The sequence below is a fragment of the Streptomyces sp. NPDC059452 genome, assembly GCF_042750035.1.
GTDB lineage: Bacteria > Actinomycetota > Actinomycetes > Streptomycetales > Streptomycetaceae > Streptomyces.
Map to the genome: position 1 here is coordinate 123,430 of NZ_JBHYVE010000003.1, position 43,777 is coordinate 167,206.

A 43,777-nucleotide genomic window follows, 5' to 3' on the forward strand; every position below is an offset into this window, starting at 1 on the left:
GCCCGCTTTGGGGTCTCACCCGTCTCTCCTCTCCCACCCGGGGGGGGTGGGGGGTGGTTTATCACTACACCCCCCCCCCCAACCCCGCCGTCGAAGCGTCAGGCGTCGGGCGTCAGACGCCGATCCCCCGCCAGCCGGCCGGGTCCACCCCGCCGGGAACATCCGCTCCCGTCTCATAGGGCTCCCGGGTGAAGGCGAACGAGCCGAGGTCGAGGTGGTCGACCGAGCCGTCGTCCCTGCGGACGACACGGAGGGTCTCCCCCGCGTAGTAGTCGTCCAGCCCCGTCCAGGTGCCGTCCGGCCGGGCCTCGAAGAACGCCCCACGGCCAGTGGAGCCCAGCGGCCTGAGCTCAAGGCCCCGTCCCCCGGTCAGCCGCAGCGTGAACGTGTGGGTCCCCCAGTGCCAGATCCCCGTCAGAGCCAGCAGCTCCTCGTCGGCCTCGGGCAGCGGGCGCCAGGGCTCCGGGATCCGCGGCTCCGCGTCCGCGACGATGCTCAGGAGCTCGGCGGCCACCGTGGCAGCGGGCAGCCCCGAGGTGGCGTTGGCGAGGGCAACCGCCGCGACATCGTCGTCCTGGCTGAACCACAGACCGGCGACGAATCCAGGCAGCGAACCCGCGTGCCCGAAGAGGGTGCGGGTCTCGGTCTTCACGATCTGGAGCCCGAGGCCGTATCCGCTGCCACCGCCCTCGACGGCGGGCGCGGCGGGCGTCCGCATCTCCCGTACGGACGCGGCCGACAGGACCCGGTCGTCGCCCTCGGCCAGGAAGGCGGCGAACCGCAACAGGTCGGCGGCGGTCGACCAGAGCTGACCGGCGGGTGCCATCAGCCCCAGGTCCTCGGCGGGCTCGCTCACCACCGCGTCGGCCCAGGGGTGAACGGCCCAGCCCTCCGCGTACGGTGCGACCGGCTCGTAGGTCGTACGGTCCATGCCCAGCGGCTCCAGGATCTCGCGGCGCAGCGCCTCCTCCCAGGAGACCCCACGTACCGCTTCGACCAGCGAACCGAGCAGGGTGTAGCCCGGGTTGGAGTAGTGGAAGCGATGGCCCGCCCGGTGCATCTGCGGGCGCTCGCCGAGCACATCGGCGAGCTCGGGCCGCAGAGTACCCGGGGTCCGCTCCCACCAGGGGGCGGGCGCCTCGGCACCCAGCCCGGCGCTGTGGCCGAGCAGCTGGAAGACGGTCGCCCCGCCCGCACCGGTGCCGGGAAGGTGCTTCTCCAGCTGGTCGTCCAGGTCGATCAGCCCCTCGTCCCGCAGCCGCAGGACCAGAACCGCGGTGAACGTCTTGGTGATCGAGCCGATCCGGTACTGCGTATCGGCGTCCGGGGCGCCACCCTCCATACCCGTACGGCCCCCGCTCCAGACGATCCGCCCCTCCCGCCGGACGGCAGCCGCGAGGGAGGGCGCGCGGCCCTCCCGCTGGGCGGTGGCAACACGGTGAAGCAGGGAACGCCGGGTGCTGGGGAGCAGTTCTTCACTGGGAGAGGTCATGGTCAACCCATACCTGACGGGGCGCCACCCCGGCGAGGGAATTACCGGGCGCGGGCCCTCTCCTTGAGGAGCCCGCCCCGGGCCCGGCGCTTCCGGCCCGGAGCACCGGTCAGTCGGTGCCGAACTCCATCGCGGCGTGGTCCAGCATCTCGTCGCCGCCGGAGACCTTGCCGCGTGAGGCGATGACCTCGGCGCCGCCCTGCGGCATCGCGCCGATCAGTCCGGTCGAGGCCGCCTGGGCGGCACCGATGAGCGCGGGATGGGTCGAGCCGACCATGCCGAGCCCGGCGTACTGCTCAAGCTTGGCACGCGAGTCGGCGATGTCGAGGTTGCGCATGGTGAGCTGACCGATCCGGTCCACCGGACCGAACGCGGAGTCCTCGGTGCGCTCCATCGACAGCTTGTCCGGGTGGTAGCTGAAGGCCGGGCCCGAGGTGTCCAGGATCGAGTAGTCCTCACCACGCCGCAGCCTCAGCGTCACCTCGCCGGTGACCGCCGTGCCGACCCAGCGCTGCAGCGACTCACGGATCATCAGCGCCTGCGGGTCGAGCCAGCGGCCCTCGTACATCAGCCGGCCGAGCCGCCGGCCCTCGTTGTAGTAGTTGTCCAGGGTGTCCTCGTTGTGGATCGCGTTGACCAACCGCTCGTACGCCGCGTGCAGCAGCGCCATCCCGGGGGCCTCGTAGATGCCACGGCTCTTCGCCTCGATCACCCGGTTCTCGATCTGGTCCGACATCCCCATGCCGTGCCGTCCACCGATCGCGTTCGCCTCCATCACCAGGGCGACCGCGGAGTCGAACTTCCTGCCGTCGATCGTCACCGGGCGGCCTTGGTCGAAGCCGATCGTCACGTTCTCGGCGGCGATCTCCACCTCGGGGTCCCAGAACCGCACGCCCATGATCGGGTCCACGGTCTCGATGCCGGTGTCGAGGTGCTCCAGGGTCTTGGCCTCGTGGGTGGCGCCCCAGATGTTGGCATCGGTGGAGTACGCCTTCTCGCTGCTGTCGCGGTAGGGCAGGTCGTGGGCGAGCAGCCACTCCGACATCTCCTTGCGGCCGCCCAGCTCGGAGACGAAGTCCGCGTCCAGCCAGGGCTTGTAGATCCGCAGGTGCGGGTTGGCGAGGAGGCCGTACCGGTAGAACCGCTCGATGTCGTTGCCCTTGAACGTCGACCCGTCGCCCCAGATCTGTACGTCGTCGTCCATCATCGCCCGGACCAGCAGGGTCCCGGTGACCGCACGGCCGAGCGGTGTGGTGTTGAAGTAGGCCCGCCCGCCCGAGCGGATGTGGAACGCACCGCAGGTGAGCGCGGCCAGCCCCTCCTCCACCAGAGCCGCACGGCAGTCGACCAACCGCGCCACCTCGGCCCCGTACGCCAGCGCGCGCCCGGGCACGGAAGCGATGTCGGGCTCGTCGTACTGGCCGATGTCGGCGGTGTAGGTGCACGGAACGGCGCCCTTGTCGCGCATCCACGCGACCGCGACCGAGGTGTCGAGTCCGCCGGAGAAGGCGATGCCGACGCGCTCGCCGGTGGGCAGGGAGGTGAGAACCTTAGACATGGGAAGAGTATGCATCTTCGCGCATGCCCATGCAAAGGCGGTGGCGAGGTCGGCTGCGGGGTCTCGCTTTCGGTGTCAGGTGCCGACGCTGTGACCTGGACGTCCCTGCCGGGATGCAATCTGGCGACGGGCACGACCCCAGACTTCCTCGAACTCCTCAGAGGTGAGTTGTTCGGGGTCGTGGCCTTCCCATTCCGAGACGGGCAGTTCGGCGGTGATCCCGAACCTGCTGTCGTACTCATCGAGGCGGCCTGCATCACAGGCCCGCTGCCACTCGGCGAGAGAGGCAGCTGCGATCGGGGTCAGCTCAGGCCCTTCGAGCTCGACCTGCCGGATCACCCAGCCTTCAGCGTCGATCTCGAAGTAGAACCAGGTGTCTCCCTCGTCCCAGTGGCAACGCATCCAGGTGGTCACCAGGCCATGATGACGGGCCAGGTGCACCGCGCTGCTCCGCTTCGCCTCATGACTGGGCGATGAATCCTGCGGATCGATCGAGCTGGAAAGGAGAACCGACCCGGGTGGGATCCCAGCCCTGATCCCGTGCCGCTCGAATGCCGGCAGCAACGTGTGCTGGGCGAATGGGCTCCGTCTCGACGCCCACCCAGTTGCTGGGATGGGCCTGGCCGCTGGTGACGATCAAGGTCGTGCCCGGCCGGCTGCCGCCGGCCGCTTCGACCGCGTAGGTCATCAGTGTCCAGCAGAGTCCCTGCATGTAGGAGGGCTTCCTGCGGATCCGCCAGCGGTACTCGATTCCGTCAACGATTACGCGCCGGGAACCCTTCTTGTTCAGCGCCATCTTCTCCTCCTCCGCTGTTGGACTGTGCTGTGTCGCCGCGTGCGCGAAGAGCAGGTTGCATGCGAACGTACCGAACGTCATCGCCGACAAGTACCTTCGGGACTACGGATGGGTTGATCAGCCCATAAGTTGGTGTCAGTGCCGAGCGACCCGGCGCATCGCACCCACCCCGGGTGCACTCACCGCGATCGGAGAGCACCGTGAAGAACAGCCCGTTGTGGCGAGTGGTTGACAACGAGAGTGGTAGCCAGTCCATCGTCAGCACACCCTCCGAGGCGGTCGCGTTCGTCAACAGCCGGTTCGACACCGATGACGACGAGCCGTTCAGCATCACCGAGGTCGGCCCTCTCCTCCCGAAGCCGCTCGAGGTCATCACCGCATGGGCCGCCGAGAAGGACGGCGAGCGAACCGACGGGCGTACTGCCCCGATCACCATCAGGCCGGTTGTGACGGACAACGCCGGCGAGTGCGATGACGTCGTGCTCTGGGGCGACGTGTACGTCTCCTGGGACCACGACATGTACACCGTCGAGGGGCCGGACGGCTCCGAGTACAGCGAGGCTTACAGCGCAACCGAGTTGAGTGCGGTCCTCGACGAGTACGCCGACGACTATGAGTACGCGCCTGAAGGGCCCGACAGCCACAGGTGGCCGAAACCGGAAGAGTTGATCACCTACGGCGCCCAGGAGTGTGCCAAGCGGTTCGGGCACCTCGACGACGACGCCCTGCTGTGGCTCGCTGCCACCCGCATCACGCTCGCCGTGTGGCGCAACACACCCGTCGAGAACTGGCATGCCGGGAAGAGTCCGCTGCACGACGGCACGATGATGCGGATCAACACGGCAACCACCCGACTCGTGCGCTCGATGCTGTCGTTCGACCATGTCGACTGGATCGGTCTCGGTCTCGCGATCGTCAACCCGTTCCGGGTTCTACCGACAGGGCAGTCCGTACTCGAGCTCGGGCTGGCCTGCCACAACCCTGACGACCCGGCGCACGAGGTTGATCCGCGAGAAGAACTCGCGGAGATGGCGCAGGTCGCGATCTCATGGGGGCGAAGGTACTGCCTTCACGAGAAGGAGTTCGGCCTGCGAACCCTGATCGAATCCTTCTGTGCTTCCGACAACGGCTGGTTCGGAGCACCGAGTTGGGGGCGCATCGTCGATCGGTTCCTTACGGCTGTCGACGACCGGGAGAATGCGCACTGGGGCATATACCAGGACAAGCCTTGGTTCACCAACCGGCCGGCCGACATTGCGGATACCACGGAATTTCGTCGGCTGCTCCTTGCCGGGCCCGACCTGCTTTCCGAGGAGGCCGCCGAATGGTGCGTGGATGGTGCCATCGGCTACGTCTGCCAGGACGACCACGCGAACGACTGCTGGCGGTGCGGTATCCCGCTGGCAACGGAATCCCCCAACGAGTGAATGTGTGCAGCAGCATAGAAAAGCAGCAATCCACTGACCGCACTCTCTCCCGCCTACTCGGCGGCCTCCCCTGCTTGGGGAGGCAGTCGCGGCTCCACTGACTGGAGATGTGCGGGTGCTTCTGACGGATCTGTGGCAGCAACGCTGGCCCGGCTGCCCACTGGTCGGCCACAAGCTCCGTGAGCCCTACAGGAGTGTCTGGGTCCGCTTCCACAGTCCGTCGGGTCTTTGACATCAGTATCACCGTCCTGCTGGTTTCTTGATAACCACGGCTTCCACGACACGGAGGTCGAGCAGGTCGCCGGACCTCCGGGATCATGACGCCATGCAACTCCGATACTTCAATCAGACCGGATGGACCGCCATCTTCAATGGCACTGAGACCGAGATCGGTCGCATGGTGCGCGTGGAGGGATGGGATCCTACAACCGGGACAGCCTTGGTGGTCGACCCGCAACGAGGGGCACTGCGCCAGGTCACGGACTACGTGGACTTCTCCCACTTGGAGCGGGCCGATCAGGTGGTCGCCGCGATACCCGGTGGGGGATGGCGGGCACACTGGACGGATGAAGGGCCGGGTGGATCACCTCTCACGGAGCAGGTGCTGGCCTGGTTGATCACTTCGCAGGGCCGGGCGACTGCCATCACAGTCGATGCTCAGGGGCATGTGGAGGACGCCGACAGCGCCGACGCCTTCATACCGCCGGGTGAGGAACTTCAGTGACGGCGTCGATGCCGCAACAGGCGGGCCCGGCGTCCGAGGGTCGGGCTTCTGATGCCGACTGGGAGGCTCCCTACTACCGGGTTCGGGCCGTCGGCTTCCAGGTGCTCTTCCTCGTGGAACCGGACGAGGCGATCGAAGAGGTCTGCAACGTCGATGCCGAGGTTCATTTTGCCGATGGGTCGCGCTGGAGTTCCACGATCTTCACTCTCGCCGAGGTGGATCGGCTCATGCGGAGCTGGGAGGCGAGCGGAGAGGCGATCTCCGGGCAGTGCTTCTTCTGCGCGGACGGGCTGATCGTGCGCAATCCCGGCGTCGGCAGCATGGTGCGCGTGATTGCCGGGCTCGTGGCCTCCGGCGAGTTGGACGGGGTGTTCCGACGCATTGCCGACCCGGAATGATCATGCCGTGTCTCAGGGCATCGTGTTGTCCTGCATCTTTCGAATGGCCTTGAGCACCTTCTTCCCCAGGGGAGTGAGCGTCATGGGCCTACCTCGTTCCGCCCGGACCAGGAGTGGTCCACCGAGTTCTCGTTCGATCCGGTTGATCTGTGTGACGAGGGTGAACGTGTTGAGGCCGAGGCCGCTCGCTGCGGCACCGAGGCTGGGGTAGGGAGATGCAGCCGCGAATCGGCTCAACCGTTCGCTGGCCCCCTGGCCGCCGAGTGTCGGCCGAAGGATGCTTGGTGCTCGGCTGGCCTGGTCGATTGCCCGAAGTGCCTGGCTGTGACTGGACCCTCCGCGTGGTCGCAGCGGAACGTTGTGGGTGCGAGTCTCATGATGGCTGCATAAATGCCATCCATATGCAGCGGGCGCTGAGATTATGAAGCTGGATTTGAGACCGTACACAGGCCGTCCTCACGTCTGCGCCATGTCCACGAAGCGGGAGTAGTGGCCCTGGAAGGCCACGGTGATGGTGGCCGTCGGGCCGTTACGGTGCTTGCCGACGATGATGTCGGCCTCGCCCGCGCGCGGGGACTCCTTCTCGTACGCGTCCTCGCGGTGGAGCAGGATGACCATGTCGGCGTCCTGCTCGATGGAGCCGGACTCACGCAGGTCGGAGACCATCGGCTTCTTGTCCGTGCGCTGCTCGGGACCACGGTTCAGCTGCGAGAGCGCGATCACCGGGACCTCCAGCTCCTTGGCCAGCAGCTTCAGGTTTCGGGACATGTCCGAGACCTCCTGCTGGCGGCTCTCGGAACGCTTGGCCCCACCGGCCTGCATCAGCTGCAGATAGTCGATGATCACGAGCTTGATGTCGTTGCGCTGCTTGAGCCGGCGGCACTTCGCGCGGATCTCCATCATCGACAGGTTGGGGGAGTCGTCGATGTAGAGCGGGGCGGCCGAGACCTCGGGCATCCGGCGTGCGAGCCGCGTCCAGTCCTCGTCCGTCATCGTGCCGGAGCGCATGTGGTGCAGGGCCACCCGCGCCTCGGCCGAGAGCAGACGCATCGCGATCTCGTTGCGCCCCATTTCGAGGGAGAAGATGACGCTGGGAAGGTTGTTCTTGATCGACGCGGCGCGCGCGAAGTCCAGGGCCAGCGTGGACTTGCCCATGGCGGGGCGGGCCGCGATGACGATCATCTGGCCGGGGTGCATGCCGTTCGTCAGGGCGTCGAGGTCCGTGAAGCCCGTCGGGACGCCGGTCATCTCGCCGCTGCGCGAGCCGATGGCCTCGATCTCGTCGAGCGCGCCCTCCATGATGTCGCCGAGGGGGAGGTAGTCCTCGCTGGTGCGCTGCTCGGTGACCGCGTAGATCTCGGCCTGCGCGGAGTTGACGATCTCGTCGACGTCGCCGTCGGCCGCGTATCCCATCTGCGTGATCTTCGTGCCGGCCTCGACGAGCCGCCGGAGCACCGCCCGCTCGTGGACGATCTCCGCGTAGTACGAGGCGTTGGCCGCGGTGGGCACGGACTGCACCAGCGTGTGCAGGTAGGGCGCCCCGCCGACCTTGGTGATCTCACCGCGCTTGACCAGCTCGGCGGCGACCGTGATCGGGTCGGCCGGCTCGCCCTTGGCGTAGAGGTCGAGGATCGCCGTGTAGACGGTCTCGTGCGCCGGGCGGTAGAAGTCGTGGCCCTTGATGATCTCCACGACGTCGGCAATGGCGTCCTTGGACAGCAGCATGCCGCCGAGGACGGACTGCTCGGCGTCCAGGTCCTGGGGAGGCACCCGCTCGAAGGCCGGGGAGCCGACGTCCCAGCCCTCGTCCGCGCCCCGGTCGTGCCGGTCCTCGCGGCCCCCCTTGCGGTCCCCGCGACGCTGGCGGGAGGCAGGCAGACGGTCGCCGGGACCGGCCTCGGTCCAGGGGTCGTCCAAAGGCTCGGGAATGCTCACCGGGCCACCTCCTCCCGTCCGCTTCGCGGACCTAGCCGTGCCACTCTTTCTTACGGCACGGCGCTGACAAACAAGTCGCCCGACTCCGCTTCCGGCGCGTCTGGTTCTGCTGATTCCGGTGCCGGAACGGAGTGCGGGCGCCGGACCACGGTAGGCCTGTCTCCACCGTCAGCCAATCTGGTTATCCACAGGGCATGTGGATGACGGACCAGATGCTGTGGAGAACTCCTCCGATCCTGTGCACGGAGCGGGGGACAGCACTGTGGACAAACTCATAGCAGGACCACCATCACCGATCTGACCTGCATGTTCTCCGTCCACCGACTGTGGGGGAGAAAAACTTTCACCCTCATTTCAAGATCACCGCGAACAACGCCCGGATGAACGCCCCACGGGAGCGCACGTAAGGGACAGTAGGCCATTGCATCTCTTACCTGTGGAAGATTAGATTGACCCCCATGACCCCGGCTCCCACCACCCCCCGAACAGGCCGTCGACGGCACGACCGCGAGATCGTCGCCCTCGCCGTACCCGCGTTCGGCGCCCTGGTCGCCGAGCCCCTGTTCGTGATGGTCGACAGCGCCGTCGTCGGCCACCTGGGCACTCCTCAACTGGCCGGGCTCGGGATCGCGGCGGCCCTGCTGATGACCGCCGTGAGCATCTTCGTCTTCCTCGCCTACGCGACCACGGCAGCCGTCGCCCGCCGCGTCGGCGCGGGCGATCTGCCCGCCGCCATCCGCCAAGGCATGGACGGCATCTGGCTCGCCCTGCTGCTCGGCGCCGTCGTCGTCGCGCTTGCCATCCCCTCGGCCCCCTGGCTCGTCGACGTCTTCGGTGCGTCCGACACCGCGGCCCCGTACGCCATCACGTATCTGCGGATCTCCAGCTTCGGCATCCCGGCGATGCTCGTCGTCCTCGCGGCCACCGGTGTGCTGCGCGGCCTCCAGGACACCCGGACCCCGCTCTACGTCGCCATCGGCGGTTTCACGGCGAACGGCATCCTCAATGTGGGCCTCGTCTACGGGGCCGGGCTCGGCATCGCCGGTTCCGCCTGGGGCACCGTGATCGCCCAGGTGGGCATGGCCGTCGCCTATCTGATCGTGGTCGTCCGAGGAGCCCGTAAGCACGGCGCCTCCCTGCGCCCCGACGCGGCCGGGATCAGGGCCAGCGCCCGGGCGGGCGTCCCCCTCCTGGTCCGGACACTGTCGCTCCGGGCCGTTCTCATGATCGCCACCGCGGTGGCCGCCCGGCTCGGTGACATCGACATCGCCGCGCACCAGATCATCCTCTCCCTCTGGAGCCTGACCGCTTTCGCCCTCGACGCCATCGCCATCGCGGGCCAGGCGATCATCGGCCGCTATCTGGGCGCGAACGACGAGAAGGGGGCGCGCGAGGCCTGTCGGCGCATGGTCGAATGGGGCATCGGCAGCGGCATCGCGCTCGGGGTTCTGATCATGCTCGCCCGACCTCTCTTCATCCCGCTCTTCACCAGCGACCCGGCCGTGAAGGACACCCTGTTCCCCGCGCTCCTGGTCGTCGCGGTCTCCCAGCCGATCGCCGGAGTGGTCTTCGTCCTGGACGGCGTACTCATGGGAGCGGGCGATGGCCGCTATCTCGCCTGGGCGATGCTGGTGACCCTCGCTGTCTTCGCCCCCGTAGCCCTGCTCGTCCCCGCCCTCGGCGGCGGTCTCACCGCGCTCTGGTGGGCGATGACCCTGATGATGGCCGTCCGGCTGATCACACTCTGGGTCCGTACCCGGTCGGGCCGGTGGATCGTGACCGGGGCGACCCGCTGACAACCAGGCCCCTGGACTGTTTCACGTGAACTGGACCGTTTCACGTGAAACGGTGGCCGCTGTTTCACGTGAAACATGCCCACCCCCGCGCACAGCGAAGGGCCGCACCCCCATCGGGGTGCGGCCCTTCACCGACTCTGCTGAGCTCTGCCCTTAGGCAGCAACGACCTCAACGCCGAGCTTCGCTGCGACCTCGGGGTGCAGACGGACGGACACCTGGTGCCCGCCGAGCGTCTTGATCGGCGAACCGAGCTCGACGCGACGCTTGTCGACGTCGGGACCACCGGCGGCCTTGATCGCCGAAGCGATGTCGGCCGGGGTGACCGAGCCGAAGAGACGGCCGGCGTCGCCGGAGCGAACGGCCAGACGGACCTTCACGCCCTCAAGCTTGGCCTTGATCTCGTTGGCCTGCTCGATCGTCGCGATCTCGTGGATCTTGCGGGCGCGGCGGATCTGCGCCACGTCCTTCTCGCCGCCCTTGGTCCAGCGGATGGCGAAGCCACGCGGAACCAGGTAGTTGCGGGCGTACCCGTCCTTGACGTCAACGACGTCGCCGGCGGCACCGAGGCCGGAGACCTCGTGGGTGAGGATGATCTTCATGCTGTTGTCACCCTTCCCTTATCGCGCGGTGGACGTGTAGGGCAGCAGCGCCATCTCACGGCTGTTCTTGACTGCCGTGGCGACGTCACGCTGGTGCTGCGTGCAGTTGCCGGTGACGCGGCGGGCACGGATCTTGCCGCGGTCGGAAATGAACTTCCGCAGCATGTTCGTGTCCTTGTAGTCCACGTACTGGGTCTTGTCCTTGCAGAACGCGCAGACCTTCTTCTTAGGCTTGCGCACAGGCGGCTTCGCCATGGTGTTTCTCCTGTGTGATCAAGAAGTAGGGGTACGAGCCCGGCCCTAGAAGGGGGGCTCGTCCGAGTAGCCGCCGCCGGAACCACCGGAGCCGCCGGAACCACCGGGGCTTCCGCCCCAGCCGCTCCCGCCACCCTGCTGGCCCCCGCCCTGCTGGCCGCCTGCCGGCGCGCCGGTCGCCCACGGGTCGTCGGCGGGAGCACCGCCGCCACCCTGCTGGCCACCGCCACCGGGACCGCCGCCCCAGTTGCCGCCGCCCTGCTGGCCACCGCCGCCGTATCCGCCCTGACCGCCGCGACCGGTGGTCTTGGTGACCTTGGCCGTGGCGTTCTTGAGGCTGGGGCCGACTTCCTCGACGTCCAGCTCGTAGACCGTGCGCTTGACGCCCTCACGGTCCTCGTAGGACCGCTGCTTCAGTCGGCCCTGCACGACGACGCGCATGCCTCGCTGGAGCGACTCCGCGACGTTCTCCGCCGCCTGACGCCAGACCGAGCAGGTGAGGAACAGGCCTTCGCCGTCCTTCCACTCATTGGTCTGCCGGTCGAAGATGCGGGGAGTGGACGCGACACGGAACTTCGCGACCGCCGCACCGGACGGGGTGAAGCGCAGCTCGGGGTCGTCGACGAGATTGCCGACGACCGTGATGACGGTCTCGCCTGCCATTGGGTGAACCTCTCGGCGGGGATTGCTTCTGGCTGCTTGCTGCTACTCGGACCCGAAAACCGCTGAGCTAGATGCTCAGTGGATCTCGGGACGGAGGACCTTGGTCCGGAGGACCGACTCGTTCAGGTTCATCTGGCGGTCGAGCTCCTTGACGACCGCAGGCTCGGCCTGCAGGTCGATGACCGAGTAGATGCCCTCGGGCTTCTTCTTGATCTCGTAAGCGAGCCGACGACGGCCCCAGGTGTCGACCTTCTCCACCTTTCCGTTGCCCTCACGGACAACGGAGAGGAAGTTCTCGATCAGCGGGGAGACTGCTCGCTCCTCGAGATCGGGGTCGAGGATGACCATCACCTCGTAGTGACGCATGTGGAACCCACCTCCTTTGGACTCAGCGGCCACGGTCGTTCCGTGGCAGGAGGGTCGTGATGCGTTGAGCAACGGTGTCCCCGAGGAGAACACCCGGCACTGACAATCCGCTCCCGGAATGTTCCTGAGGGAGGGGTTCGCCGTGCTGGCCTGGGCAGACACCGGTGCAGACCGTACAGACTACCCGCAGACCGGCTTCCGATCGAAATCCCGAGCTCAGCGGGCACATCCGGGCGGCCCGCCGACCACCGCGCGCCGTATCCCGGAGGGCAGATCCGGGACCCCGGGGGCACAATCGAGACAGATGCGGTGTGAGAGGCGCTACATTCCACCGCCCGTCCGGCCAGGAGGTACTCCATGGCACAGACCATTCGTCCCGCCGGCTCCCGGTCCACGACCGGCCGCCCCGCCACCGGTTCGCTCTTCGCGACGGACGGCAGGCCGCACCCCGTCCAGGACGTCCTGATGGTGGTGACCGGGGTGCTCGGCGTCCTCGCCTTCGTCACGGCGATGTTCCACCATCTGCACCTGATCAGCTCATGGGCGGGGCTGGCCGGGATTCTGACCGGCCTCTACGGCCAGTACATCTCGAAGACCACCTGGGAGAGGTTCGGCCTGATCATGGGGCTCGGCGCCTCCGCGATCGGCTTCTACCTCGGTATGGCGCACGGCGGCCTCTTCGGCGGCGTCATCACCTGACCGGCGCACCGTCCGGCGCGGCCGCCCGTGCGGTCGCGCCGGACCGCCGGTCACGATCCGGTCCTACGGGGCCAGGCCGGGTGCCCCTCGGTCACAGTAGGCTTCGGCGCGAGAGCCGGAGCCCCTGACCGATGGGGACACACCTGCCGAGGAGCCCCCCGCATGAGCCTGACCCTGAGGACCATCAGCCGAGAGCAGCACCTGGCGTACATCCAGAGCCTGCCCTCGGCCAGTCACTGCCAGGTCCCGGCGTGGGCTGATGTGAAGACCGAGTGGCGCTCGGAGAACCTGGGCTGGTTCGACAGAGACGGCCAGATCGTCGGCGCGGGCCTCGTCCTGTACCGCCAGCTCCCCAAGATCAAGCGCTACCTGGCCTATCTGCCCGAGGGCCCGGTCATCAACTGGTACGCGCCCAACCTGGACGACTGGCTCCAGCCGATGCTCGCCCACCTCAAGCAGCAGGGCGCCTTCTCCGTGAAGATGGGCCCGCCGGTGGTCATCCGGCGCTGGGACTCGGCAGCCATCAAGTCCGGCATCCAGGACCCGGACGTGAAGCGCCTGCGCGACGTCGAGGCCACCCACATCGAGCCGCGCGCCTTCGAGGTGGCGGACCGGCTGCGGAAGATGGGCTGGCAGCAGGGCGAGGACGGCGGCGCCGGATTCGGGGACGTACAGCCCCGTTACGTCTTCCAGGTGCCGCTGGCCAACCGCTCCCTGGAGGACGTGCTCAAGGGCTTCAACCAGCTGTGGCGCCGCAACATCAAGAAGGCCGACAAGGCCGGTGTCGAGGTCGTCCAGGGCGGCTACGAGGACCTGGCCGAGTGGCAGCGGCTCTACGAGATCACCGCCGTCCGCGACCACTTCCGGCCGCGCCCGCTCTCGTACTTCCAGCGCATGTGGACGGTCCTCAACTCCGAGGACCCCAACCGGATGCGGCTCTACTTCGCCCGGCACAACGGTGTGAACCTCTCCGCCGCCACGATGCTCGTCGTCGGCGGGCACGTCTGGTACTCCTACGGCGCCTCCGACAACATCGGGCGCGAGGTCCGGCCGTCGAACGCCATGCAGTGGCGGATGCTGCGCGACAGCTACGCGATGGGCGCCACCGTCTACGACCTGCGCGGCATCAGCGACTCGCTGGACGAGAACGACCACCTCTTCGGCCTGATCCAGTTCAAGGTCGGCACGGGCGGCGAGGCCGTCGAGTACGTCGGCGAGTGGGACTTCCCGCTCAACAAGCTGCTCCACAAGGCGCTCGACATCTACATGTCGCGCCGCTGACCCGCTTCAATACCCCTCACGGCACACGCCGTTCGTTCCTGATTCACCGCAGCCACCAGAAAGGTTCCGGGCCGGCCATGGCGCTCTCCCTCTACGTCGACACCGCGCGCTGGCGGGCGCACCAGAAGTCCGTGCTGGACCAGTTCCCCGGGCTCGTACCGGTCTGCAAGGGCAATGGTTACGGCTTCGGCCACGAGCGGCTCGCCGACGAGACGATCCGCTTCGGCTCCGACACCCTCGCCGTCGGCACCACCTACGAGGCCGCCAAGATCAAGGACTGGTTCAGCGGCGACCTGCTCGTCCTGACCCCGTTCCGGCGGGGCGAGGAGCCCGTACCGCTGCCGGACCGCGTCATCCGGTCCGTCTCCTCCGTCGACGGGGTGCACGCCCTCGTCGGCGCCCGGGTCGTCATCGAGTGCATGAGCTCGATGAAGCGCCACGGGGTCAAGGAGGAGGAGCTCGGGCTGCTGCACGCGGCGATCGAGGACGTACGGCTCGAAGGCTTCGCGCTGCACCTGCCGCTGGACCGCACCGACGGCTCGGACGCCGTCGAGGAGGTCATAGGGTGGATGGACCGGCTGCGCGCCGCCCGGCTGCCGCTGCACACCATGTTCGTCAGCCATCTGCGCGCCGAGGAGCTGGCCCGGCTCCAGCAGCAGTTCCCGCAGACCCGCTTCCGCGCCCGGATCGGAACCCGGCTCTGGCTCGGCGACCACGAGGCCACCGAGTACCGGGGGGCCGTCCTGGACGTCACCCCCGTCGCCAAGGGCGACCGGTTCGGCTACCGCCAGCAGAAGACCGCGTCCGACGGCTGGCTGGTCGTCGTCGCGGGCGGTACGTCCCACGGGGTCGGCCTGGAGGCGCCCAAGGCGCTGCACGGGGTGATGCCGCGGGCCAAGGGCGTCGCGCGCGCGGGGCTGGCCACGGTCAACCGCAATCTGTCGCCGTTCGTCTGGGCGGGCAAGCAGCGGTGGTTCGCCGAGCCGCCGCACATGCAGGTGTCGATCCTGTTCGTGCCCTCGGACGCACAGGAGCCGCGGGTCGGTGACGAGCTGGTCGCCCATCTGCGCCACACGACCACGCAGCCCGACCGGCTCGTCGACCGCTGAGCCGCCCCGCCCGAAGAGCCGCCCCCGGGTCAGCCGTCCCGGGTGTGCGCCGCTCCCTGCTCCACCGGAGGTCCCGTGACCGTCCGGGCCACGTGCCCGGACGGACGGTCCGGACGGGCCCCGGGCGCCGGAACGAACGCGTCCGGCGCCCCGTCGAGCACCCCGCCCGACGGGTCGTCCGACCCGTCCCGGCGCACCGGGTCCCTCTCCGGCCGCAGGATGTCCCGCACGACCACGACGCACAGGTAGAGCGTGCCCAGCAGATGCAGGGCGATCGCGAGCTGGTACCCCTCCTGCGGCAGCCCCTGGTTCTTGTCGCCGCCGCTCGTGTGGGCGAGGTAGAACCAGATCCCCAGGAAGTACATGACCTCGCAGGCCTGCCAGATGAGGAAGTCGCGCCAGCGCGGCCGGGCCAGCACGGCCAGCGGGATCAGCCAGAGCACGTACTGCGGTGAGTAGACCTTGTTCGTCAGGATGAACGCGGCCACCACCAGGAACGCAAGCTGGGCGAAGCGCGGCCGGCGCGCGGCGGTGAGCGCCAGACCCGCGATACCCGCGCAGAACACGACCATCAGGACCACGGAGGCGGTGTTCACCGTCTCGACGTCGATGGGTTTGCCGGTGCGCTGGGTGATGATCAGCCAGAACGAGCCGAAGTCGATGGGCCGCTCCTGGCTGAAGGTGTAGAACTTCCGCCACCCCTCGGGGGCGTAGAGCATCACCGGCAGGTTCACCGCCAGCCAGGCCGCCCCCGCGCCGAGCAGAGCCGTGCCGTACTCCCGCCACCTGCCCGCCCGCCAGCAGAGCACCAGGAGCGGGCCGAGCAGCAGGACGGGGTAGAGCTTGGCGGCCGTCGCGAGACCGATGAGGATGCCGAACGCGAGCACCCGGCCCCTCGACCACATGAGCATCGCCGCGGCCGTCAGCGCGACGGCCAGCAGGTCCCAGTTGATCGTGGCAGTGAGGGCGAACGCGGGGGCCAGCGCGACCAGCAGACCGTCCCAGGGGCGCCGCCGGTGCGTGCGTACGGTGCACACGGCGATGACCACCGCGCAGATCATCAGCATGCCCGCGTTGACCATCCAGTACATCTGCTCGCGCTGCTGGATGGGGTCGCTGTCCGGCGTCAGGGTCAGCCAGGCGGCCACCTGCATGAACACCCCGGTCAGCACGGGGTACTCCAGGTACTGCATGTCGTTGCTCAGCCGGTCGAAGTACGGCACGAGGCCGTCGGCGAAGCCGCGTCCCAGGAAGAGGTGCGGGATGTCGGAGTAGCAGGCGTGCGTGTACTGGGAGGTGGCCCCGCGGAACCAGGCCCACTCGTAGCAGGGGATCTTCTGCACCATGCCGAGCGCGAACATCCCGATCATCACCAGCGCGACGACCCGTACGGGCGTCAGCGGCCCGTCGCCGAGCCGCGCCCAGCGCCCCACCCGCCCGCCGAACAGCTCACTGCCGGCCGCCGCGACCTCGTCCTGATCGGTGGGCCGCACGACGGGCCGCTCCTGCTGCTGCACGCTCGTGTCCTCTGCACTGGGGCTTGGCATGCCGCACATCCTGCCGTACGGGGCTGTGGCCCGGGCATGGACCGCCCCGGGACACGGTAGGGGAAGCGGAGGAACACGTACGGGGTACGGGGGCCCGGAACGCGGCGAGGGCCGCCGCACCCCGGTCGGTGCGGCGGCCCTCGTCCTGCGTGCGTCCAGAGCCCGTCAGGGCCCGGCTATCCGCCGGTCCACCAACCGCCGTTGCCTCCGTTGGCGCCGTTCGCGGCGTTGGCCCCTTCCGCCGCGCCTTCCGCGGCACCTGCGTTGGCGGCTCCGCCGTCGGCTCCGGCGTTCTCACCGCCTTCCGCAGCGCCACCGTTGGCGGCCCCTCCGTCGGCTCCCGCGTTGGCACCGCCGTCGGCTCCACCGTTCGCTCCGCCGCTGCTGGGGTTGTTGCACTCCCAGTCCCAACGGCCGCAGGTCGGGCTCGGCGTGGGCGACGGGGTGGTGGGCGTCGGGGACGGCGTCGGCTCCTCCGGCTCCTCCTCTTCCTCCTCCTCGGCGGAGGGCGTCGGGGAGGGCGTCGGGCTGGGCGTCGGGCTCGGGCTGGCCGCGCCACCGCCCCAGACCGTCTCGCCGATGGGCTGCGGCTCCGGGAACGAGAGGACCTTCTCGCCCTTCATCGCCGCGGTCATGTAGTCGTGCCAGATGGTCGCCGGGAAGGAGTTGCCGTGGATCTTCTTCTCGCCACCCGTGCCGAACATCTTCTCGAACGTGCGGTTGGTGTTGGTCTCGTCGTCGTCCAGCCGGAACATGCTGATCGCCGTCGAGAGCTGCGGGGTGTAGCCGACGAACCAGGCCGACTTGTTGCCGTCCGTGGTACCCGTCTTCCCCGCCGCTTCACGCCCCTCAAGCTGAGCGGGCTTGCCGGTCCCCTTCTCCACCACGTTCTTCAGCACGTCCGTGACGTTGTCCGCGATGAGCGGGCTGAAGGCTCGCTTGGACTTCTTCTTGTGCTGGAAGACGACTTCGCCCTCCCGCTTCACCTCGGTGACCGAGAACGTGTCGTGCTGCTGGCCGCTCGTGGCGAAGGTGGCGTAGGCGCCCGCCATCCGGATGGTGCTGGGCGAGGACGTACCGATGGAGAACGACGGAACGGTGGAGTTCGCCATCATCTTGTCGTCCCTCAGACCGGCGGCGACGGCGGCGTCCTTCACCTTGTCCGTCCCGACGTCCATACCGAGCTGCACGAAGGGGGAGTTGGCCGACGTCTCCATGGCGTAGCGGAGGTCGATGTCTCCGTAGTCCCGGTCGCCGTCGTTGACCTGGAGCCACTCCCCGCCGTTCTCGTCCTTCCAGACCTCGCCGTTGTAGTCGTTGATCCGCAGCTTGTTGTCACCGTTGTAGATGCTCTCGGGCGAGACCGGGGTGCGCTCCGACTCGCCCTGTTCCCTGCCCCGCTCGGGGTCGCGTACGCCGTAGTCCATGGCCGCGGCGAGGACGAAGGGCTTCCACGTCGAGCCGACCTGGGCGCCGGTGGCGTCGGCGTTGTTGGTGAAGTGCTTCGTGGCGTCCTGCCCGCCGTAGGTGGCGACGATGGCACCCGTCCTCGCGTCCACCGAGGCCCCGCCGAACTCGACGTGGGTGTCCGTCTCGGGACGCTCCTCGGGCCGGATCTTGGCGTCGTAGACCTTCTGCACGGCCTTGCTGAGCTGCTCCACCTTCTTCTTCTGGAAGGTGGTGTGGATCTCGAAGCCGCCCATCTCCAGGTCCTGGGCGGTGATGTTCTGGGTGTTGTTGGCGAGGAAGTACTTCTTGGAGAGGTCCACCAGGTAGCCGATCTGGCCGCCCAGCTTCGCGTCCTTCTTCGGCGGGTTGGGCATGGGGAACTCGGTGTACTTGGCCCGGTCCGCCTGCGTCATCGTGCCGTCCTTGACCTGCTCGTCAAGGATCCAGTTCCAGCGCTTCTTGGCGCGCTTGGTGTTCTCCTCCGCGGTCGCGCTCTTGTCGATGTCGGTGGCACCGGCCGGGTCGTAGTAGGTCGCGCCCTTGAGCAGCGTCGCCAGGAAGGCGCACTCGCTCGCGTCCAGTTCCTTGGCGTCCTTGTCGTAGTACGTACGGGCCGCGGCCTGGAGACCGGAGGCACCGCGTCCGTAGTACGAGACGTTCAGGTAGCCGGCCATGACTTCGGTCTTCTTCACCTCGCTCGCCACCTTGAGCGTGATGAAGACTTCCTTGAACTTCCGGGACAGCGTCTGGTCCTGGGTGAGGTGCATGTTCTTCACGTACTGCTGCGTGATGGTCGAACCGCCCTGGGTCTGACCGCCCGTGGCCATGTTGAACGCGGCGCGGCCGATGCCCTTGGGGTCGATGCCCCGGTCCGTCCAGAAGCTCTTGTTCTCGGCCGCCACCACGGCGTTGCGCATCTCCTCGGGGATGTGCTCGTAGCTGATCTCCTGGCGGTTGACCGCGCCTCCGGTCGCCACCATCTGCGTGCCGTCGGCCCAGTAGTAGACGTTGTTCTGCGCCTTGGCCGCCTTCAGGGGGTCCGGCTTCTCGACGAAGGCGTACGCGGCAGCCGCCACGCCCATCAGCATCGCCAGGAACCCCACGCAGAGGCCCGAGACCAGCTTCCAGGAGGGGACCCAGCGGCGGAACCCGTGCTTGCCGTGACGCGGATAGTCGATCAAGCGCTTCTTGCCCGGAGGCGCCGCCTCGCCCCGGCCGTGCGGCCCGTCGGCGCCCGCGCCCCGGCGCCGGCCGCCCCGCTGGGCAGCGCGGCGGGCCTCGGCGCGGCTGCCGTACGGGCGCTCCTCGCCATGCGCCTCGGACGGCGATTCGGAAGGTGACACGGAGGTTGCCCTGCGTGACGGGGCTGCTCGGCGTCCTGTCGGCTGCTGGGCGGCTCGTCTGGCCGCGGCCCGCCCGCCACCTTGCGGCTGGGACGATTTGCGACGGTGCTCGCTCATGGAACGACTACTCCTCGGGCAGGCGAGAGCGCCTGGAAGCGGCAGTTGAGGTCCGGTCCCCCCGAATTACGGACCAGCCCTGCGGAAGGCTCATCCGCAGTACATCCGGCAGTCCGCGATAACTGACGCACAACGGCGCCTCACGGTTCCCGGTGGTCTGCATGCCGCACAGACTACGCACGGTCAAAACCCTCCTAGGGCCGAACTTCACCCCAAACAACGCAAGTCGCTTCCTACGAATTGACGATGTGACGCCGTTCACGAAGGTCACCCTTGTCGAACCCGCCGAACCGATCTATCGTGCTGATGTATCGAGTCGATACATCAGTGCGGCATAAGTACGTCAGTGGGTCCGGCGGACGGTCCCCGCGGAACCAGCGGCAGAAGGAGGAGGCGCCCGTGAGCCGACGCTCCGGAATCCTCGAGTTCGCCGTCCTCGGTCTGCTCCGCGAGTCTCCGATGCACGGCTACGAGCTGCGTAAACGCCTCAACACCTCGCTGGGGATCTTCCGTGCGTTCAGCTACGGGACCCTCTATCCGTGCCTCAAGACGCTGGTGGCCAGCGGCTGGTTGATCGAGGAGCCCGCCGGTGAACCGGCGGACACCGCTCCCGCCTCCTCCCTCACGGGACGCCGCGCCAAGATCGTCTACCGGCTGACGGCGGAAGGTAAGGAGCACTTCGAGGAGCTGCTCTCGCACACCGGTCCGGACGCCTGGGAGGACGAGCACTTCGCGGCACGCTTCGCCTTCTTCGGGCAGACCGAGCGCGAGGTGCGGATGCGGGTGCTCGAAGGCCGGCGCAGCAGGCTGGAGGAGCGTCTGGAGAAGATGCGCGCCTCCCTCGCCCGCACACGTGAACGACTCGACGACTACACACTTGAGCTGCAGCGGCACGGCATGGAGTCCGTGGAGCGCGAAGTGCGCTGGCTGAACGAGCTCATTGAGAGCGAGCGGTCGGGACGGGACCGGAGACGATCCTCGCCCGAGGGCTCTGCTCAGCAGGACACATCTGGAGAGACGGGCGGCCTGCCCCGGCACCGGGATGACACCCAGCCGGATCCGTCCGACGACACCGCCAAGTGAAGTCACCGCACTCCGCGGGCACTTCATCGGAAACACCGATTACACAGGGAGCAACCGGAATGGGTTCGGTTCGCGTAGCCATCGTAGGCGTGGGCAACTGCGCCGCCTCGCTGGTGCAGGGCGTCGAGTACTACAAGGACGCAGATCCGGCCGGCAAGGTGCCCGGCCTGATGCACGTCCAGTTCGGCGATTACCACGTCAGCGACGTCGAGTTCGTCGCCGCCTTCGACGTCGACGCGAAGAAGGTCGGCCTCGACCTCGCGGACGCCATCGGCGCCAGCGAGAACAACACCATCAAGATCGCGGACGTGCCGAACACGGGCGTCACCGTCCAGCGCGGCCACACCCACGACGGTCTGGGCAAGTACTACCGCGAGACGATCGAGGAGTCCGCGGACGCCCCGGTCGACGTCGTCCAGGTGCTCAAGGACAAGCAGGTCGACGTTCTCGTCTGCTACCTGCCCGTCGGTTCCGAGGTCGCCGCGAAGTTCTACGCGCAGTGCGCCATCGACGCCAAGGTCGCGTTCGTCAACGCCCTCCCGGTCTTCATCGCCGGTACCAAGGAGTGGGCGGACAAGTTCACCGAGGCCGGTGTCCCGATCGTCGGCGACGACATCAAGTCCCAGGTGGGCGCCACCATCACGCACCGCGTGATGGCGAAGCTCTTCGAGGACCGGGGCGTCATCCTGGACCGCACGATGCAGCTGAACGTCGGCGGCAACATGGACTTCAAGAACATGCTCGAGCGTGAGCGCCTGGAGTCCAAGAAGATCTCGAAGACGCAGGCCGTCACCTCGCAGATCCGTGACCGCGAGCTCGGTGCGGACAACGTCCACATCGGCCCGTCGGACTACGTGGCCTGGCTGGACGACCGCAAGTGGGCGTACGTGCGCCTTGAGGGCCGTGCCTTCGGTGACGTTCCGCTGAACCTGGAGTACAAGCTCGAGGTGTGGGACTCCCCGAACTCGGCCGGTGTCATCATCGACGCCGTCCGTGCGGCGAAGATCGCCAAGGACCGAGGCATCGGCGGTCCGATCCTCTCCGCGAGCAGCTACTTCATGAAGTCGCCGCCCGTGCAGTACTTCGACGACGAGGCCCGCGCGAACGTCGAGCGGTTCATCAACGGCGACACCGAGAGCTGAGCCGACCGCCTCACCGGAGCGCTGAGCGGCGACGCTCACCTCTTCCTGCCGCATGTCGGGGGTCCCCGGGCAATCTGCCCGCGGACCCCCGACGTGTGTGACGCTTGCTCCCATGTCTGTCGCGCGTGATCTGGGCCTGCTGCTGCGCCTGCGGAACTTCCGCCGCCTGCTCACCGTGCGGCTGCTCTCCCAGTGCGCCGACGGCGTCTACCAGGTCGCCCTGGCCGCGTACGTCGTCTTCTCCCCGGAGAGGCAGACGTCGGCGGCCGCCATCGCCTCGGCCATGGCGGTGCTCCTCCTCCCGTACTCGCTGATCGGCCCGTTCGCGGGCGTTCTGCTGGACCGCTGGCCCCGCCGCCAGGTCTTCCTGTACGGGAACCTCCTGCGGGCCTCCCTGGCCTGCTGCACGGCCCTGCTGATCCTCGCCTCGGTGCCGGACTGGCTCTTCTACGCCTCGGCCCTCTGCGTCACCGCCGTCAACCGCTTCGTACTGGCAGGGCTCTCCGCCGCTCTGCCGCGCGTGGTGGAGACGGAGCGGCTCGTCATCGCCAACTCGCTCTCCCCGACGGCCGGCACGCTCGCGGCCACGGCGGGCGGGGGCCTCGCCTTCATCGTACGGCTGGTGGCCGACGAGTCCGATGCGGCGGTCGTCCTGCTGGGGGCCATGCTCTATCTGCTCTCCGCGCTGGCCTCGCTGAGCCTGCCCCGGGCCCTGCTGGGACCCGACAACGACGGCCCCCCTCTGCGGCTGCGAGCCGCCCTGGCCGTCACCGCCCGAGGGCTGGTCGCGGGCGTGCGCCATCTGGGAGAGCGGACCCAGGCGGCCCGGGCGCTGGCCGCGATGACCGTGCTCCGCTTCTGCTACGGCGCGCTCACCGTGATGGTGCTCATGCTCTGCCGCTATGCCTGGTCGGACGACGAGTCCGACGGGCTGGCGCTGCTCGGCCTGGCGGTCGGTGTCTCGGGGGCGGGCTTCTTCACGGCCGCCGTGGTGACCCCCTGGGCCGTGGGGCGGTTCGGACGGTACGGGTGGATCGCGGCCTGCGCCGGATCCGGGGTGGTCCTGGTACCGGCCCTGGGGCTCTCCTTCTCCCTCGTGCCGATGCTGATCGCCGCCTTCGTGCTCGGCGTCGTGACCCAGGGGTCGAAGATCGCGACGGACACGGTCGTGCAGACCTCGGTGGACGACTCCTTCCGGGGCCGGGTCTTCTCGTTCTACGACGTGCTCTTCAACGTCGCGTTCGTGAGTGCGGCGGGGGTGTCGGCGCTGATCCTCCCGCCGGACGGCAGGTCCGTCACCGTGGTGGCGGGGGTGGCCGTGCTGTACGCGGGCGTCGCGGTGGTCATGTTCCGCCGGAGGTACACCAGCAGCGGCGGCTGACCGGTCCGGGATGTGGCGAGGGGCGTTGTTTCACGTGAAACAACGCCCCTCGGGACATCCGGGCCGGGGTGATGTTTCACGTGAAACATCACCCCGGCCGGACTCAGCCCTGCTCCGCCCACCATTCCTTCAGCGCCGCCACAGCCGCATCGCGCTCCATCGGGCCGTGCTCCAGCCGCAGCTCCAGCAGGAAGGCGTACGCCTTGCCGATCACCGGGCCGGGGCCCACCCCGAGGATCTCCATGATCGCGTTGCCGTCCAGGTCCGGACGGATGGAGTCGAGCTCCTCCTGCTCCTGGAGCAGGGCGATCCGCTCCTCCAGCGCGTCGTAGGTCCGGGAGAGCGCGTTCGCCTTGCGCTTGTTCCGGGTCGTGCAGTCCGACCGGGTCAGCTTGTGGAGACGTTCGAGGAGGGGCCCGGCGTCGCGCACGTACCGGCGGACGGCGGAGTCCGTCCACTCCCCGTCGCCGTACCCGTGGAAGCGCAGATGGAGCTCGACCAGCTTCGACACGTCCTTGACCAGGTCGTTGGAGTACTTCAGCTCGGTCATGCGCTTCTTGGTCATCTTGGCGCCCACCACCTCGTGGTGGTGGAAGGAGACCCGGCCGTCCTTCTCGAAGCGCCGCGTCCTCGGCTTGCCGATGTCGTGGAGCAGCGCGGCCAGGCGCAGGACGAGATCGGGGCCGTCCTCCTCCAGGTCGATGGCCTGCTCCAGAACCGTCAGCGAGTGCTCGTAGACGTCCTTGTGGCGGTGATGCTCGTCACTCTCCAGCCGCAGCGCGGGAAGCTCCGGCAGCACATGGCCGGCGAGCCCGGTGTCGACGAGGAGCCCCAGTCCCTTGCGGGGGTGGCTGGAGAGCAGAAGCTTGTTCAGCTCTTCACGGACCCGCTCGGCGGAGACGATCTCGATCCGGGCGGCCATCTCCGTCATCGCGGTGACGACATCGGGGGCGACCTCGAAGTCCAGCTGCGCCGCGAACCGTGCGGCGCGCAGCATGCGCAGCGGGTCGTCCGAGAAGGACTCCTCGGGCGTCCCCGGGGTGCGCAGCACTCGGTCCGCGAGATCCTTCAGGCCACCGTGCGGGTCAATGAACTCCTTCTGCGGCAGGGCGACGGCCATCGCGTTGACCGTGAAGTCGCGGCGTACGAGGTCTTCCTCGATGGAGTCGCCGTAGGAGACCTCGGGCTTGCGCGAGGTCCTGTCGTACGCCTCCGACCGGTAGGTGGTGACCTCGATCTGGTACCCGTCCTTCTGGGAGCCGACGGTGCCGAAGGCGATCCCGACCTCCCACACCGCGTCGGCCCACGGTCGGACGATGGCCAGTACGTCCTCGGGGCGGGCGTCGGTGGTGAAGTCCAGGTCGTTCCCGAGCCTGCCGAGCAGCGCGTCGCGGACCGAGCCGCCGACCAGCGCGAGACCGAATCCGGCCTCCTGGAATCGGCGGGCGAGGTCGTCGGCGACCGGGGACACTCGCAGCAGCTCACTCACCGCGCGATGCTGCACCTGGCTCAGTGCACTGGCGTTCTCTTCGTTGGCGTTCGGCACAACAGAAAAGGGTACGTGCACGGACCGGCCGGGGCGTCATCGTTTATCCGGACCCTGCGGCCCTCCCGCGATCATGTGAGCCGGACCCCAGCACTTCGGCCCTCCGCACCTCGTTACCATGCGGGGACGCAGGACCGACAACGATCGACGGACTCCGATGACGACGAGGGACGGGTAGGCGCGTGGCCGAGGCGGCAGACATCCAGGGGATGCGCTCTTCTCCTGCCCGCCGGTGGCTGCGGCGCACAGCCGCCGTGGTTCTCGGAGCACCGCTGCTGGCCGGTCTGCTGACGGCTCCCGCCGCCACGACCGCCGGGGCCACCGAGCCGGCCAAGGCCCCCACGGGCTCGCGCACGGTCGCGGTGTCCCTGAACACGATCTCTCCCGGCGCCCCCGTGGAGGGGGACACCCTGACCGTCTCCGGGACGCTCACCAACAAGGGCAAGGAGACGATCAGCGAGGCCGAGGTCGATCTGCGGGTAGGCCCCCGGCTCTCCGGCCGCGGCGAGGTCGACGATGCCGCCAAGCGGACCGGTTACGTCCCCGGCGCCGACCCGGCCGCGATCGACGACAAGTACGCGGTGAAGATCCCGAAGCTCCGCAAGGGGGTCAGCCAGAACTTCACGATCGCCGTCCCCGTCGACAAGCTGGACCTCGACGCCTCGGGCGTCTACCAGCTGGGGGTCTCGGTCTCCGGCCGTACGGCGGCCGTCCCCTACGAGCAGGTGCTGGGCATCCAGCGCTCGTTCCTGCCGTGGCAGCCCGAGAAGAGCGACAAGCGGACCAAACTCACCTTCCTGTGGCCGCTCATCGCCTCCCCGCACGTCACCGCGGAGACCCGCTCGAACCAGCAGCAGACACCGGTCTTCGCGGACGACGCCCTGGCCGACGAGCTGGCACCGGGCGGGCGACTGCAGCAGATGGTCTCCCTGGGCAGCGGGCTCCCCGTCACCTGGGTCGTCGACCCGGACCTGCTGGCGAGCGTCGCGGCGATGGCCGGGGGTTACGACATCAAGTCCGGTGACACGACCGTCCCGGGCAAGAACCAGGGCATCGCCAAGCAGTGGCTCACCGCCCTGCAGAAGGTGGTGGAGGACGGCAAGGTGATCGCGCTGCCGTTCGCCGACCCGGACCTGGCCTCCATCGCCCATCGGGGCAAGGGCGTCTCCGGCACGCTCAGCCATCTGCAGAGCGCCTCCACGGTGGCCGCCACCACGGTGGAGACGGTCCTCCATGTGAAGCCGTCCACCGACTTCGCCTGGCCCGTGAACGGCGTCCTGGATCCGGGGATCGTGGATGTGGCGACCTCTGCGGGCGCCCACCACGTGATCGCCCGCAGTGACAGCTTCCAGGAGACCGGCAGCCTGCCGTACACCCCGACGGCGGCCCGGCCGATCGGCGGGGGCACCACCGCGGTCGTCGCCGACGCCCGGCTGTCGACCGCGTTCGACCGCGACATGTTCCGGGCCGGCGCCTCGACGCTGGCCATCCAGAAGTTCCTCGCGCAGACCCTGGCACTGACCGAGCAGGCGCCGGACAACGAGCGCAGCATCGTCGTAGCGCCGCAGCGGATGCCCACGGCCGCCCAGGCCCAGACGATGGCCCGCGCCCTGGAGGCCCTGTCGGGCGACCGCTGGACCCAGCCGCTGGACCTGGTCGCCGCCTCCGAGGTGAAGCCGGACCCGAAGGCGACCACGAAGGTGCCGCGGGCCTCCGCGTACCCGAAGAAGCTCCGCAACCAGGAGCTGCCCACCCAGGCGTTCCAGGACATCCGGACGACCCAGGGCTCCATCGACAGCTTCGAGACCATCCTCACGCTGCCCGAGCGCGTGGTGACGCCGTTCGGCAACGCGGTCAACCGCTCGATGTCGACGTCCTGGCGGGGGCGCCCCCTGGAGGCGCAGAGCTACCGGGACGGCGTGCTCGAGTATCTGAAGGGCCTCACCGGCGAGGTCCAGCTGATCGACAAGTCCGACGTCACCCTCTCGGGCCGCAGCGCCACGATCCCGGTGACGGTGCAGAACAAGCTGGTGCAGGACGTCGACCGTCTCGTCCTGCGGCTGACCTCGGACAACATCCGGCTGAAGTTCAACGACGACGGGACGAAGGCCGAGCTCCCGGTCCGGATCGCGGCCGGGCACAGCCAGTCGGTGAAGTTCGACACGGCCACCAGCGCCAACGGGCGGGCCCAGGTGACCGCCCAGCTCTTCACCGAGGACGGCACCCCGTACGGCAAGGAGATGACCTTCACCGTGAAGGTCTCCGAGGTGACGCCCACCGTTCTCCTCGTCATCGCCGGCGGACTCCTGCTCCTGGTGCTGGCCGGCGTCAGGATGTACAGCCACCGCAAGCGCACCCTGGCAAGCGACACGGCCGACGGCGACGGCGGCGAACCCGAGCAGCCGAGTGACCCGGCCCCGGACACCGGACCGGAAAGCGGGGACCCGTCGGGAACGGGTGAGAAAGTGGACCGTTGAGCGATGTCTGGCGTGGCCGGTCGGCCGGGGACGATGAGGTAGGGGTTTCGATGAACGCGCCGTACGACGGTGACCGCGGCCAGGGCGCCGGCGGAGCGGGGTCCCCGTCCGGGCCCCCGGTTCCTCCGGGCGCGGACCAGGACGGCCGGCAGGTGCCGCCCGACCCGTACCTCCAGCACGCCTACGAGGACGACCCCTACCGGGCACAGGACCTGGCCGCCCAGGACCCGGTGGGCGAGGCGCTCTACGACCGGGCGTCCCACCCGCCGCCGCCCCCCGGCACCTACCAGGAGCCACAGGCGCTCTACCAGCAGCCGCCCCCCGCTCCGCACGCCCCCGACCCTCGCATCTGGGCCCAGACACCGCCCCCCGAGCCCTCGGGGCCCTCCCGCCACCTCCCGTACGGCGACCGCCCGGCGACCACGCAGTTCGTCGGCGTCGACGACCTGGTGACCAAGGCCTCGGACGACCGGCAGGAGCCGGACGCCTTCGCCCACCTCTTCCGGGACCAGGAGGGTTCGGGGAAGCCCCCCGGGCCGCCCGATCCGGAACCGGCACCCGCGCCCGTCCCGCCGAAGGGCGGCCGGGTCTCCGGAGTGCTGAAGTCCAGCGCGCTGATGGCGGCCGGAACCCTCGTCTCGCGGCTCACCGGCTTCATCCGTTCCCTGGTGATCACCGCGGCGCTCGGTGCCGCGCTGCTCGGCGACAGCTTCACCATCGCGTACACCCTGCCGACCATGATCTACATCCTCACCGTCGGCGGTGGCCTCAACTCGGTCTTCGTCCCGCAGCTCGTGCGCGCCATGAAGGACGACGAGGACGGTGGCGAGGCCTTCGCCAACCGGCTGCTGACCCTGGTGATGGTCGCGCTCGGCCTGATCGTGGCCGCCGCGGTCCTCGTCGCACCGGTACTGATCAAGCTGATGTCGAACACGATCGCCGACGACGTGGCCGCCAACAGCGTCGCCGTCACCTTCGCCCGGTACTGCCTGCCCACCATCTTCTTCATGGGCGTGCACGTGGTGATGGGTCAGATCCTCAACGCCCGGGGCAAGTTCGGCGCGATGATGTGGACCCCGGTCCTCAACAACATCGTCATGATCATCACGTTCGGGCTCTTCATCTGGGTCTACGGCTCCTTCTCCGAATCCCGGATGGGCGTGGACACCATCCCGCCGGAGGGCGTCCGGCTGCTGGGCATCGGCACCCTGCTCGGGCTCGTCGTCCAGGCGCTGGCGATGATCCCCTACCTGCGCGAGGCGGGCTTCCGCTTCCGTCCCCGCTTCGACTGGAAGGGCCACGGGCTCGGCAAGACGGTCAAGCTGGCCAAGTGGACCGTGCTGTTCGTCCTGGCCAACCAGGCCGGTGTCCTGGTCGTCACCCAGCTCGCCACCGCGGCGGGCAAGCTGTCCGGCAAGGACGGCACCGGCTTCCTGGCCTACTCCAACGCCCAGCTGATCTGGGGCATGCCGCAGGCCATCATCACCGTCTCCGTCATGGCCGCGCTGCTGCCCCGCATCTCCCGTGCCGCCCACGACAACGACCCCGGTGCGGTCCGCGACGACATCTCGCAGGGGCTGCGCAACTCCGCCGTCGCCATCGTCCCGGTCGCCTTCACCTTCCTCGCGCTGGGGCTGCCGATGTGCACCCTGCTGTACGCCTCCAGCGGCGCCGAGGCCGCGCGGTCCATGGGCTTCATCCTGATGGCCTTCGCCCTCGGCCTGATCCCGTACTCCGTGCAGTACGTCGTACTCCGAGGCTTCTACGCGTACGAGGACACCCGCACCCCCTTCTACAACACGGTCATCGTGGCCGCCGTCAACGCCGCCGCCTCCGCTCTCTGCTACGTCGTCCTGCCCGCCCGCTGGGCCGTCGTCGGCATGGCCTTCTCCTACGGTCTGGCCTACGCGGTCGGCGTCGGCGTCGCCTGGCGCCGGCTCCGCGTCCGGCTGGGCGGCGACCTGGACGGGGCGCACATCGTGCGGACCTACGCCCGGCTCTGCATGGCGGCCGTCCCGGCAGCCGTCATCGGCGGCGGCATCGGCTTCGCGATCCTCGAACTTCTCGGCTCCGGCGCTCTCGGGTCGCTGGCCGCACTGGTCTTCGGCGGCATCGCCCTGATGGGCATCTTCTTCGTCGCGGCGAAGAAGATGCGCATTGAGGAGGTCAACGGCCTGGTGGGCATGGTCCGTGGACGGCTCGGTCGCTGAATGAACGCACGGCCGCACAACCATCGCCGGACACCGCGTGTCGTGCATAGCGCCGGAGTGTGGGCACAATTGGCGTGACTGTGGCGAGCTGGCCGGCTTCGCGCAACGGATGGGGAGGCAGGAACGACGGTGGCGGAACGTAGCACGGCTGCCGTCGACGTGGCCGACAACGGCGGCAATGAGCCGCTGGCCGCCAAGGCGGACGAGGCGACGAACGACGGAACGACGCAAGCCGAGGACACCGAGGGCACGAGCCCCGAGAAGCCCGGGAGTCCCGAGGGCCGAGACGGCGGGCGGGTGCGTTCCGAAGCCGTTCCGGCGACCCCCGATGTGCACAGCGGCCACAAACTCGCCGGGCGCTACCGCCTGGAGGAGTGCGTCACCCGTCTGGACGGCTTCAGCAGCTGGCGGGCGGTCGACGAGAAACTGCGCCGCGCTGTCGGCGTCCACCTGCTGCCCGCGGACCACCCCCGGGCCCGTTCCGTACTGGCCGCGGCCCGGTCCTCCGCCCTCCTCGGCGACCCCCGCTTCGTCCAGGTCCTGGATGCCGTCGAGGAGGACGACCTCGTCTACGTCGTCCATGAATGGCTTCCGGACGCCACCGAGCTCACCGCTCTGCTGGCCGCCGGTCCGATGGACGCCCACGACGCCTACCAGCTCGTCAGCCAGCTCTCCCTCGCCATGGCCGCCGCCCACCGCGAGGGGCTGACGCACCTTCGCCTCACCCCCGGCGCCGTACTGCGCAGCTCCACCGGCCAGTACCGGATCCGCGGCCTCGCCGTGAACGCCGCCCTGCGCGGCATCACCTCCTCCCGCCCCCTGCGCCAGGACACCGAGGCGATCGGCGCACTCCTGTACGCGGCGCTGACCAAGCGCTGGCCGTACGAGAGCGACGCGTACGGCCTCTCCGGGCTGCCCAAGGGCATGGGCCTCATCGCCCCGGACCAGGTCCGCGCCGGTGTTCACCGCGGTCTCTCCGAGCTCGCCATGCGCGCGCTCGCCAACGACGGTGCCACCGCCTCCCGTCAGGAACCGCCCTGCACGACTCCGGAGGAACTGGCCAGGGCCGTCGCGGCCATGCCGCGCATCCTGCCGCCGGAGCCCACGTTCGCCGCACAGCCCGTCTACCAGCAGCCCGCCTACCAGCGGACGACCTATCAGCAGGGCACCTACGGACGGCCCTCCAGCCATCCGCCGTCCGTCACCCAGCCCCCCGTACTGGCGGCCCCTCCGGCACCACTTCAGAGCCGCACCGGACGGGTGCTCAAGTGGAGCGTCTCCGCCCTTCTCATCGCCGCTCTGGGCCTCGGCAGCTGGCAGCTCGCGGAAGCTCTGCTCGACCGGAACAAGAGCTCCGACGACACCGGCGTCACGCAGCCCACCGATGACGACAAGAGCAAGGAAAAGCCTCCGCCGCCGCCGGCCAAGCCGCTGACCATCGCGGGGGCCACGGAGTTCATGCCAGACGGTTCGGGCATCAACCAGGGGGGCGTGGAGAACACCATCGACGACGACTCCGGCACGTCCTGGATCACTCCCCGCTACCAGACCTTCCCGAACTTCGGCAACCTCCCGCAGCGCAAGCAGGGCAGCGGGATCATCGTCGACCTGGGGCGGGTCCAGGAAGTCCGCGGTATCGAGGCCGACATGTACCGCAGAGGTCAGACGGCCACCGTGCTCGCCGCGGGACCGGACGCCTCGTCACCCTCCTCACCGGCGGACTTCACCCAGCGGATCGTCGAGAAGCAGGTCATGGGCAAGACGCTCAAGGAGGAGCTGAAGAAGCCCGTCCGGACGCGCTACGTCCTGATCCACATCACCGAGCTCCCGTCGGACGGCACCGGCGGCTTCCGCGGCGGGATCAACGACATCTCCGTCCTCGGCTGATCCACGGACCCGTGCCCACCATCCGTACCGGCCCGTGGATCACCGGGTGCGCGGCCCGTTAGTGTGGCGCCAGACATCGGATCCGGTTCGGAGGGGGAGCACGGTGGATTCCGTTCCACCAGAGGCACCGAGCGACGCGGACCTGCTCGCCCAGCATGTCGCGGGCGACCCCGACGCCTTCGGTGAGCTCGTACGCCGCCACCGCGACCGGCTCTGGGCCGTGGCGCTGCGCACCCTTGGGGACCGTGAGGAGGCGGCCGACGCCGTCCAGGACGCCCTCGTCTCCGCCTTCCGGGCCGCCCACACCTTCCGCGGCCAGTCAGCCGTCACCACCTGGCTGCACCGCATCACCGTCAACGCCTGCCTCGACCGGGTCCGCAAGGCGGCCTCCCGCAAGACGTCACCGGTGGACGACGCGGAACGGCTCGACCAGCTCCTGGAACCCCACGAGTCGGCCGAGGCTCCCGCCGAACGGCAGGATCTGCACCGCCAGCTCCTCGCCGCCCTGGCCACGCTCCCCGCCGAACAACGCGCGGCCCTCGTCCTGGTCGACATGCAGGGCTACCCGGTGGCGGAGGCGGCCAGCATCCTGGACGTGCCGACCGGCACCGTGAAGAGCCGGTGCGCCCGGGGACGGGCCAGACTGGCCCCCCTGGTCCGCCACCTGCGCGGCACCGGGGCCGAGGCCCCCGAAGGGGAGACCGGCACCATGGGAAGGAACCGGACGCCCGGCCCGTCCGTCCCACCTGCGTCAGGGCCGAAGGACGCAGGAGCAAGCGACCCTGCCGCCGCGAAGGGAGGAGGTGGACGCCCGTGACATCCACGACCGGCACGGATCAGCACCCGGAGGTCTCCGAGATCTCCGACCTCACCGAGGGGCTGCTCACCCCCTCCCGTACGGCGGAAGTCCGCAGTCACCTCGCGGAGTGCGAGCTGTGCGCGGAGGTACGGGACTCTCTGGAGGAGATCCAGGGGCTGCTCTCTGGCCTTCCGGACCCGGAGCCGATGCCCGAGGACATCGCTGCCCGCATCGACGCGGCCCTCGCGGCCGAGGCCCGCGAAGCCGATGTTTCACGTGAAACATCGACCACGGAGACCGGCGAGGCGCCTTCCGGGATGCCCCGGTCCGGGTCCTCCCCCGACCGCCCGGCAGGCCGGCCCCGGGCCGCCACCGGCCCCGGCCGCCGTCCCCGGCGCCGCCTTCGTGCGGCGTTCCTGGGTACCGCGTGCGGCGCCGCGCTCATCGGTATGAGCATCCTCTTCCTCCAGAACCTGTCGTCGTCCAACGACGCGACATCCGGATCGGCCGACAGGGCGATCACCGCCGAGGCGAGCGAGGCACCCAGCTTCTCCCAGGAAACGCTGGAGACCACGGTTCAGGACCTTCTGGCCGGTGGGGCGGGCGCGAAACAGTTCGACCTGCAGAAGCAGTCACCGAGCGTGGACGAACAGTCGGCGCCCGAGGCGGAGACGCCCGGTGTGGAGACGCCCGAAGGGACCGCCTCCAAGAATCCACTGAGCGCTCCTGCCATCGCCGTACCGCCGTGCGTGCAGCAGGCGACCGGTCGCACCACACCGGCCCTCGCTCTCGAAGAGGGGACCTACCAGGGGCAGGACGCCTTCCTCGTCGTCCTTTCGCACCCGAAGGACGGCTCGCGCGTCCAGGCCTACGTCGTGGCCGCCTCCTGCGTGGACACCGCTCCCGAGTCCACGGGACAGCTGCTGCACACCCAGGCCTACAACCGCCCCTGAGGACCGCTACGGCACGTCGGGAATGCAACACCCGTAGGATCCGTTGGGTGGGGTGAGAGTCGTTGAACCGACCCCGTAGGCAGTAGGCAGTCTGCAGAGACGAGGAAGAAACCCGTGAGCGACGTCCGTAATGTGATCATCATCGGCTCCGGACCGGCCGGGTACACCGCCGCGCTGTACACCGCTCGCGCCTCGCTGAACCCGTTGGTCTTCGAGGGCGCCGTCACGGCGGGCGGTGCGCTGATGAACACCACCGACGTGGAGAACTTCCCCGGCTTCCAGAACGGCATCATGGGCCCCGAGCTCATGGACAACATGCGGGCCCAGGCCGAGCGCTTCGGCGCCGAGCTGGTCCCCGACGATGTGGTCGCGGTCGACCTCACCGGTGACATCAAGACCGTCACCGACACGGCGGGCACCGTGCACCGTGCCAAGACCGTCATCGTGACCACCGGCTCCCAGCACCGCAAGCTCGGCCTGCCCAACGAGGACGCCCTCTCCGGACGCGGCGTCTCCTGGTGCGCCACGTGTGACGGCTTCTTCTTCAAGGACCACGACATCGCCGTGATCGGTGGCGGCGACACGGCCATGGAGGAAGCGACCTTCCTCTCCCGCTTCGCCAAGTCCGTCACGATCGTCCACCGCCGCGACACCTTGCGCGCCTCCAAGGCGATGCAGGACCGTGCCTTCGCCGACCCGAAGATCAAGTTCGCCTGGGACAGCGAGGTCGCCGAGGTCAAGGGCGACCAGAAGCTCTCCGGTCTGACGCTCCGCAACACCAAGACCGGCGAGACCTCCGAGCTCCCGGTGACCGGCCTGTTCATCGCCGTCGGACACGACCCGCGTACCGAGCTCTTCAAGGGCCAGCTGGAGCTGGACGACGAGGGCTACCTGAAGGTCGAGGCGCCCTCCACCCGCACCAACCTGCCGGGGGTCTTCGGCGCCGGAGACGTGGTCGACCACACCTACCGGCAGGCCATCACCGCCGCGGGCACCGGCTGCTCCGCGGCTCTGGACGCCGAGCGCTTCCTCGCCGCACTGGCCGACGCAGAGCCCGCCGAGCCGGAGAAGACCCCGGCCGTCTGAGCTTCCCCACCGCACGCCCACCCCGAGAGACTAAGGAGGCCGCCGTGGCCGGCGACCTGAAGCACGTTACCGACGACACGTTCGACGAGGTCGTCCTCAAGAGCGAGAAGCCCGTTCTGGTCGACTTCTGGGCTGCCTGGTGCGGCCCGTGCCGCCAGATCGCCCCCTCGCTGGAGGCGATCGCAGCGGAGCACGGCGACCAGATCGAGATCGTCAAGCTCAACATCGACGAGAACCCGGCCACCGCCGCCAAGTACGGCGTGATGTCCATCCCGACCCTGAACGTCTACCAGGGCGGCGAGGTCGCCAAGACCATCGTCGGTGCCAAGCCGAAGGCCGCGATCCTCCGTGACCTCGAAGGCTTCATCAGCAGCAAGTAACAGCGCTCCGGCGCGATGTTTCACGTGAAACGGGCCCACCCCCGCACCGGGGTCGGGCCCGTTCCGTATGCAGGGGCCGCTACGGGCCCGGCCGGGGTCAGAGCGGTCGCAGTGCCGGTTCCTTCTTGACCGCACCCAGCAGCCGGTCGAGTGCCATCTCCACGTCCTCCTTCCAGGAGAGCGTCGTCCTCAGCTCCAGCCGCAGACGTGGGTACCGGGGGTGGGGCCGCACGGTCTTGAAGCCGACCGCCAGCAAATGGTCCGCCGGGAGCACACACCCGAACGCCTCGTCCTGGGCATCCCCGAACGCCTCGATCGCCTTGAACCCCCGACGCAGTACGTCCTTGGCGACCGTCTGCACCAGGACGCGTCCGAACCCCTGGCCCTGGTACCCCGGAACGATCAGCCCGGTGATCAGCTGAACGGCGTCGGGGGAGACCGGACTGGTGGGGAAGGCCGTCGAGCGCGGGACGTAGGCGGGCGGTGCGTAGAGCACGAACCCCACCGGGACGTCGTCCACATAGACCACCCGGCCACAGGAGCCCCACTCCAGAAGCACCGCGGAGATCCAGGCCTCCTTCTCCAGCTCCGGCTTGCCCGCCTTTACCGCGGCTTCTCCGCTGACCGGGTCAAGCTCCCAGAAGACGCAGGCGCGGCAGCGCTCGGGGAGGTCTTGAAGGTTGTCCAAGGTGAGCGGTACAAGCCGACGCCCCATGGCGGCGATTCCTCACTTCCCTCGCCCGCCGCATCGCGTGCGGCCGCCAGCGCGTTCCGTTCATGGAACAGACTGCCGACGAATCCCCCGACGGCTCCCAGGCCCAGCCCGACCGTCACCAGCCGACTGCGGCTCACTGCTCGCAAGGTCCCCGCCCTCCTCCGAGGTCGATCACCGTGGATGCGCCATCCCAGATCGCATCGTATCCACCCAGAGGTGATGCGGATACCGAGAGAGGGCAAAGGGCGGACCGCGTTCCGGCAACCACCGGTACACGGCCCGCCCTCATGCGGTCCTGCGAGCTACGCCCCTGCCGGGCTCAGCCCTCGTTCTCCTCGCCGGGCGTCTCGGCGAGCTTGCGCTCCAGCACCTTTCCCTCGCCCGGGGCGAGGGAGCCGAGGATTCGCTCCAGATCCTCCATCGAGGCGAACTCGACGGTGATCTTTCCCTTCTTCTGGCCCAGGTCGACCTTCACGCGGGTCTCGAAGCGGTCGGAGAGCCGGGTCGCCAGGTCGGTCAGCGCGGGGGAGAGCCGCCCACCGGCCCTCGGGCCCTTCGGCTTCGGGGTGCTCGTGGGACGCGAACCCATGAGCGTCACGATCTCCTCGACCGCCCGGACCGAGAGCCCCTCGGCCACGATGCGGTGGGCCAGCCGGTCCTGTTCCTCGGAGTCGTCCACGGAGAGCAGGGCCCGGGCGTGACCGGCCGAGAGAACACCTGCCGCCACCCGGCGCTGGACCGGCGGCGACAGCCGCAGGAGCCGGAGCGTGTTGGACACCTGGGGCCGGGACCGCCCGATCCGGTCGGCCAGCTGGTCATGGGTGCACTTGAAGTCCTTGAGGAGCTGGTCGTACGCGGCAGCCTCCTCCAGCGGGTTCAGCTGAGCCCGGTGCAGGTTCTCCAGCAGCGCGTCCAGGAGGAGCTTCTCGTCGTCCGTGGCACGGACGATGGTCGGGATCCGCTCCAGCCCCGCTTCACGGCAGGCCCTCCAGCGGCGCTCACCCATGATGAGCTCGTAGCGGTCCGTCGCCACCTTGCGCACGACGACCGGCTGGAGCAAGCCGACCTCCTTGATGGAGGTGACCAGCTCGGCCAGGGCGTCCTCGTCGAACACCTCACGGGGCTGACGGGGGTTCGGCGTGATCGACCCGATGGGCAGCTCGGCGAAGTAGGCGCCGGACGCCCCCGCCTCCTGGTCCGGCCGGGACTCCGGCGCGGACGTCGGCTCCGGCACCACCGGGGACGACGGGAGGGCGGTCACCTTCGCGGCAGCCACACCCCGCTCCGTCGTCAGGACCGGCCCTCCGCCGGACGCCGGTACCTGCTTCTCCTGCGGAGCAGCGGGGATCAGTGCACCGAGCCCACGCCCCAGACCTCTACGTCGCTCACTCACTGGATGCCCTCCGAAACGTTCTGCTGGCTGTTCTGAATGCTCGTGTGGGCCTGCTGGGCCTCGTAGTGCACGCCGACGCCCCGCAGGGCGATCTCCCGGGCGGCTTCGAGGTAGGAGAGCGATCCGCTGGACCCCGGGTCATAGGTCAGCACGGTCTGCCCGTAGCTCGGCGCCTCGGAGATACGTACCGACCTCGGGATGCTCGTCCGCAGCACTTCCTTGCCGAAGTGGGTGCGGACCTCCTCGGCCACCTGGGAGGCGAGCCTGGTCCTGCCGTCGTACATCGTCAGCAGGATCGTCGAGACGTGGAGATCCGGGTTGAGGTGCCCCCGGACCAGGTCGACGTTCCGGAGCAGCTGCCCCAGCCCCTCCAGCGCGTAGTACTCGCACTGGATGGGGATCAGCACCTCTGCCCCGGCCACCATCGCGTTCACCGTCAGCAGGCCGAGGGAGGGCGGGCAGTCGATGAGGATGTAGTCCAGCGGCTGCTCGTACGCCTGGATCGCCCGCTGAAGCCGGCTCTCCCGCGCCACCAGCGACACGAGCTCGATCTCCGCACCGGCGAGATCGATGGTGGCGGGGGCGCAGAAGAGACCCTCGACGTCCGGTACGGGCTGAACCACCTCGGAGAGCGGACGGCTCTCCACCAGGACGTCATAGATCGAAGGGACATCGGCGTGGTGATCGATCCCCAGAGCTGTGGAGGCGTTGCCCTGCGGGTCGAGGTCGACCACCAGAACACGCGCACCGTGCAGGGCCAGCGAAGCAGCAAGGTTGACCGTCGTGGTCGTCTTGCCGACCCCGCCCTTCTGGTTGGCCACCACCATGACGCGGGTCCGGTCAGGGCGCGGCAGCCCCTCACCGGCACGGCCAAGGGCCTCGACCGCCAGCTGCGCGGCACGACCGATGGGGGTGTCGTCCATCGGCGGCGGTGTTTCACGTGAAACACCCTCCCCCACGGACTCGGTTCGGGGACCGGGGACCGGATCGGTCATCGGCCCCGCGATGTTGGCGTCGGACCGCAACGATTCACTCTCCTCGACTACAGGCTCGCAATGAGCAGAGCCTGCCATGCTTTCGGGGTCGTGAACCAGCGAGGCCCGCTGTTCTGTGGATGAATCCGTGGGTGTGGACAACTCGGTAACCCGTACGGGCTTCCGGTCGCGCGGTGTGGCAGCCGCACGACCGCGGCCGATGATTCCCTGCAGCAGAGAGCGACGTTTCACGTGAAACACGATGCCCCCGCAGTGCAACTACCGGGTCACGACACTCCGCAGGGGGCGCGGCCGACCCCCCTCAGCGGCGTCGGCGCGTGCGGCCCACCCGTGCGGCCTTGGCCCTCTTTGCGGCGAACCTCACACCGCCGGGGCTCTCGCCCACCACCACACGCACCACCGTGGAGAGCGGATCGACCACACCCTCACCGACCTGGAGCACCTCGGTCTCCAGCACCCCGAGCTTGCTCAGGGCCGCCCTGGCTCCGTTGATCTCTTCCTCGGCGGTGTCGCCCTTCAGCGCGAGCATCTCGCCGTAGGGACGCAGCAGGGGCACGCCCCAGCCCGCCAGCCGGTCCAGCGGTGCCACGGCACGGGCGGTCACGACATGGACGGGCTGGAGCGTCCCGAGGACCTCCTCGGCCCTTCCGCGCACCACCGTCACATGGTCCAGGCCGAGCAGTTCGACGACCTCCTGGAGGAAGTTCGTCCGGCGCAGGAGCGGCTCCAGCAAGGTGATCTTGAGGTCGGGGCGTACCAGTGCCAGCGGGATACCGGGCAGGCCGGCGCCCGAGCCCACATCGCAGACCGTGACGCCCTCCGGCACCACCTCGGAGAGGACCGCGCAGTTCAGCAGGTGACGCTCCCACAGCCGGGGCACCTCACGCGGCCCGATCAGGCCACGCTTCACCCCCGCGTCCGCGAGGAGCTCCGCGTACCGGACAGCCTCCGGGAAGAGCTCTCCGAAGACCGCCTGTGCCTCTTCAGGGGGCTGGGGGAGCTCTGCAGCGTCCGTCACGGGGACCGTCCTTCCGTACCGCACTAGCGCACTGGGGGTGGCTGACTAACAGGCTGACAAAGATCGGCCCCGCCTGCGAACAGACGGGGCCGACAGTACAAGGATCCGGTCAGGCCGGGAGAACGACGACGAAGCGCTGAGGCTCCTCGCCCTCCGACTCGCTCCGGAGACCGGCCGCGGCGACCGCGTCGTGCACGACCTTGCGCTCGAACGGCGTCATCGGGTCCAGCTTGACCGGCTGGCCCGAGCTCTTGACGTCGTTGGCGGCCTTGGCACCCAGCTCGGCGAGGATCTCCCGCTTCTTGGCCCGGAAGCCGCCGATGTCCAGCATCAGACGGCTGCGGTCGCCGGTCTCCCGGTGCACGGCCAGCCGGGTCAGCTCCTGGAGCGCCTCCAGCACCTCACCGTCGCGGCCCACGAGCTTCTGGAGTTCGCGTGCCGAGTCGCTGATGATCGATACCGCGGCCCGGTCCGCCTCGACGTCCATGTCGATGTCGCCGTCGAGGTCGGCGATGTCGAGCAGGCCTTCGAGGTAGTCGGCTGCGATCTCCCCCTCCTGCTCCAGGCGGGTCAGAGTGTCGCTGCCCTCGGCGGCCTTGGAGGTGGTGCCTTCCGTCACGGGTGGACTCCTTCTTACTTCTTGGACGGGTGCTTGGGCCGCTGCGGGCCCTTGCGCTGCCCGGACTTGGCTTGGCGTGAGGAGCCGGAGGCGGTCTTGCGCGCCGACGTCGGCTTGTCGTCCTGCGATGCGTCCCGCTTCTCCAGCGAGGTCTTGGCGTCGGCCTCGTCCTTGGCACCGCCGGAGGCGGGGGTGTGGCCGGCCGTCTGCCGCTTCGCCCTGGGCTGGCGCTTGGGCTGCTGGCGCTTGGGCGCCTCGGCCTCGGGAACGACCTCGCCCTTCTTGACGGTGCCGTCCTCCTGGGCCACGAGACCCATCTTGCTCAGACCGGTGATGAACTTGCGCTCGATGTCATTGCGGTCGGGGCCCTTGGCCACGATCGCCTTCACGGTCCTGCGCTGCGTCCGGCCGCGGACCTGGCCCCTGGAGTCCACCCGCTTGAGGACCCGCTGGAGGTAGGCGTCCTGCGCCTTGCTGCCCGGCGTCGGGTTCTGGTTGATCACGTACATCTGCTGACCCATGGTCCAGACGTTGGTGGTCAGCCAGTAGACGAGGACACCGACGGGGAAGTTGACACCCATCACGGCGAAGATGACCGGGAAGATGTACATCAGCATCTTCTGCTGCTGCATGTACGGGGTCTTCACCGTCAGGTCGACGTTCTTCGTCATCAGCTGGCGCTGGGTGAAGAACTGCGACGCGGACATCAGCACGATCATCAGCGCGGTGACGACGCGGACGTCGGTCAGGGAGGCATCGAGCGAGTTGAGCTTCTCGACGCTGTCCGTGAACTTCGCGGCGAGCGGGGCGCCGAAGATGTGGGCCTGCCGGGCGCTGTCGAGCAGCTCCTGGTTGATCGCGCCGATCTTCTTGCCCGAGGCGATGGACGAGAGCACGTGGTACAGGGCGAAGAAGAACGGGGACTGCGCCAGGATGGGAAGGCACGAGGAGAGCGGGTTGGTGCCCGTCTCCTTGTACAGCTTCATCATCTCTTCGGACTGACGCTGCTTGTCGTTCTTGTAGCGCTCCTGGATCGCCTTCATCTTCGGCTGGAGCACCTGCATATTGCGGGTCGACTTGATCTGCTTCACGAAGAGCGGGATCAGGCAGATCCGGATCAGCACCACCAGGGACACGATCGACAGACCCCAGGCCCACCCGGAGTCATCGCCGAAGAGCGCCCCGTAGACCTTGTGGAACTGGACGATGATCCACGACACAGGCGTGGTGATGAAGCTGAACAGACTGGCAATCGTGTCCACTAATCAGGCTCCTTGAGCTTTGGGCGAGGTCTCTGTGGCCGGGCTCGGGGATTCGGAGACCGACCCCCCGGACGGCACATCAGCGGCGGGCTCCCCGCCCTTGCCGCCGCGCAGGCCGTTGCGCAGCAGCTGGTGCCACCGCGGACGCTTGCGTTGCGGGACATGGTCCACACCGCCGGGTGACCACGGATTGCACCGCAGGATGCGCCAGGCGGTCAGCGCTGTTCCCTTGATCGCACCGTGCCGGTCGATAGCCGTATATCCATAGTGGGAACACGACGGGTAGTAACGGCAGACAGGCCCGAGGAGTGGGCTGATCGTCCACTGGTACAGCTTGATGAGGGCAAGCAGCGGGTACTTCATCTCGCGCCCCCTCCCAGCAGCCGCTGAAGGGCGGCATCCAGGTCTCGGGCCAGCTGTGCATGGTCGGCGTCGCCCGCACCGGGCAGCGCTCGTACGACAACAAGGCTACCGGGGGGCAGCTGAGCCAGCCGATCGCGGACCAGGTGGCGAAGTCTCCGCTTCACCGCGGTGCGTACGACCGCACCACCCACCGCTTTGCTGACAACGAAACCCGCACGCGGCGGGGGAACAGTCTCCCCCGTCACGTGCGGGTCCGTTTCACCGCTGCGTAGATGGACGACGAGCAGTGGACGTCCGGCTCGACGTCCTCGTCGTACCGCGGTCGCGAAGTCCTCGCGCCGCCTCAGCCGATTCTCGGTAGGCAGCACGTCATGGACCTGTGAGCGATCAGGCGGACAGGCTGCTGCGGCCCTTGCCGCGGCGGTTCGCGAGGATCGCACGGCCGGCACGGGTACGCATGCGCAGACGGAAGCCGTGGGTCTTGGCGCGACGGCGGTTGTTCGGCTGGAAGGTGCGCTTGCTCACTCGGGGGCTCCAGAAATGATTCGTGTCTTGGCGGGACATCGCCTGGCTGTCACCGTGCGCCCACGAGGAACTCGCGTAAACGCCTTAGTGCACCGCTTCACAATCACAGATCGTGATCTTTGCCCATCGGAGGCAGGCGGCAGCAGCCATCGACAACTCGACCTGGTCACGGTACGCGCGGCTACGCCATCCGGTCAAACCGGCTCCGCGCGACCCCCCATTGTGCACAGCCTGTGGACAACAACTTGAACCGCGCGGCCCGGCCTGACTACCGTGGCTGAACTCCGGTTCTTTTCCTTCCCGACTGCCGGGCCTCACCCATCCCGACCCATCCCGTCCCGAGAACCACACATTCGTGGGACATGCGAGAGAGCGTGCCTTGTGGCTGACGTACCTGCCGATCTTGCCGCAGTGTGGCCACGAGTGCTGGAACAACTCCTCGGGGAGGGCCAGCAGGGCATCGAGCCGAAGGACAAGCAGTGGATCGAGCGCTGCCAGCCGCTGGCACTCGTCGCCGACACCGCGCTCCTGGCCGTCCCCAATGAATGGGGCAAGCGCGTCCTGGAGGGCAGGCTCGCGCCGCTCATCAGCGAGACGCTGACCCGGGAGTGCGGCCGTCCCATCCGGATCGCGATCACGGTCGACGACTCCGCGGGGGAACCGCCCGCCCCGCCGGCTCCCCCGATGCACCAGTCGCACCAGAGCCAGCAGGGCCACCGCTACCAGGGGCAGCCGCGCGACGACGGACGCGACGACGGGTACGACGGCTACGGCCACCGCCCCTCCGACGACGGCATGCCGACGGCCCGCCCGGCCTACCCCGACTACCAGCAGCAGCGCCCCGAACCGGGCGCCTGGCCGCGCACCCAGGAGGACCTGTCCTGGCAGCAGCCGCAGCACGGGGGCTACCGGGACCGCGAGCAGCCCGCCTCCGACACCTACCGCGAGACCGAGCCGTACCGCGAGCAGCCCGCCGAGCAGTGGCGTGAGCCGTACGGCACCGGGCGCCCCCAGCAGCCGCAGCACGACTACCGCTCGCAGCCGCCGGAGCGCCAGGGGTACGAGCAGCAGCGCGACCGGCACGATCAGCACGACCAGCAGCACCGCCAGGGCGGGCCCGGCCCCGGCCGTACCGGCGGCCCCGGTCCCGGGCCGATGGGCGCCCAGCCGGCCCCCGCGCCGGGCCCCGGCGAACCGCACGCCCGGCTCAACCCCAAGTACCTCTTCGACACCTTCGTCATCGGCGCCTCCAACCGGTTCGCGCACGCCGCGGCCGTCGCCGTCGCCGAGGCGCCCGCGAAGGCGTACAACCCCCTCTTCATCTACGGGGAGTCGGGGCTCGGGAAGACCCACCTGCTGCACGCCATCGGGCACTACGCGCGCAGCCTCTACCCGGGCACCCGGGTGCGGTACGTGAGCTCGGAGGAGTTCACCAACGAGTTCATCAACTCGATCCGCGACGGCAAGGGCGACACCTTCCGCAAGCGGTACCGCGATGTCGACATCCTCCTCGTCGACGACATCCAGTTCCTGGCGAGCAAGGAGTCGACGCAGGAGGAGTTCTTCCACACCTTCAATACGCTGCACAACGCGAACAAGCAGATCGTGCTCTCCTCGGACCGGCCGCCCAAGCAGCTGGTGACGCTGGAGGACCGGCTGCGCAACCGCTTCGAGTGGGGCCTGACCACCGATGTCCAGCCGCCCGAGCTGGAGACCCGGATCGCCATCCTCCGTAAGAAGGCGGTGCAGGAGCAGCTCAACGCGCCTCCGGAGGTGCTGGAGTTCATCGCCTCACGGATCTCGCGCAACATCCGCGAGCTGGAGGGCGCGCTGATCCGGGTGACGGCCTTCGCCTCCCTCAACCGGCAGCCGGTGGACCTCGGGCTGACCGAGATCGTGCTCAAGGACCTGATCCCGGGCGGCGAGGAGTCGGCCCCGGAGATCACCGCGCCGGCCATCATGGCGGCCACCGCGGACTACTTCGGCCTCACGGTGGAGGACCTCTGCGGCTCCTCGCGCAGCCGGGTCCTGGTGACGGCCCGCCAGATCGCCATGTATCTGTGCCGGGAGCTCACGGATCTCTCGCTGCCGAAGATCGGCGCGCAGTTCGGCGGCCGCGACCATACGACGGTGATGCACGCGGACCGGAAGATCCGGGCCCTGATGGCGGAGCGCCGCTCCATCTACAACCAGGTCACCGAGCTCACCAACCGCATCAAGAACGGCTGACGGAAGCCGCTCCAGACGTCACCGGGCCTCTCGGCGTCGTGGCGTCACGGCGTCACGGCGTCACGACGTCGGGTCCCCCGGTCCCCACAGAGCCTAAAGGCGCGCACGGAAGGCGCCCCCCACCCAACACTAAACGTCCCCGCGGGGCGCGTTTAGGGG

Annotated in this window: 40 protein-coding genes; 18 read left to right on the forward strand and 22 right to left on the reverse strand. The window is 68.9% G+C overall.

The genetic code is table 11. From position 1 onward, the window contains the following. Positions 1-112: 112 nt before the first annotated feature. From ACFW9Z_RS05900 to ACFW9Z_RS05915, 4 genes are all read right to left on the reverse strand, one after another. Positions 113-1,492 carry a serine hydrolase domain-containing protein gene (locus tag ACFW9Z_RS05900; protein WP_384634964.1) on the reverse strand — a complete coding sequence of 460 codons (1,380 nt, stop codon included), beginning with the start codon at positions 1,490-1,492 and terminating at the stop codon, positions 113-115. Positions 1,493-1,601: 109 nt separating this feature from the next. Then, complete coding sequence (gene argG / locus ACFW9Z_RS05905; RefSeq protein WP_384634967.1) at positions 1,602-3,050, reverse strand: argininosuccinate synthase; 1,449 nt, start codon at positions 3,048-3,050, stop codon at positions 1,602-1,604. A 75-nt stretch (positions 3,051-3,125) separates the two neighbouring features. Next, positions 3,126-3,452, reverse strand: a complete 327-nt coding sequence (locus tag ACFW9Z_RS05910) for a hypothetical protein (protein ID WP_384635756.1) — start codon at positions 3,450-3,452, stop codon at positions 3,126-3,128. 58 nt (positions 3,453-3,510) lie between these two features. After that, positions 3,511-3,846, reverse strand: coding sequence for a hypothetical protein (locus tag ACFW9Z_RS05915; protein WP_384635758.1), 336 nt, complete (start codon positions 3,844-3,846; stop codon positions 3,511-3,513). Between the two features lie 200 nt (positions 3,847-4,046). Here ACFW9Z_RS05915 and ACFW9Z_RS05920 point away from each other — a divergent pair, with 200 nt between their 5' ends. The 3 genes from ACFW9Z_RS05920 to ACFW9Z_RS05930 all read left to right on the forward strand — a co-directional run bounded on the left by ACFW9Z_RS05920 (position 4,047) and on the right by ACFW9Z_RS05930 (position 6,395). Next, on the forward strand, positions 4,047-5,273 hold the full coding sequence (locus tag ACFW9Z_RS05920; RefSeq protein ID WP_384634970.1) for a hypothetical protein: 1,227 nt from the start codon (positions 4,047-4,049) through the stop codon (positions 5,271-5,273). Positions 5,274-5,598: 325 nt separating this feature from the next. After that, positions 5,599-5,997: a hypothetical protein gene (locus ACFW9Z_RS05925; protein ID WP_384634973.1), complete on the forward strand. Its 399-nt coding sequence runs from the start codon at positions 5,599-5,601 to the stop codon at positions 5,995-5,997. Continuing rightward, on the forward strand, positions 5,994-6,395 hold the full coding sequence (locus ACFW9Z_RS05930) for a hypothetical protein (RefSeq protein WP_384634976.1): 402 nt from the start codon (positions 5,994-5,996) through the stop codon (positions 6,393-6,395). The genes ACFW9Z_RS05925 and ACFW9Z_RS05930 overlap by 4 nt, the downstream gene beginning before the upstream one ends. A 12-nt stretch (positions 6,396-6,407) precedes the next feature. Here ACFW9Z_RS05930 and ACFW9Z_RS05935 read toward each other — a convergent pair whose 3' ends face one another. Together ACFW9Z_RS05935 and dnaB are read right to left on the reverse strand one after the other, a co-directional pair. Then, a complete protein-coding gene (locus ACFW9Z_RS05935) occupies positions 6,408-6,842 on the reverse strand; it encodes a LysR family transcriptional regulator (protein ID WP_384634979.1) in 435 nt (144 codons plus the stop codon). Between the two features lie 9 nt (positions 6,843-6,851). After that, positions 6,852-8,330: a replicative DNA helicase gene (gene dnaB / locus ACFW9Z_RS05940; protein WP_384634982.1), complete on the reverse strand. Its 1,479-nt coding sequence runs from the start codon at positions 8,328-8,330 to the stop codon at positions 6,852-6,854. A gap of 458 nt (positions 8,331-8,788) precedes the next feature. Here dnaB and ACFW9Z_RS05945 point away from each other — a divergent pair, with 458 nt between their 5' ends. Next, entirely contained in the window at positions 8,789-10,126 is a 1,338-nt protein-coding gene (locus ACFW9Z_RS05945; RefSeq protein ID WP_384634985.1) for an MATE family efflux transporter, read from the forward strand. A gap of 153 nt (positions 10,127-10,279) precedes the next feature. On the opposite strand, the gene rplI is transcribed toward ACFW9Z_RS05945, so the two are convergent. The 4 genes from rplI to rpsF form a co-directional block, all read right to left on the reverse strand. Continuing rightward, complete coding sequence (gene rplI, locus ACFW9Z_RS05950; protein ID WP_030576021.1) at positions 10,280-10,726, reverse strand: 50S ribosomal protein L9; 447 nt, start codon at positions 10,724-10,726, stop codon at positions 10,280-10,282. 18 nt (positions 10,727-10,744) lie between these two features. Continuing rightward, positions 10,745-10,981, reverse strand: a complete 237-nt coding sequence (gene rpsR / locus ACFW9Z_RS05955; RefSeq protein WP_003967857.1) for a 30S ribosomal protein S18 — start codon at positions 10,979-10,981, stop codon at positions 10,745-10,747. Between the two features lie 45 nt (positions 10,982-11,026). After that, a complete protein-coding gene (locus tag ACFW9Z_RS05960; protein ID WP_384634989.1) occupies positions 11,027-11,644 on the reverse strand; it encodes a single-stranded DNA-binding protein in 618 nt (205 codons plus the stop codon). A 75-nt stretch (positions 11,645-11,719) separates the two neighbouring features. After that, a complete protein-coding gene (rpsF, locus tag ACFW9Z_RS05965) occupies positions 11,720-12,010 on the reverse strand; it encodes a 30S ribosomal protein S6 (protein WP_015609864.1) in 291 nt (96 codons plus the stop codon). 357 nt (positions 12,011-12,367) lie between these two features. Between rpsF and ACFW9Z_RS05970 the strand changes: the two genes are divergently transcribed. The 3 genes from ACFW9Z_RS05970 (at position 12,368) to ACFW9Z_RS05980 (ending at position 15,099) form a co-directional block, all read left to right on the forward strand. Then, on the forward strand, positions 12,368-12,709 hold the full coding sequence (locus tag ACFW9Z_RS05970) for a hypothetical protein (protein WP_384634992.1): 342 nt from the start codon (positions 12,368-12,370) through the stop codon (positions 12,707-12,709). Between the two features lie 162 nt (positions 12,710-12,871). After that, on the forward strand, positions 12,872-13,990 hold the full coding sequence (locus ACFW9Z_RS05975) for a peptidoglycan bridge formation glycyltransferase FemA/FemB family protein (RefSeq protein WP_327219322.1): 1,119 nt from the start codon (positions 12,872-12,874) through the stop codon (positions 13,988-13,990). A gap of 77 nt (positions 13,991-14,067) precedes the next feature. Beyond that, positions 14,068-15,099, forward strand: coding sequence for an alanine racemase (locus ACFW9Z_RS05980; RefSeq protein ID WP_384634995.1), 1,032 nt, complete (start codon positions 14,068-14,070; stop codon positions 15,097-15,099). 29 nt (positions 15,100-15,128) lie between these two features. On the opposite strand, the gene ACFW9Z_RS05985 is transcribed toward ACFW9Z_RS05980, so the two are convergent. Together ACFW9Z_RS05985 and ACFW9Z_RS05990 are read right to left on the reverse strand one after the other, a co-directional pair. Then, positions 15,129-16,646 carry a glycosyltransferase family 87 protein gene (locus ACFW9Z_RS05985; RefSeq protein ID WP_384634998.1) on the reverse strand — a complete coding sequence of 506 codons (1,518 nt, stop codon included), beginning with the start codon at positions 16,644-16,646 and terminating at the stop codon, positions 15,129-15,131. A gap of 176 nt (positions 16,647-16,822) precedes the next feature. Continuing rightward, positions 16,823-19,555, reverse strand: coding sequence for a transglycosylase domain-containing protein (locus ACFW9Z_RS05990; RefSeq protein WP_384635001.1), 2,733 nt, complete (start codon positions 19,553-19,555; stop codon positions 16,823-16,825). Between the two features lie 399 nt (positions 19,556-19,954). On the opposite strand from ACFW9Z_RS05990, the gene ACFW9Z_RS05995 reads away from it, so the two are divergent. The 3 genes from ACFW9Z_RS05995 (at position 19,955) to ACFW9Z_RS06005 (ending at position 23,161) form a co-directional block, all read left to right on the forward strand. Further along, positions 19,955-20,638 (forward strand): helix-turn-helix transcriptional regulator, encoded by a 684-nt coding sequence (locus ACFW9Z_RS05995; protein WP_384635004.1) that lies wholly within the window; start codon positions 19,955-19,957, stop codon positions 20,636-20,638. A gap of 59 nt (positions 20,639-20,697) precedes the next feature. Next, positions 20,698-21,780 (forward strand): inositol-3-phosphate synthase, encoded by a 1,083-nt coding sequence (locus ACFW9Z_RS06000; protein ID WP_384635007.1) that lies wholly within the window; start codon positions 20,698-20,700, stop codon positions 21,778-21,780. A gap of 112 nt (positions 21,781-21,892) precedes the next feature. After that, positions 21,893-23,161: an MFS transporter gene (locus ACFW9Z_RS06005; RefSeq protein ID WP_384635009.1), complete on the forward strand. Its 1,269-nt coding sequence runs from the start codon at positions 21,893-21,895 to the stop codon at positions 23,159-23,161. 103 nt (positions 23,162-23,264) lie between these two features. Here ACFW9Z_RS06005 and ACFW9Z_RS06010 read toward each other — a convergent pair whose 3' ends face one another. Beyond that, positions 23,265-24,707 (reverse strand): CCA tRNA nucleotidyltransferase, encoded by a 1,443-nt coding sequence (locus tag ACFW9Z_RS06010; RefSeq protein ID WP_384635012.1) that lies wholly within the window; start codon positions 24,705-24,707, stop codon positions 23,265-23,267. A gap of 182 nt (positions 24,708-24,889) precedes the next feature. On the opposite strand from ACFW9Z_RS06010, the gene ACFW9Z_RS06015 reads away from it, so the two are divergent. The 7 genes from ACFW9Z_RS06015 to trxA all read left to right on the forward strand — a co-directional run bounded on the left by ACFW9Z_RS06015 (position 24,890) and on the right by trxA (position 34,499). After that, the gene (locus tag ACFW9Z_RS06015; RefSeq protein WP_384635015.1) at positions 24,890-27,184 is read left to right on the forward strand and encodes a DUF6049 family protein; all 2,295 of its coding nucleotides are present in this window, start codon (positions 24,890-24,892) and stop codon (positions 27,182-27,184) included. Between the two features lie 50 nt (positions 27,185-27,234). Continuing rightward, entirely contained in the window at positions 27,235-29,394 is a 2,160-nt protein-coding gene (gene murJ / locus ACFW9Z_RS06020) for a murein biosynthesis integral membrane protein MurJ (RefSeq protein ID WP_384635017.1), read from the forward strand. Positions 29,395-29,523: 129 nt separating this feature from the next. Continuing rightward, the gene (locus tag ACFW9Z_RS06025; protein WP_384635020.1) at positions 29,524-31,281 is read left to right on the forward strand and encodes a protein kinase family protein; all 1,758 of its coding nucleotides are present in this window, start codon (positions 29,524-29,526) and stop codon (positions 31,279-31,281) included. Between the two features lie 103 nt (positions 31,282-31,384). After that, entirely contained in the window at positions 31,385-32,098 is a 714-nt protein-coding gene (sigM, locus tag ACFW9Z_RS06030) for an RNA polymerase sigma factor SigM (RefSeq protein ID WP_384635023.1), read from the forward strand. Further along, positions 32,095-33,033, forward strand: a complete 939-nt coding sequence (locus ACFW9Z_RS06035; protein WP_384635026.1) for an anti-sigma factor family protein — start codon at positions 32,095-32,097, stop codon at positions 33,031-33,033. Before sigM ends, ACFW9Z_RS06035 begins: the two co-directional genes overlap by 4 nt. 114 nt (positions 33,034-33,147) lie before the next feature. After that, positions 33,148-34,119, forward strand: a complete 972-nt coding sequence (gene trxB / locus ACFW9Z_RS06040) for a thioredoxin-disulfide reductase (protein ID WP_384635029.1) — start codon at positions 33,148-33,150, stop codon at positions 34,117-34,119. A gap of 44 nt (positions 34,120-34,163) precedes the next feature. Next, positions 34,164-34,499, forward strand: coding sequence for a thioredoxin (gene trxA / locus ACFW9Z_RS06045; protein ID WP_384635033.1), 336 nt, complete (start codon positions 34,164-34,166; stop codon positions 34,497-34,499). Positions 34,500-34,596: 97 nt separating this feature from the next. Here trxA and ACFW9Z_RS06050 read toward each other — a convergent pair whose 3' ends face one another. From ACFW9Z_RS06050 to rpmH, 9 genes are all read right to left on the reverse strand, one after another. Further along, complete coding sequence (locus ACFW9Z_RS06050; RefSeq protein WP_384635036.1) at positions 34,597-35,214, reverse strand: GNAT family N-acetyltransferase; 618 nt, start codon at positions 35,212-35,214, stop codon at positions 34,597-34,599. 319 nt (positions 35,215-35,533) lie between these two features. Continuing rightward, positions 35,534-36,607, reverse strand: a complete 1,074-nt coding sequence (locus ACFW9Z_RS06055) for a ParB/RepB/Spo0J family partition protein (RefSeq protein ID WP_384635039.1) — start codon at positions 36,605-36,607, stop codon at positions 35,534-35,536. Further along, positions 36,604-37,680: a ParA family protein gene (locus tag ACFW9Z_RS06060; protein WP_384635042.1), complete on the reverse strand. Its 1,077-nt coding sequence runs from the start codon at positions 37,678-37,680 to the stop codon at positions 36,604-36,606. The genes ACFW9Z_RS06055 and ACFW9Z_RS06060 overlap by 4 nt, the downstream gene beginning before the upstream one ends. Positions 37,681-37,903: 223 nt before the next feature. Next, positions 37,904-38,620 (reverse strand): 16S rRNA (guanine(527)-N(7))-methyltransferase RsmG, encoded by a 717-nt coding sequence (gene rsmG / locus ACFW9Z_RS06065; protein ID WP_384635045.1) that lies wholly within the window; start codon positions 38,618-38,620, stop codon positions 37,904-37,906. 109 nt (positions 38,621-38,729) lie between these two features. Further along, a complete protein-coding gene (locus ACFW9Z_RS06070; protein WP_384635048.1) occupies positions 38,730-39,239 on the reverse strand; it encodes a protein jag in 510 nt (169 codons plus the stop codon). A 14-nt stretch (positions 39,240-39,253) separates the two neighbouring features. After that, positions 39,254-40,501 (reverse strand): membrane protein insertase YidC, encoded by a 1,248-nt coding sequence (yidC, locus tag ACFW9Z_RS06075; RefSeq protein ID WP_384635051.1) that lies wholly within the window; start codon positions 40,499-40,501, stop codon positions 39,254-39,256. Positions 40,502-40,504: 3 nt separating this feature from the next. Then, positions 40,505-40,864, reverse strand: coding sequence for a membrane protein insertion efficiency factor YidD (gene yidD, locus ACFW9Z_RS06080; RefSeq protein ID WP_384635054.1), 360 nt, complete (start codon positions 40,862-40,864; stop codon positions 40,505-40,507). Continuing rightward, positions 40,861-41,232 carry a ribonuclease P protein component gene (gene rnpA / locus ACFW9Z_RS06085; RefSeq protein WP_073875176.1) on the reverse strand — a complete coding sequence of 124 codons (372 nt, stop codon included), beginning with the start codon at positions 41,230-41,232 and terminating at the stop codon, positions 40,861-40,863. The genes yidD and rnpA overlap by 4 nt, the downstream gene beginning before the upstream one ends. Positions 41,233-41,251: 19 nt before the next feature. Further along, entirely contained in the window at positions 41,252-41,389 is a 138-nt protein-coding gene (gene rpmH / locus ACFW9Z_RS06090) for a 50S ribosomal protein L34 (RefSeq protein WP_003967884.1), read from the reverse strand. A 381-nt stretch (positions 41,390-41,770) separates the two neighbouring features. Between rpmH and dnaA the strand changes: the two genes are divergently transcribed. After that, a complete protein-coding gene (dnaA, locus tag ACFW9Z_RS06095) occupies positions 41,771-43,618 on the forward strand; it encodes a chromosomal replication initiator protein DnaA (RefSeq protein ID WP_384635057.1) in 1,848 nt (615 codons plus the stop codon). The last annotated feature ends 159 nt before the right edge of the window (positions 43,619-43,777 follow it).

Coding starts and splice junctions, on each gene's coding strand:
- ACFW9Z_RS05900 (WP_384634964.1), bottom strand. CDS start 1,492: ATGACCTCTCCCAGTGAAGAACTGCTCCCCAGCACCCGGCGTTCCCTG.
- argG (WP_384634967.1), bottom strand. CDS start 3,050: ATGTCTAAGGTTCTCACCTCCCTGCCCACCGGCGAGCGCGTCGGCATC.
- ACFW9Z_RS05910 (WP_384635756.1), bottom strand. CDS start 3,452: ATGCGTTGCCACTGGGACGAGGGAGACACCTGGTTCTACTTCGAGATC.
- ACFW9Z_RS05915 (WP_384635758.1), bottom strand. CDS start 3,846: ATGGCGCTGAACAAGAAGGGTTCCCGGCGCGTAATCGTTGACGGAATC.
- ACFW9Z_RS05925 (WP_384634973.1), top strand. CDS start 5,599: ATGCAACTCCGATACTTCAATCAGACCGGATGGACCGCCATCTTCAAT.
- ACFW9Z_RS05945 (WP_384634985.1), top strand. CDS start 8,789: ATGACCCCGGCTCCCACCACCCCCCGAACAGGCCGTCGACGGCACGAC.
- rplI (WP_030576021.1), bottom strand. CDS start 10,726: ATGAAGATCATCCTCACCCACGAGGTCTCCGGCCTCGGTGCCGCCGGC.
- rpsR (WP_003967857.1), bottom strand. CDS start 10,981: ATGGCGAAGCCGCCTGTGCGCAAGCCTAAGAAGAAGGTCTGCGCGTTC.
- ACFW9Z_RS05960 (WP_384634989.1), bottom strand. CDS start 11,644: ATGGCAGGCGAGACCGTCATCACGGTCGTCGGCAATCTCGTCGACGAC.
- rpsF (WP_015609864.1), bottom strand. CDS start 12,010: ATGCGTCACTACGAGGTGATGGTCATCCTCGACCCCGATCTCGAGGAG.
- ACFW9Z_RS05970 (WP_384634992.1), top strand. CDS start 12,368: ATGGCACAGACCATTCGTCCCGCCGGCTCCCGGTCCACGACCGGCCGC.
- ACFW9Z_RS05975 (WP_327219322.1), top strand. CDS start 12,872: ATGAGCCTGACCCTGAGGACCATCAGCCGAGAGCAGCACCTGGCGTAC.
- ACFW9Z_RS05980 (WP_384634995.1), top strand. CDS start 14,068: ATGGCGCTCTCCCTCTACGTCGACACCGCGCGCTGGCGGGCGCACCAG.
- ACFW9Z_RS05985 (WP_384634998.1), bottom strand. CDS start 16,646: ATGCCAAGCCCCAGTGCAGAGGACACGAGCGTGCAGCAGCAGGAGCGG.
- ACFW9Z_RS05990 (WP_384635001.1), bottom strand. CDS start 19,555: ATGAGCGAGCACCGTCGCAAATCGTCCCAGCCGCAAGGTGGCGGGCGG.
- ACFW9Z_RS06000 (WP_384635007.1), top strand. CDS start 20,698: ATGGGTTCGGTTCGCGTAGCCATCGTAGGCGTGGGCAACTGCGCCGCC.
- ACFW9Z_RS06005 (WP_384635009.1), top strand. CDS start 21,893: ATGTCTGTCGCGCGTGATCTGGGCCTGCTGCTGCGCCTGCGGAACTTC.
- murJ (WP_384635017.1), top strand. CDS start 27,235: ATGAACGCGCCGTACGACGGTGACCGCGGCCAGGGCGCCGGCGGAGCG.
- ACFW9Z_RS06050 (WP_384635036.1), bottom strand. CDS start 35,214: ATGGGGCGTCGGCTTGTACCGCTCACCTTGGACAACCTTCAAGACCTC.
- ACFW9Z_RS06060 (WP_384635042.1), bottom strand. CDS start 37,680: ATGGCAGGCTCTGCTCATTGCGAGCCTGTAGTCGAGGAGAGTGAATCG.
- yidD (WP_384635054.1), bottom strand. CDS start 40,864: ATGAAGTACCCGCTGCTTGCCCTCATCAAGCTGTACCAGTGGACGATC.